Source organism: Enterobacter sp. N5-15 (assembly GCF_057221635.1).
This window is the reverse complement of sequence record NZ_CM170150.1, coordinates 4,697,127-4,754,797: the sequence shown is the minus strand read 5'-3', so window position 1 is coordinate 4,754,797 and position 57,671 is coordinate 4,697,127. Positions and strand designations below refer to the sequence as shown.

At 56.4% G+C, this 57,671-nt stretch carries 50 protein-coding genes and 1 riboswitch (2 of these 51 cut by a window edge); of the genes, 26 read left to right on the top strand and 24 right to left on the bottom strand.

Going from position 1 to position 57,671, the window contains the following annotated elements; all coding sequences use genetic code 11:
- A protein-coding gene (cpxA, locus tag AC2TE5_RS22520) for an envelope stress sensor histidine kinase CpxA (RefSeq protein ID WP_023309731.1) crosses the window boundary here: on the bottom strand, window positions 1-1,146 show its 5' portion. 228 nt of this gene lie to the left of the window's left edge; only the first 1,146 of its 1,374 coding nucleotides appear in the window; it begins with the start codon at window positions 1,144-1,146; its stop codon lies beyond the left edge, outside the window.
- A complete protein-coding gene (cpxR, locus tag AC2TE5_RS22515) occupies window positions 1,143-1,841 on the bottom strand; it encodes an envelope stress response regulator transcription factor CpxR (RefSeq protein ID WP_006179159.1) in 699 nt (232 codons plus the stop codon). The genes cpxA and cpxR overlap by 4 nt, the downstream gene beginning before the upstream one ends.
- Before the next feature lie 150 nt (window positions 1,842-1,991).
- Here cpxR and cpxP point away from each other — a divergent pair, with 150 nt between their 5' ends.
- The 6 genes from cpxP to AC2TE5_RS22485 all read left to right on the top strand — a co-directional run bounded on the left by cpxP (window position 1,992) and on the right by AC2TE5_RS22485 (window position 8,133).
- Window positions 1,992-2,498: a cell-envelope stress modulator CpxP gene (cpxP, locus tag AC2TE5_RS22510; protein ID WP_063144343.1), complete on the top strand. Its 507-nt coding sequence runs from the start codon at window positions 1,992-1,994 to the stop codon at window positions 2,496-2,498.
- A gap of 153 nt (window positions 2,499-2,651) precedes the next feature.
- Window positions 2,652-3,545 (top strand): CDF family cation-efflux transporter FieF, encoded by an 894-nt coding sequence (gene fieF / locus AC2TE5_RS22505; RefSeq protein WP_213329791.1) that lies wholly within the window; start codon window positions 2,652-2,654, stop codon window positions 3,543-3,545.
- Between the two features lie 174 nt (window positions 3,546-3,719).
- Entirely contained in the window at window positions 3,720-4,682 is a 963-nt protein-coding gene (pfkA, locus tag AC2TE5_RS22500) for a 6-phosphofructokinase (RefSeq protein WP_134347562.1), read from the top strand.
- A gap of 232 nt (window positions 4,683-4,914) precedes the next feature.
- The gene (locus AC2TE5_RS22495) at window positions 4,915-5,904 is read left to right on the top strand and encodes a sulfate ABC transporter substrate-binding protein (protein WP_032662717.1); all 990 of its coding nucleotides are present in this window, start codon (window positions 4,915-4,917) and stop codon (window positions 5,902-5,904) included.
- A gap of 107 nt (window positions 5,905-6,011) precedes the next feature.
- Window positions 6,012-6,755, top strand: a complete 744-nt coding sequence (locus tag AC2TE5_RS22490) for a CDP-diacylglycerol diphosphatase (RefSeq protein ID WP_484612392.1) — start codon at window positions 6,012-6,014, stop codon at window positions 6,753-6,755.
- A gap of 73 nt (window positions 6,756-6,828) precedes the next feature.
- Window positions 6,829-8,133, top strand: coding sequence for an SLC13 family permease (locus AC2TE5_RS22485; protein ID WP_213329787.1), 1,305 nt, complete (start codon window positions 6,829-6,831; stop codon window positions 8,131-8,133).
- 48 nt (window positions 8,134-8,181) lie between these two features.
- On the opposite strand, the gene tpiA is transcribed toward AC2TE5_RS22485, so the two are convergent.
- Window positions 8,182-8,949, bottom strand: a complete 768-nt coding sequence (gene tpiA, locus AC2TE5_RS22480) for a triose-phosphate isomerase (RefSeq protein ID WP_213329785.1) — start codon at window positions 8,947-8,949, stop codon at window positions 8,182-8,184.
- Between the two features lie 111 nt (window positions 8,950-9,060).
- Complete coding sequence (locus AC2TE5_RS22475) at window positions 9,061-9,657, bottom strand: DUF1454 family protein (RefSeq protein ID WP_484612391.1); 597 nt, start codon at window positions 9,655-9,657, stop codon at window positions 9,061-9,063.
- A 112-nt stretch (window positions 9,658-9,769) separates the two neighbouring features.
- Between AC2TE5_RS22475 and AC2TE5_RS22470 the strand changes: the two genes are divergently transcribed.
- Window positions 9,770-10,189: a DUF805 domain-containing protein gene (locus AC2TE5_RS22470; protein ID WP_023333860.1), complete on the top strand. Its 420-nt coding sequence runs from the start codon at window positions 9,770-9,772 to the stop codon at window positions 10,187-10,189.
- Here AC2TE5_RS22470 and fpr read toward each other — a convergent pair whose 3' ends face one another.
- The 4 genes from fpr to AC2TE5_RS22450 all read right to left on the bottom strand — a co-directional run bounded on the left by fpr (window position 10,190) and on the right by AC2TE5_RS22450 (window position 14,568).
- Window positions 10,190-10,936: a ferredoxin--NADP(+) reductase gene (fpr, locus tag AC2TE5_RS22465; RefSeq protein ID WP_213329782.1), complete on the bottom strand. Its 747-nt coding sequence runs from the start codon at window positions 10,934-10,936 to the stop codon at window positions 10,190-10,192.
- A 96-nt stretch (window positions 10,937-11,032) separates the two neighbouring features.
- Window positions 11,033-12,043 carry a class II fructose-bisphosphatase gene (gene glpX, locus AC2TE5_RS22460; RefSeq protein ID WP_484612390.1) on the bottom strand — a complete coding sequence of 337 codons (1,011 nt, stop codon included), beginning with the start codon at window positions 12,041-12,043 and terminating at the stop codon, window positions 11,033-11,035.
- 149 nt (window positions 12,044-12,192) lie between these two features.
- Window positions 12,193-13,701, bottom strand: a complete 1,509-nt coding sequence (gene glpK, locus AC2TE5_RS22455; protein WP_063144383.1) for a glycerol kinase GlpK — start codon at window positions 13,699-13,701, stop codon at window positions 12,193-12,195.
- A 21-nt stretch (window positions 13,702-13,722) separates the two neighbouring features.
- Window positions 13,723-14,568 carry an MIP/aquaporin family protein gene (locus AC2TE5_RS22450; RefSeq protein ID WP_014885705.1) on the bottom strand — a complete coding sequence of 282 codons (846 nt, stop codon included), beginning with the start codon at window positions 14,566-14,568 and terminating at the stop codon, window positions 13,723-13,725.
- 399 nt (window positions 14,569-14,967) lie between these two features.
- On the opposite strand from AC2TE5_RS22450, the gene zapB reads away from it, so the two are divergent.
- Entirely contained in the window at window positions 14,968-15,207 is a 240-nt protein-coding gene (gene zapB / locus AC2TE5_RS22445; RefSeq protein ID WP_010436935.1) for a septal ring assembly protein ZapB, read from the top strand.
- Between the two features lie 565 nt (window positions 15,208-15,772).
- Here the strand turns inward: zapB and rraA are convergent.
- The 7 genes from rraA to priA form a co-directional block, all read right to left on the bottom strand.
- Window positions 15,773-16,258: a ribonuclease E activity regulator RraA gene (gene rraA / locus AC2TE5_RS22440; protein ID WP_032662736.1), complete on the bottom strand. Its 486-nt coding sequence runs from the start codon at window positions 16,256-16,258 to the stop codon at window positions 15,773-15,775.
- 92 nt (window positions 16,259-16,350) lie between these two features.
- Complete coding sequence (gene menA / locus AC2TE5_RS22435; RefSeq protein WP_484612389.1) at window positions 16,351-17,271, bottom strand: 1,4-dihydroxy-2-naphthoate polyprenyltransferase; 921 nt, start codon at window positions 17,269-17,271, stop codon at window positions 16,351-16,353.
- A 68-nt stretch (window positions 17,272-17,339) separates the two neighbouring features.
- Window positions 17,340-18,674: an ATP-dependent protease ATPase subunit HslU gene (gene hslU / locus AC2TE5_RS22430; protein WP_023309685.1), complete on the bottom strand. Its 1,335-nt coding sequence runs from the start codon at window positions 18,672-18,674 to the stop codon at window positions 17,340-17,342.
- 9 nt (window positions 18,675-18,683) lie between these two features.
- A complete protein-coding gene (hslV, locus tag AC2TE5_RS22425; RefSeq protein WP_008501802.1) occupies window positions 18,684-19,214 on the bottom strand; it encodes an ATP-dependent protease subunit HslV in 531 nt (176 codons plus the stop codon).
- A 94-nt stretch (window positions 19,215-19,308) separates the two neighbouring features.
- Window positions 19,309-20,310, bottom strand: coding sequence for a cell division protein FtsN (ftsN, locus tag AC2TE5_RS22420; RefSeq protein WP_484612388.1), 1,002 nt, complete (start codon window positions 20,308-20,310; stop codon window positions 19,309-19,311).
- Between the two features lie 93 nt (window positions 20,311-20,403).
- Window positions 20,404-21,429, bottom strand: a complete 1,026-nt coding sequence (gene cytR / locus AC2TE5_RS22415) for a DNA-binding transcriptional regulator CytR (RefSeq protein WP_063144386.1) — start codon at window positions 21,427-21,429, stop codon at window positions 20,404-20,406.
- Window positions 21,430-21,548: 119 nt separating this feature from the next.
- Window positions 21,549-23,744 (bottom strand): primosomal protein N', encoded by a 2,196-nt coding sequence (gene priA / locus AC2TE5_RS22410; RefSeq protein WP_484612387.1) that lies wholly within the window; start codon window positions 23,742-23,744, stop codon window positions 21,549-21,551.
- 200 nt (window positions 23,745-23,944) lie between these two features.
- Between priA and rpmE the strand changes: the two genes are divergently transcribed.
- Both rpmE and AC2TE5_RS22400 read left to right on the top strand, forming a co-directional pair.
- Window positions 23,945-24,157: a 50S ribosomal protein L31 gene (gene rpmE, locus AC2TE5_RS22405; RefSeq protein WP_003862040.1), complete on the top strand. Its 213-nt coding sequence runs from the start codon at window positions 23,945-23,947 to the stop codon at window positions 24,155-24,157.
- Between the two features lie 314 nt (window positions 24,158-24,471).
- A complete protein-coding gene (locus tag AC2TE5_RS22400) occupies window positions 24,472-25,152 on the top strand; it encodes an oligogalacturonate-specific porin KdgM family protein (protein ID WP_063144388.1) in 681 nt (226 codons plus the stop codon).
- 42 nt (window positions 25,153-25,194) lie between these two features.
- On the opposite strand, the gene metJ is transcribed toward AC2TE5_RS22400, so the two are convergent.
- Window positions 25,195-25,512: a met regulon transcriptional regulator MetJ gene (metJ, locus tag AC2TE5_RS22395; protein WP_015966498.1), complete on the bottom strand. Its 318-nt coding sequence runs from the start codon at window positions 25,510-25,512 to the stop codon at window positions 25,195-25,197.
- 276 nt (window positions 25,513-25,788) lie between these two features.
- Between metJ and metB the strand changes: the two genes are divergently transcribed.
- From metB to katG, 4 genes are all read left to right on the top strand, one after another.
- On the top strand, window positions 25,789-26,949 hold the full coding sequence (gene metB, locus AC2TE5_RS22390; protein WP_063144389.1) for a cystathionine gamma-synthase: 1,161 nt from the start codon (window positions 25,789-25,791) through the stop codon (window positions 26,947-26,949).
- Between the two features lie 2 nt (window positions 26,950-26,951).
- Window positions 26,952-29,384 carry a bifunctional aspartate kinase/homoserine dehydrogenase II gene (locus tag AC2TE5_RS22385; RefSeq protein ID WP_213329774.1) on the top strand — a complete coding sequence of 811 codons (2,433 nt, stop codon included), beginning with the start codon at window positions 26,952-26,954 and terminating at the stop codon, window positions 29,382-29,384.
- A gap of 227 nt (window positions 29,385-29,611) precedes the next feature.
- Window positions 29,612-30,502, top strand: a complete 891-nt coding sequence (gene metF, locus AC2TE5_RS22380) for a methylenetetrahydrofolate reductase (protein WP_010436968.1) — start codon at window positions 29,612-29,614, stop codon at window positions 30,500-30,502.
- Window positions 30,503-30,711: 209 nt separating this feature from the next.
- Window positions 30,712-32,892: a catalase/peroxidase HPI gene (katG, locus tag AC2TE5_RS22375; protein ID WP_121423287.1), complete on the top strand. Its 2,181-nt coding sequence runs from the start codon at window positions 30,712-30,714 to the stop codon at window positions 32,890-32,892.
- Between the two features lie 83 nt (window positions 32,893-32,975).
- Here katG and gldA read toward each other — a convergent pair whose 3' ends face one another.
- Genes gldA through ptsP form a run of 3 tightly spaced genes read right to left on the bottom strand, consistent with a single transcriptional unit; the run spans window position 32,976 to window position 37,270 of the window.
- On the bottom strand, window positions 32,976-34,079 hold the full coding sequence (gene gldA, locus AC2TE5_RS22370) for a bifunctional L-1,2-propanediol dehydrogenase/glycerol dehydrogenase (RefSeq protein WP_024909184.1): 1,104 nt from the start codon (window positions 34,077-34,079) through the stop codon (window positions 32,976-32,978).
- Window positions 34,080-34,091: 12 nt separating this feature from the next.
- The gene (gene fsa, locus AC2TE5_RS22365) at window positions 34,092-34,754 is read right to left on the bottom strand and encodes a fructose-6-phosphate aldolase (protein ID WP_484612386.1); all 663 of its coding nucleotides are present in this window, start codon (window positions 34,752-34,754) and stop codon (window positions 34,092-34,094) included.
- Window positions 34,755-34,768: 14 nt separating this feature from the next.
- On the bottom strand, window positions 34,769-37,270 hold the full coding sequence (ptsP, locus tag AC2TE5_RS22360; RefSeq protein ID WP_484612385.1) for a phosphoenolpyruvate--protein phosphotransferase: 2,502 nt from the start codon (window positions 37,268-37,270) through the stop codon (window positions 34,769-34,771).
- Between the two features lie 305 nt (window positions 37,271-37,575).
- Here ptsP and AC2TE5_RS22355 point away from each other — a divergent pair, with 305 nt between their 5' ends.
- The 5 genes from AC2TE5_RS22355 to AC2TE5_RS22335 are packed head-to-tail and all read left to right on the top strand — an operon-like array spanning window position 37,576 to window position 42,536.
- The gene (locus tag AC2TE5_RS22355) at window positions 37,576-38,655 is read left to right on the top strand and encodes a PTS fructose transporter subunit EIIC (protein WP_213329766.1); all 1,080 of its coding nucleotides are present in this window, start codon (window positions 37,576-37,578) and stop codon (window positions 38,653-38,655) included.
- A gap of 14 nt (window positions 38,656-38,669) precedes the next feature.
- Window positions 38,670-38,990 (top strand): PTS fructose-like transporter subunit IIB, encoded by a 321-nt coding sequence (locus AC2TE5_RS22350; protein ID WP_023309670.1) that lies wholly within the window; start codon window positions 38,670-38,672, stop codon window positions 38,988-38,990.
- 51 nt (window positions 38,991-39,041) lie between these two features.
- Window positions 39,042-41,336 carry a formate C-acetyltransferase gene (locus AC2TE5_RS22345; protein ID WP_484612384.1) on the top strand — a complete coding sequence of 765 codons (2,295 nt, stop codon included), beginning with the start codon at window positions 39,042-39,044 and terminating at the stop codon, window positions 41,334-41,336.
- The gene (locus AC2TE5_RS22340) at window positions 41,302-42,177 is read left to right on the top strand and encodes a [formate-C-acetyltransferase]-activating enzyme (protein WP_484612383.1); all 876 of its coding nucleotides are present in this window, start codon (window positions 41,302-41,304) and stop codon (window positions 42,175-42,177) included. The genes AC2TE5_RS22345 and AC2TE5_RS22340 overlap by 35 nt, the downstream gene beginning before the upstream one ends.
- 2 nt (window positions 42,178-42,179) lie before the next feature.
- Complete coding sequence (locus AC2TE5_RS22335) at window positions 42,180-42,536, top strand: PTS fructose-like transporter subunit IIB (protein WP_121423294.1); 357 nt, start codon at window positions 42,180-42,182, stop codon at window positions 42,534-42,536.
- Here AC2TE5_RS22335 and AC2TE5_RS22330 read toward each other — a convergent pair.
- The 3 genes from AC2TE5_RS22330 to argE all read right to left on the bottom strand — a co-directional run bounded on the left by AC2TE5_RS22330 (window position 42,523) and on the right by argE (window position 47,539).
- Entirely contained in the window at window positions 42,523-43,371 is an 849-nt protein-coding gene (locus AC2TE5_RS22330) for a helix-turn-helix transcriptional regulator (protein WP_159515130.1), read from the bottom strand. The genes AC2TE5_RS22335 and AC2TE5_RS22330 overlap by 14 nt on opposite strands.
- Window positions 43,372-43,464: 93 nt before the next feature.
- Window positions 43,465-46,116: a phosphoenolpyruvate carboxylase gene (ppc, locus tag AC2TE5_RS22325; RefSeq protein ID WP_484612382.1), complete on the bottom strand. Its 2,652-nt coding sequence runs from the start codon at window positions 46,114-46,116 to the stop codon at window positions 43,465-43,467.
- A gap of 271 nt (window positions 46,117-46,387) precedes the next feature.
- Window positions 46,388-47,539 (bottom strand): acetylornithine deacetylase, encoded by a 1,152-nt coding sequence (gene argE / locus AC2TE5_RS22320; RefSeq protein ID WP_028014830.1) that lies wholly within the window; start codon window positions 47,537-47,539, stop codon window positions 46,388-46,390.
- Window positions 47,540-47,627: 88 nt separating this feature from the next.
- On the opposite strand from argE, the gene argC reads away from it, so the two are divergent.
- The 4 genes from argC (at window position 47,628) to oxyR (ending at window position 52,115) form a co-directional block, all read left to right on the top strand.
- Complete coding sequence (argC, locus tag AC2TE5_RS22315; protein ID WP_159515129.1) at window positions 47,628-48,632, top strand: N-acetyl-gamma-glutamyl-phosphate reductase; 1,005 nt, start codon at window positions 47,628-47,630, stop codon at window positions 48,630-48,632.
- A gap of 6 nt (window positions 48,633-48,638) precedes the next feature.
- The gene (gene argB, locus AC2TE5_RS22310) at window positions 48,639-49,415 is read left to right on the top strand and encodes an acetylglutamate kinase (RefSeq protein ID WP_484612381.1); all 777 of its coding nucleotides are present in this window, start codon (window positions 48,639-48,641) and stop codon (window positions 49,413-49,415) included.
- 74 nt (window positions 49,416-49,489) lie between these two features.
- A complete protein-coding gene (gene argH, locus AC2TE5_RS22305; RefSeq protein WP_121423299.1) occupies window positions 49,490-50,863 on the top strand; it encodes an argininosuccinate lyase in 1,374 nt (457 codons plus the stop codon).
- A gap of 325 nt (window positions 50,864-51,188) precedes the next feature.
- Window positions 51,189-52,115, top strand: coding sequence for a DNA-binding transcriptional regulator OxyR (oxyR, locus tag AC2TE5_RS22300; RefSeq protein WP_213329757.1), 927 nt, complete (start codon window positions 51,189-51,191; stop codon window positions 52,113-52,115).
- On the opposite strand, the gene sthA is transcribed toward oxyR, so the two are convergent.
- On the bottom strand, window positions 52,089-53,489 hold the full coding sequence (gene sthA / locus AC2TE5_RS22295; RefSeq protein WP_213329755.1) for a Si-specific NAD(P)(+) transhydrogenase: 1,401 nt from the start codon (window positions 53,487-53,489) through the stop codon (window positions 52,089-52,091). The genes oxyR and sthA overlap by 27 nt on opposite strands.
- 196 nt (window positions 53,490-53,685) lie before the next feature.
- Between sthA and fabR the strand changes: the two genes are divergently transcribed.
- Both fabR and AC2TE5_RS22285 read left to right on the top strand, forming a co-directional pair.
- Complete coding sequence (gene fabR / locus AC2TE5_RS22290) at window positions 53,686-54,324, top strand: HTH-type transcriptional repressor FabR (protein ID WP_008501784.1); 639 nt, start codon at window positions 53,686-53,688, stop codon at window positions 54,322-54,324.
- A gap of 9 nt (window positions 54,325-54,333) precedes the next feature.
- Window positions 54,334-54,693: a YijD family membrane protein gene (locus AC2TE5_RS22285; RefSeq protein ID WP_008501783.1), complete on the top strand. Its 360-nt coding sequence runs from the start codon at window positions 54,334-54,336 to the stop codon at window positions 54,691-54,693.
- A gap of 90 nt (window positions 54,694-54,783) precedes the next feature.
- Here the strand turns inward: AC2TE5_RS22285 and trmA are convergent, their stop codons facing one another.
- The gene (gene trmA, locus AC2TE5_RS22280) at window positions 54,784-55,884 is read right to left on the bottom strand and encodes a tRNA (uridine(54)-C5)-methyltransferase TrmA (protein WP_484612380.1); all 1,101 of its coding nucleotides are present in this window, start codon (window positions 55,882-55,884) and stop codon (window positions 54,784-54,786) included.
- A gap of 104 nt (window positions 55,885-55,988) precedes the next feature.
- Window positions 55,989-56,164: riboswitch (cobalamin riboswitch) on the top strand.
- Between the two features lie 66 nt (window positions 56,165-56,230).
- On the opposite strand from trmA, the gene btuB reads away from it, so the two are divergent.
- Window positions 56,231-57,671 carry the 5' portion of a TonB-dependent vitamin B12 receptor BtuB gene (gene btuB, locus AC2TE5_RS22275; protein WP_159515128.1) on the top strand. The gene runs 413 nt beyond the window's last position, so 1,441 of the gene's 1,854 nt are visible here — the first part of the coding sequence; its start codon is at window positions 56,231-56,233; its stop codon lies beyond the right edge, outside the window.

The following is a 57,671-nucleotide window of genomic DNA, read 5'->3' as shown; positions in this document are numbered from 1 at the left end:
GACCGTAATCCCGTCTTTATCCACCGAGAACGCCACCTCAATCTTCGTATGCGAGTAGCGCAGGGCGTTACGCACGATGTTCTCCAGCGCGCTTTCCAGCGTGTTGGGGTTACCGTACAGCGGCCACGGTCCCGGCGGGAAGTTGACGGTGAAGGATTTACCCATCTGTTCCGCTTCGAACGCCGCGTTGTCCAGCACCTCGTGCCACAGGTGATTGGCTTTCACCGTTTCGCTCACCAGCGCGTTTTTCTGCTGATTGCGCGACATCACTAGCAGGTCGTTGATCATGCTGTCCAGGCGGTGAGCTTCCGTCTCAATACGCTCCAGCTCTTTGCTCTCACCGCTGCGGCGGCGCAGGAGCGCGGTGCCAAGCTGCAAGCGCGTAAGCGGGGTACGCAGCTCGTGCGAGATATCCGACAGCAGACGTTGCTGTGCGGTCATCATGCGATCGAGCGCGCTCACCATCTGGTTAAAACTGGTCCCGGCGGCAAGGAACTCCTGCGGTCCGGCTTCCAGTTCAGGGTGTTGTCGCAGGTTACCCTGCGCCACTTCATCGGCGGCATTCTTCAGCTTACGCGCCGGTTTTGCCAGGCTCCACGCCAGCCATAACAGCAGCGGCGAGCTGACCAGCATGGTGACAATCAGCAGCAGGAGAGGGCGGTCAAACAGCAGGTTGATAAAATCAGACTGGGAGTTGCTCGCCGGACGGATCAGATAGAGCTGATAGTTATCCTCTCCGTCTCTGACGGAGAAAGGCCCCACCATTTCTACGCGGCCATATTTCTTCTTCTGGGGATGATCGGCGTTATCCGCCTGGCCAATGAAGTTACGGATAATCTGCATTTCATTGCGATCGGCCCCAATGACGCGGCCTTCGCTGGTCACCAGCAGCAGGCGTTGTCCGGGCGGCGCCCACTTGTCGATAGCGCGAAACAGCCTGCGCCACCACATTAAATCGTTCGGCGGATCGTTTGCCAGCTCGGCTTCCACGTGCTGTTCGATCATCACGCCCTGACGTTGCTCGCTGTCGAGAAGCTCCGTCATCTGGCGTGAGTCGAGTTTTGGCAACATCAGTACGAGCATTAAAACCAGTGCCAGCGTCAGCCAGAAGATGGCGAAGATGCGGGCGGTTAAGCTTCCTATCATGAAGCGGAAACCATCAGATAACCGCGACCACGCAGGGTTTTAAACCATGGATGACCGTCTTTACGCTCCGGCAGCTTACGGCGCAGGTTAGAGATGTGCATGTCGATGGCGCGGTCAAACGGGGTCAGACGTTTGCCCAGCACTTCCTGACTTAAATGTTCACGCGATACCACCTGGCCGAGGTGCTGCGCCAGCAGGTACAGCAGGGTGAACTCCGTGCCGGTCAGTTCCAGCGTCTGGCCATCAAAGCTCGCTTCCTGACGGCCCGGGTTCAGGCTCAGGGAGTCGACTTCAAGGGTAGGTGAGCTGTTGTCGGTATTTTGCTGCTGCTCGCTCCAGTGGGAACGACGCAGGATAGCGCGAATACGGGCAACCAGTTCACGGTCGTTAAACGGCTTCGGTAAATAGTCATCCGCGCCCAGCTCAAGGCCGAGTACGCGGTCAAGTTCGCTGCCGCGTGCGGTCAGCATGATAACGGGGGTCTGGTGTGTCTGGCGAAGCTCTTTCAACGTATCAATGCCGTTTTTCTTCGGCATCATCACGTCGAGCAAAAGTAAATCGATGCTGTCGTCAAGGAGACTCAGCGCCTGCTCGCCATCATGGGCAACCAGGACGTTGAAACCTTCCATGTCGAGCAACTCCTTTAAAAGGGATGTGAGCTCTCGGTCATCATCAACTAACAGGATTTTATTCATTGTTTAAATACCTCCGAGGCAGAAATTACGACATCAAGGCCGTCTAATCCATGACTTTACGTTGTTTTACACCCCCTGACGCATGTTTGCAGCCTGAATCGTAGACTGTCTCTCGTTGAATCGCGACACGAAAGATTTTGGGAGCAAGTGATGCGCAAAGTTACCGCTGCCGTCATGGCCTCAACGCTGGCGTTCAGTGCGTTTAGCCAGGCTGCTGTAGCTATCATCAGCGATAACAGTCCCTTACAAGAGGGTGCAACGCAGAACAGCAGCCAAAGCCATATGTTTGACGGCATAAGTTTAACCGAACATCAGCGTCAACAGATGCGAGATCTGATGCAGAGGGCACGACACGACCAGCCCCCTGTTAATGTTAGCGAAATGGAGACAATGCATCGCCTTGTCACCGCAGAAAATTTTGACGAAAGCGCTGTACGCGCTCAGGCCGAAAAAATGGCACAGGAACAGGTTGCCCGCCAGGTAGAGATGGCGAAGGTCCGCAACCAGATGTTCCACCTGCTAACGCCCGAGCAGCAAGCGGTTTTGAACACCAGACATCAGCAGCGAATGGACCAGCTGCGTGAGGTTGCACGGATGCAGCGAAGCTCAGAAACGACGTTTTTCAGTAGCAATAGCAGTACCCGTAGTAACCAGTAAACCCTGTTTTCCTTGCCATAGACACCATCCCTGTCTTCCCCCACATGATGTGGGGGTTTTTTTTGCCTGTCATTCTCTTTTGTTAACCGTTTATTCATCCTTCGACTCCCCATGCTTCCGTTATAATAGCGGCATGACATGACAGGAGCGTTTATGAATCAATCCTATGGAAGACTGGTAAGCCGGGCCGCAATGGCCGCGACGGTAATGGCGTCGTGTTTGCTGGTCATCAAGGTTTTCGCGTGGTGGTATACCGGTTCGGTCAGTATTCTGGCGGCGCTGGTGGACTCGCTGGTGGATATTGCCGCCTCGCTGACTAACCTGCTGGTGGTGCGTTACTCGCTGCAGCCAGCGGATGAAGAGCATACGTTTGGGCATGGCAAAGCGGAGTCGCTGGCCGCGCTGGCGCAAAGTATGTTCATTTCCGGTTCTGCGCTTTTCCTGTTTCTGACCGGCATTCAGCATCTCGTCTCGCCGACACCGATGAAGGATCCCGGCGTGGGCGTGATTGTGACGATCGTTGCGCTTATATGCACACTTGTTCTGGTAACGTTCCAGCGCTGGGTTGTTCGCAAAACGCAAAGTCAGGCTGTACGGGCGGATATGCTTCATTATCAATCTGATGTTATGATGAATGGGGCTATTCTTATTGCGCTCGGTCTGGCCTGGTATGGCTGGCATCGGGCCGATGCGTTGTTTGCGTTAGGGATTGGTATCTATATTTTATATAGCGCCCTGCGGATGGGGTATGAAGCGGTGCAATCACTGCTTGACCGCGCCCTCCCAGACTCAGAACGTAATGAAATTTTTTCCATCGTGACCTCCTGGCCCGGCGTCAGCGGTGCACACGATCTTCGAACGCGGCAGTCAGGGCCGACCCGCTTTATTCAGATTCACATTGAAATGGAAGACAACCTGCCACTGGTACAGGCTCACGTTATTGCTGAGCAGGTCGAGCAGGCGATTTTGCAGCGTTTTCCTGGTTCAGACGTCATCATTCACCAGGATCCCTGCTCGGTTGTACCCGGTCATGTTGGGCTTTCGTAATTCGTTGTAAAAAAGTGAGCCAGGCCAGCATTTTGTGTATAAATTACCGCCATTTGGTCTGACCTGAATCAATTCAGCTGGAAGGGATTGATATACTATTTGCAGTATTCGTTGGTCGATAAGTTTCTTCCGGCAACAGATTTCAATTTTGCATTCCTAAGTTCAGAGGTAGTCATGATTAAGAAAATCGGTGTGTTGACAAGCGGCGGTGATGCGCCGGGCATGAACGCGGCAATTCGTGGTGTTGTCCGTGCAGCGCTGACGGAAGGCCTGGAAGTTTTTGGCGTTTATGACGGTTATCTGGGCCTGTATGAAGATCGTATGGTTCAGCTCGACCGTTACAGCGTGTCTGACATGATCAACCGTGGCGGTACTTTCCTCGGTTCTGCACGCTTCCCGGAATTCCGTGATGAACACGTTCGTGAAGTGGCTATCGAAAACATGAAGAAACGCGGCCTGGACGCCCTGGTGGTTATCGGTGGTGACGGCTCCTACATGGGTGCAAAACGTCTGACCGAAATGGGTTTCCCGTGCATCGGTCTGCCGGGCACCATCGACAACGACATCAAAGGCACTGACTACACTATCGGCTTCTTTACTGCACTGGGTACCGTTGTTGAAGCGATTGACCGTCTGCGTGACACCTCGTCTTCTCACCAGCGTATCTCTATCGTTGAAGTGATGGGCCGTTACTGCGGCGACCTGACGCTGGCGGCAGCCATTGCGGGCGGTTGCGAATTTATCGTCGTGCCAGAAGTCGAATTTAGCCGTGAAGATCTGGTGGCTGAAATCAAAGCGGGCATCGCGAAAGGTAAAAAACACGCGATCGTGGCTATCACCGAGCACATCTGTGACGTTGACGAGCTGGCGAAGTACATCGAAGCCGAAACCAAACGCGAAACCCGCGCGACCGTACTGGGTCACATCCAGCGTGGCGGTTCCCCAGGCCCTTACGACCGTATTCTGGCGTCCCGTATGGGCGCGTACGCTATCGATCTGCTGCTGCAGGGTCACGGCGGCCGCTGCGTCGGTATTCAGAACGAAAAACTGGTTCACCATGACATCATCGACGCGATTGAAAGCATGAAGCGTCCGTTTAAAGGTGACTGGCTGGACTGCGCGAAAAAACTGTATTGATCGGCTCTGTTGCCCGGTGGCGGCAAGGTAAATGCAAAACGGTAACCCTTGGGTTACCGTTTTTTTATGGTTGCACCCTCTCCCGTGGGAGAGGGTTGGGGTGAGGGCATCAGGCCGCTCATTCACCTCTTTTATTCCACTACGTTATAGCCAATCTTTTTTTATTCTTTAATCCTCGAATCGCTTTCTGGCACGCTGCATTCATCAAAACACTACATAAGAGAGCTGGGCGATGAATAAATGGGGCGTGGGTTTAACATTATTGCTGGCATCGACCAGCGTTCTGGCTAAGGACATCCAGTTACTGAACGTGTCATACGACCCGACGCGTGAACTGTACGAGCAATACAACAAAGCGTTTGCAGCACACTGGAAGCAGGAAACCGGTGACAATGTCGTGGTTCGCCAGTCTCACGGTGGTTCTGGCAAGCAGGCGACCTCCGTCATCAACGGGATTGAAGCCGACGTGGTGACCCTGGCGCTGGCCTACGACGTCGACGCTATCGCCGAGCGTGGCCGCATCGACAAAAACTGGATCAAACGCCTGCCGGATAACTCCGCGCCATACACCTCGACCATCGTCTTCCTGGTGCGTAAAGGAAACCCGAAACAAATTAAAGACTGGAACGACCTGATCAAACCGGGCGTTTCTGTGATTACCCCGAACCCGAAAAGCTCTGGCGGCGCTCGCTGGAACTACCTGGGCGCGTGGGGCTACGCGCTGCACCACAACAATGGCGACCAGGCCAAAGCGCAGGAATTCGTGAAAGCGCTGTATAAAAACGTTGAGGTGCTGGACTCCGGCGCGCGTGGCGCCACCAACACCTTCGTCGAGCGCGGGATTGGCGACGTGCTGATCGCATGGGAAAACGAAGCCCTGCTGGCGACCCACGAGCTGGGTAAAGACAAATTCGAGATCGTGACCCCAAGCGAATCGATTCTGGCTGAACCGACCGTCTCCGTGGTCGATAAAGTGGTCGAGAAGAAAGACACCAAAGCGGTGGCGGAAGCGTACCTGAAGTATCTCTACTCACCGGAAGGTCAGGAAATTGCGGCGAAAAACTTCTATCGTCCGCGCGATCCGGCCGTTGCGAAGAAATACGACAGCGTATTCCCTAAACTGAAGCTCTTCACCATTGATGACGAGTTCGGCGGCTGGACGAAAGCGCAGAAAGAGCACTTCTCTAACGGCGGCACTTTCGACCAGATCAGCCAGCGCTAACCATTAGCCAATGACACGGTAACCCGGCGTGAGAAATCCGCCGGGTTTTTTATTTGGTCATCATTTTGCGTTACTCTTTTGCCTCTATTGAAAACAGGGAACGCGTTGTGAAAAAAATTATCTTATTGATCCTCATTGTCATCGCCCTTGCCGCTGGCGGCTGGTACTGGATGAAGGCGGGTAATCCGAATGCGTTGCGACATATCGTTCTCGACCAGTGTGTGCCGAATCAGATCCAGAACCGTAACCCGGCACCGTGTGCGCAGGTGAAAATGGATGCAGGCTATGTGGTATTTAAAGATCGCAACGGGCCGCTGCAGTACCTGCTGATGCCGACATATCGCATCAACGGTACCGAGAGCCCGCTGTTGACCGACGCTCATACGCCGAACTTTTTCTGGCTGGCGTGGCAGTCCCGCAGCTTTATGACCCTGAAGCGTGGATCCGAGGTGCCTGACAGCGCCATTTCGCTGACGATTAACTCCCCGACGGGTCGTACGCAGAACCATTTCCATATTCATATCTCCTGCCTGCGCCCGGACGTGCGCGAGAAGCTCAACGCGGCACAGGGCGAAATCAGCACCCAGTGGCTGCCTCTTCCTGGGGGGCTGGAAGGACATGAGTATCTTGCTCGCCGGGTGACGGAGAATGAACTGGTCCAGCGCAGCCCGTTTATGATGCTGGCAGAAGAGCTACCGGAAGCGCGCGACCATATGGGGCGCTTTGCCCTGGCGATGGCGCAGCAGTCGGACGGTTCGTTTGTGTTGCTGGCGACCGAGCGCAATCTGCTGATGCTCAACCGCGCGTCGGCAGAGGAATTGCAGGATCATCAATGCGCTATCCTGAACTAACCCCACCATAAATCGCGTTTACTCGGGCTGCCTGTCACCGTAGACTTGCTGAAAAATTCTACAGGAGACAGGTATGTCGCTCTGGTTAACGCATCCTCTGCTGCTGCCCTCACTGATCGTTGGCGTCACCATCGTGCTGTGGGCGACGTCGCTATTGCCGGAATTTATCACCGCGCTGCTGTTCTTCACCGCGGCGATGACCGCCAGAATCGCCCCGCCGGAGGTCATCTTCGGCGGTTTTGCCTCGTCGGCTTTCTGGCTGGTATTCAGCGGTTTTGTGCTCGGCGTGGCAATCCGTAAAACCGGACTGGCGGACAGAGCCGCCCGGGCGCTGTCGTCAAAGCTCACCGACTCCTGGGTGTTGATGGTGGCGAGCGTGGTGCTGCTGAGCTATGCGCTGGCGTTTGTGATGCCGTCGAACATGGGGCGTATTGCGCTGCTGATGCCGATTGTCGCGGCGATGGCAAAACGCGCCGGTATCGCCGACGGTTCCCGCGCCTGGTATGGGCTGGCGCTGGCCGTGGGGTTCGGGACTTTCCAGCTTTCGGCGACTATCCTGCCTGCTAACGTCCCTAATCTGGTAATGAGCGGTGCGGCGGAAGGCTCGTACGGCATCCATCTGAACTATGTCCCGTATCTGCTGCTGCACACGCCGGTGCTGGGCATTCTCAAAGGCCTGATCCTGATTGGCCTGATCTGCTGGCTATTTCCCGGTAGCCCGAAACCGCCGAAGGAACTGGCGCCGTCTGAGCCTATGGGGCGGGACGAAAAGCGTCTCGCCTGGCTGCTGGCGGTGGTGCTGGGGATGTGGGTGACGGAGAGCTGGCACGGCGTGGGGCCCGCGTGGACGGGGCTTGCGGCGTCGATCGTCGTCATGCTGCCGCGCATCGGCTTTATCACCGGGGAAGAATTTTCAGCGGGCGTGAACATGCGTACCTGCATTTACGTCGCGGGTATTCTCGGTCTGGCAATCGTGGTGACGCAAACCGGTATCGGAACGGCCGTGGGCGAGGCACTGCTTCGCATTATGCCGCTGGATGCAGACAGACCGTTCACCAGTTTCCTGGCGCTGACCGGTATTACCACCGCACTCAACTTCATTATGACCGCCAACGGCGTGCCGGCGCTGTACACCACGCTGGCGCAGAGTTTTTCGGACGCGACCGGTTTCCCGCTGCTGTCGGTGATCATGATTCAGGTGCTGGGCTATTCCACGCCGCTGCTGCCGTATCAGGCGTCGCCGATTGTGGTGGCAATGGGGCTCGGGAAGGTGCCTGCAAGGGCGGGGATGGTGCTTTGTCTCGCGCTGGCGGTGGCAACTTATCTGGTGCTGCTGCCGCTGGATTATCTGTGGTATAGCGTGTTAGGTAAGTTGTAGGGTTTTTGTAGGGCGGGTAAGCGCAAGCGCCACCCGCCACAAAGGCAATTACGCCTGTTTAGCCGCTTCTGCCGCTTTAACGATCACCGCGAAAGCGTCAGCTTTCAGGGATGCACCGCCAACCAGCGCGCCATCGATGTCTGGCTGGGTGAACAGCTCAGCAGCGTTGGCTGCGTTTACGGAACCGCCGTACTGAATAATCACTTGCTCAGCGACCTTCGCGTCGGCTTTAGCAATGTGGTCACGGATGAATTTGTGAACCGCCTGAGCCTGCGCAGGGGTTGCAGATTTGCCGGTACCGATCGCCCAGACTGGCTCGTATGCGATTACCGCGCCTTCGAATGCTGCCGCGCCCTGGGTTTTCAGCACTGCGTCGATCTGACGTGCGCACACTTCTTCGGTTTTGCCCGCTTCGTTTTCCGCTTCGGTTTCACCGATGCACAGAACCGGGATCAGACCCTGCTCTTTCAGCACGGCGAATTTCTTCGCGATGAACTCGTCGGATTCTTTGTGATAGGTGCGACGCTCGGAGTGGCCGATGATGATGTATTTCGCGCCGATATCTTTCAGCATTTCAGCGGAGGTTTCACCGGTGAACGCGCCAGACAGGTTAACGTCAACGTTCTGCGCGCCCAGAATGATGTGGCTGCCGTCAGCGGCGTGTTTAGCCAGATCCAGGTACATATCCGGCGGAGCGATAGCAACCGCGCAGCCCGTCACGCCAGCCAGCTCTTTACGCAGGTTCGCAACCAGCTCGTTTACCATGTGGCGGCTGCCGTTCAGTTTCCAGTTACCCATCACTAAAGGATGTCGCATTTCAATTCTCCACGCTAAATAAGCGAATTAAGGAATATGGCCACCCTGTCGGGCAGCATGGTCTGTGAATCAGTATAGAGATTTTCCCTCGAAAGGCTTTGCTTTTTGTCATTAATTCGCCCCGCCGAGAGTGTCAGATAGTGCCAGCTTAATCGGTTCAACAGCGAAGGTCAGTCCTTTTTCGCCGTTGTCCGCCACAACATAGCGGATCGCGCCTTCGGTATCGGCGTAGTAACGCTTTTTTTTCCCGGCGGTAAGGAGTTTTTGCAGCTTTTGCTGACTTTGCTTTTTCGTCAGCGCAGGGGTAAAGGCCTGCAATACCGCGCTCATGTACTCCAGCGCTTTCGCCTTAGCGGCTTTCTGCTCTGGCCCCTGTATCGGCAGCCAGGTGATTTGCATGCTTTTAATTTTTAACGTACCGCGCTCCAGCGCCGTGGAGGCATACAAATTCTCGTTAATCTTGCTTGCCGCACGGGTCAGGGTAGGCGCGTCGCGGGGGCCATCAATAGCGCGAAACTCATCCAGCGGGAGCGTTGGGTTGGCCTGATTGAAGGCTTCACGAAACTGGCTGATGGACTGATCGAACGACGGCGCGCCCGCCAGCAGATACGGTGCTGTGGTCGGGGCAGTGGTTTCGGCGGCGTGCAGGGGATAACCCGCGCTGAGCAGCGCTAAACACAGGAAGAGAGAACGTGCCGAACTTTTCATCAACATTGCCCCTGGCCGTAAGTGCTCATGATTAAAACGATATCTGGTCGGCTTGTCAAAAGGTCACAACTCCAGGGTAAAATGCGCGCTATACGATAATAAGGAACCTTACATGACCATACAGCAGTGGCTGTTTTCATTCAAAGGGCGTATTGGACGCCGTGATTTCTGGATCTGGATGGTGACGTGGATTGTCGCCATGCTGCTTCTGTTTTTCGTTGCTTACAATGCATGGCTGAGCACGCAAACGGCGGCCTTCGCGCTGGTCTGCCTGCTATGGCCAACGGCGGCGGTTGTCGTAAAGCGTCTGCACGATCGCGGACGTTCCGGCGCGTGGGCATTTCTGATTATTCTGGCGTGGATGCTGGTAGCGGGAAACTGGGCGATGCTTCCGTCCATCCTGCCGTGGGTCGTGGGCAGGCTGCTGCCGTCGGTCATCTTCGTGATGATGATTGTCGATCTGGGCGCGTTTATTGGCACCCAGAGCGAAAACAAATACGGTAAAGACACCGTTGAGGTGAAATACCGCTGATCACCAGTAGTGTTCGGCGGTCATATGGCCCGGTCGGCGGCGAAGATGTTTCGTCATCTGCCGGGTATCCTTCAGAAGCTGCTGCGTGTCACGTACCATCTGCGGGTTGCCACACAGCATGACGTGGCTGGTTTCAGCATTAAGCGGCAAGCCCACCGCGTCTTCCAGGGCTCCACTCTCAATTAACGCCGGCACGCGACCGGTAAGCGTTCCTGCTACGGTTTCACGGCTGACCACCGTCTGAATCTTTAACTTCCCGCCGTACTGCTGTTCAAGCGCCTGCATCTGCGGCAAATAGCTCAGGTCTGCAGCGTAACGCGCAGCGTGAACCAGCACGATGTTTTTAAAGCGTTCCAGATCTTTGCCGTACTGCAATATAGAGAGATAAGGGCCGATGGCCGTACCGGTTGCCAGCATCCAGAGCGTGTCGCAGTCAGGGATCTCTTCAAGCACAAAGAAGCCTGCCGCTTCACTCACAATTTGCACCTCGTCGCCGGGCTTTAGGGCGGCAAGGCGCGGGCTGAGCTTACCGTCAGGAACGGTGACCAGATAGAACTCGAGATCCGGGTTATCAGGCGCGTTAACGTAAGAGTAGGCGCGCTGCACGCGCTCGCCGTCGACGTCCAGCCCCAGCTTCGCAAATTGCCCGGCTTTAAACGGGTTAACGGGAGCATGTACGGTGAGACTAAATAGCGCATCGGTCCAGAACTGTACCTTTGTGACTTTACCTGTTACCCAGTCCGCCATGATCTTCTCCTGTGCTGTTTCTCGGTTCTATCTTCCGTACTTGTGGTGAAAATTTCCAGCCCGTCAGGGCCGGAAAGCTCTATCGATCAAACGGTTTTACAGAATGTGCGTCTGCACGTCAGGGTCTTTGCGGTCGAGATAGTGGATAGACTGGATGCGGCGAATGGTGCGTGATTTACCGCGGATCAGCAGGGTTTCAGTAGTGGCCATATTACCTTTGCGGGTGATGCCGTCCAGCAGATCGCCTTTGGTGATGCCGGTCGCCGAGAAGACGACGTTATCGCTACGCGCCATCTCGTTCAGTGCCAGCACTTTATTGGCCTCGATGCCCATCGCTTCGCAGCGCGCCAGCTCGTTTTCCCCGATACGGCGGTTCTCTTCGCTGTCGCCTTTCACCTCATGGCGGGGCAGCAGACGGGCCTGCATATCGCCATCCAGCGCGCGGATCACCGCCGCAGAGACCACACCTTCCGGCGCGCCGCCGATGCCGTACAGCACGTCAACTTCGCTGTCCGGCATGCAGGTCAGGATCGAGGCGGCAACGTCACCGTCCGGAATGGCAAACACGCGCACGCCGAGCTTTTGCATCTGCGCGATGGTGGCGTCGTGGCGCGGTTTTGCCAGAATAGTCACGGTAAGTTCGCTAAGGGGTTTGCCAAGGGCTTTGGCGATGTTGTGCAGGTTCTCTTCCAGCGGCAGGCTAAGGTCGATTGCGCCTTTCGCGCCAGGACCGACAATCAGCTTTTCCATGTACATATCCGGCGCGTTGAGGAAGCAGCCCTTATCGCCCACGGCCATCACCGCTAAGGCATTGGCCTGACCCATCGCCGTCATGCGGGTGCCTTCGATCGGGTCAACCGCGATATCCACGGCATCGCCTTTGCCGGTACCGACTTTTTCACCGATGTAGAGCATCGGCGCTTCGTCGATCTCGCCTTCGCCGATCACGATGGTGCCGTCGATGTTGACCTGGTTAAGCACAATGCGCATGGCATGGACGGCTGCGCCGTCTGCGGTATTTTTGTCGCCACGACCCAGCCATTTATAGCCTGCAAGGGCGGCTGCTTCGGTGACGCGGGAAAACTCGATAGCAAGTTCACGTTTCATGAGGTACTCGTGCAATCAAAAGGAATTGCACGAAGTTTATCACAGAGTGGGTAAGGTGCGGTCTGTACTCCCCTGACCCTAACCCTCTCCCCAAAGGGGCGAGGGGACTTAAAACACCCTCTCCCCAGGGGAGAGGGAATTAAGGACAATTACTCTTCGTGCTCTTCCCAGGCTAGGGCACGCTTCACCGCTTTCTTCCAGCCGCTGTAGCGGAAGTTACGCTCGGTGGTTTCGATGCCTGGGCGGAATTCGCGTTCGATAACCGCTTTTTCCTGCAGCTCGTCCAGGTTCTGCCAGAAGCCTACCGCCAGGCCGGCAAGGTACGCCGCGCCCAGCGCCGTCACTTCACGCACTTCAGGGCGCTCAACGCGGGTGCCCAGAATGTCGGACTGGAACTGCATCAGGAAGTTATTCGCTACCGCACCGCCGTCCACGCGCAGGGCGTGCAGACGAATGCCGGAGTCAGCCTGCATCGCTTCCAGCACGTCGCGCGTCTGGTAGGCGATGGATTCCAGGGTGGCGCGAATAATGTGGTTAGAGTTCACACCGCGCGTCAGACCGAAAATCGCCCCGCGTGCATACGGGTCCCAGTACGGTGCGCCCAGACCGGTGAACGCAGGTACCACGTACACGCCGTTGGTGTCTTTCACTTTGGTTGCGAAGTACTCGGAATCGAACGCATCGCTAATCAGCTTCATCTCGTCGCGCAGCCACTGGATAGACGCACCGGCCATGAACACCGCACCTTCCAGCGCATAGTTCACTTCGCCGCGCGGGCCGCAGGCGATGGTGGTCAGCAGACCGTTTTCTGATTTCACCGCTTTCTCACCGGTGTTCATCAGCATAAAGCAGCCGGTGCCATAGGTGTTCTTCGCCATCCCTTCCTTGACGCACAGCTGGCCGAACAGCGCCGCCTGCTGGTCACCGGCGATACCGGCGATAGGAATACGGGTGCCGCCTTTACCGCCGATGTTGGTCTGACCGTACACTTCGGAAGACTTACGCACTTCAGGCAGCATGGCGCGCGGAATGTCCAGCGCGTCCAGCATCTTGTCATCCCACTCCAGGGTGTTGATGTTGAACAGCATGGTACGCGAGGCGTTGGTGTAATCGGTGACGTGAACGCGTCCCTGGGTCATTTTCCAGATAAGCCAGGTATCGACGGTACCGAACAGCAGCTCGCCGCGTTTAGCACGCTCGCGTGAACCTTCCACGTGGTCGAGGATCCATTTCACTTTGGTGCCGGAGAAATACGGGTCAATCACCAGGCCTGTTGCGCTACGGATGTAATCTTCCATGCCCTCGCGCTTCAGTTTTTCGCAAATTTCTGCGGTGCGGCGGCACTGCCAGACGATGGCGTTGTAAATAGGCTTACCGGTTTCGCGTTCCCAGACCACGGTAGTTTCACGCTGGTTGGTGATACCAATCGCGGCAATCTCGTCGGAACTGATATCGGCTTTCGCCAGCACTTCGACCAGCGTGGAGCTTTGTGATGCCCAAATCTCCATCGGGTCGTGTTCTACCCAGCCTGGACGAGGATAAATTTGCTCAAATTCGCGCTGTGACACGCTGACGATGTTCGCGTCATGATCCATTACGACAGCGCGGGAGCTGGTAGTGCCCTGGTCGAGCGCAACGATATATTTTTTTTCGGTCATGGTATGTGTCCCGTAGTCAGATTACAGCGAAGCTTTTTGTTGTGCGGTAGAAGTCGTTTCCTTCTCCTCTTCCACACAGGTGTCGCACGGTAAGTGGCGACCAATTAATTTGCGGTAGCTAAACGCACCCAGCGCAGCCCCGACAACCGGCGCAAACAGCGGTACCAGGAAGTAAGGAATATCTTTGCCGCCGGTGAAGGCGACGTCGCCCCAGCCTGCGATAAAGGCGAACGCTTTTGGTCCGATATCACGTGCCGGGTTCATCGCGAATCCGGTCAGCGGGCCCATGGATGCGCCAATCACCGCAATCAGCAAACCAATCAGCAGGGGTGCCAGCGGGCCGCGCGGAATGCCGTTTCCGTCGTCGGTCAGCGCCAGGATAACGCCCATCAGAATAGCGGTAATCACCATTTCAACTGCGAACGCCTGCACAAAATTGATATGCGGGTTAGGGTAGGTTGAGAAGATGCCTGCCAGATCCAGACTTTCGACGCTGCCGCGCACCATATGATGCGTCTGTTCGAAGTCGATGAAAAGATTGTAATAAAGCCCGTAAACTAACGCCGCTGCGCAAAACGCGCCGGCAAACTGAGAAAGAATGAAAGGTACAACTTTGCGTCCGTCGAAGCACGCGAACAGCCACAGTGCGATTGTCACCGCCGGGTTAAGATGTGCACCAGAAACCCCTGCGGTCAGGTAGATGGCCATCGCCACGCCCAGACCCCAGATGATACTGATTTCCCACTGACCAAAACTGGCACCCGCCACTTTCAGTGCAGCGACACAGCCCACTCCGAAGAATATCAACAACCCGGTACCAAGGAACTCGGCAATGCACTGGCCTTTTAAGGTTGATGTCTGACTCATAATCGGAATCCTGAAGAAATTGATGTTTATTGTTAGCATGGCCGCCCGTGACAGCCACGATGCCCTGTAGACATAGTGTTAATTTATCGTTAACGAGCAAAAACGAGAAATATCGAAATCAAAATGTGTGGTCTGCGTCAATAAAATGAGCGTTTTCGCGCCATAAAGCACATTTTTGCAGCAGTACAGGAATGTGAGCTGAATCATTTCATTAACGAATCAGTTAACAATTTAGGGGTATATGACGCGAACGCACCAGGACCAGACCTAAAAGTGTTGCAAACCGCGATCTGCGCGGTGTGTCGCTGGACACAGAGCGCCGCGCTCCATACAATCGACGGTATATGTCGTGCGCGTTTATGTTAAAGCGTCGCCTTGCAATTCAGGAGAGGTAGCATCATGTCTTTAGAAGTGTTTGAGAAACTGGAATCGAAAGTACAGCAGGCGATTGACACCATCACCCTGCTGCAGATGGAAATTGAAGAGCTGAAAGAGAAGAACAACAGCCTGGCGCAGGAAGTTCAGAACGCTCAGCACGGCCGCGAAGAACTGGAGCGCGAAAACAACCAGCTGCGCGAACAGCAGAACGGCTGGCAGGATCGCCTGCAGGCGCTGCTGGGACGTATGGAAGAGGTTTAATTCCCATTGGGATTAATGAGTAGGCCGGGTAAGGCGAAGCCGCCACCCGGCTTTTTTTATGCCAGTAATAAAAAAGGCCGCCAGAGGCGGCCTTAACGCTACTTGTCCTGCGCTGTCATAGTAAGAGCAATCAACACATTCGGTTCATCACTCTTTACAACGAGTACGCTGGCGACAATGAACGCGATACATAAATAGCGTTTCATTATGCGGTCCCTGCAGCTAACCGCTCCACCGTTCACCACCGGTGATAAGTCGGTGGACACAAGCCTGGTTAAAGGCTGCTTTACGGTTGTGAGTATACCTTTCCCTGGACCGATGCCCATTTGCGAAATGGCGGAAAGGGACGCAGCATCATAATGAGCAACAGCAGCGTAGTTAAGGTTTTCATAGATAATTAGGAATTTATAAAGGGTTGATGGGGTTGCCTGAGGTTTGAACCAGGGTAAGATAAAAATCCTGGTTAAAGGTTGCAAAACTTCCCAACGGACCGCGAATCCCGAGGGACAAAAAAACCGCCACATTGCTGTTGGCGGTTTTTTTATGGTTCACGCTTACGGTTTTACTACTCGATATCCAGCGCATCCTCGGACAGGATAATACCGGTATTATCGGCGTAGAGATGGTCCCCGGAGAAGAAGGTCACGCCGCCGAAATTGACGCGCACGTCGCTTTCGCCGATACCGTCACCTGCCGCCCCTACCGGTATGGCCGCGATGGCCTGAATCCCGATATCCAGGTCTTCCAGATCGTCCACCTGACGCACGGAACCGTACACCACAAGGCCTTCCCACTCATTCTGGACGGCAATGCCGGCCAGTTCAGCATCAATTAACGCACGGCGCACGGAACCGCCGCCGTCGACCACAAGAACGCGGCCGCGGCCATTCTGTTCGAGCAGATCGTACAGCAACCCGTTGTCCTCGAAACATTTCACCGTGACGATTTGACCGCCAAACGACGACCGCCCACCAAAGTTGGAGAACAGCGGTTCAACGACGTTGACATCTTCCTGGTAGATGTCACAAAGCTCGGAGGTATCGTATTTCATAGGTTTAACGCTCAGTTGCTGCGAATGTGTTCAGTATATCGTGCGAAATGCGTTGTTGGCAAAATCATCAATTGTTAATTGATATTTGTCAGCTAACGCAGCGTCTGGCTTAACACAATCCCGATGACGAACAACAGGTTAGTCAGCAGCGCGCCTTTTACCGTACGCTCCAGCATTGGCGGCATGGCGGACGGGTTGAGTTCACGCATCACAAAGCGGGCCTGCTTAATCAGCAGCGGCGCGGCAAGCACAAACAGCCAGCCCCACAGGCTCTGCAAGGAAATCAGGTTAAACAGCGCCAGGCATACCAGCGCGCCAATGAGCAGGCAGGCATGATAGCGGCGCGCATTGACCGGCCCCAGACGAACCGCCAGGGTGTTTTTGCCGTTCTCGCGATCGCTGTCGATATCGCGCAGGTTGTTGATGTTGAGCACCGCCGTCGCCAGCAGGCCGCAGGCGGTCGCGGGCAGGAACAGAGCAGGGATCACCGTATGCGCCTGTAAATACCAGCTTCCCATCACGCTCAGCCAGCCGAAGAACACCAGTACGGAGATATCACCGAGCCCAATATAACCGTAAGGACGCGTGCCGACGGTATAGGTGATGGCCGCGATAATGGCCAATAAACCCAGCACCAGGAAGCCGATAAAATCGCTGGTGGTCTTAGACGCCACCGTCACCAGCGCCAGGCCAGATACGCAGATCAGCACCACGGTGATAATCAGCGCGCGTTTCATCTGCGCCTGGGTAATCACCCCTTTCTGCATTCCGCGCAGTGGCCCTATGCGGTCCGGCTTGTCGCTGCCCTTTACCGCGTCGCCGTAGTCGTTAGCGAGATTGGAGAGGATTTGCAGCAGGCCAGCGGTAATCAATGCCAGCGCGGCGACCAGCGGATCAAAATAACCCTGCCACCAGGCAAGGGCGGTGCCGACGATAATCGCGGCAAAGGCCAGAGGAAGTGTTTTAGGGCGCAGACTTTCGAGCCACGCCTGAGTACGGCTGATGTCAGTCATAAGTATTTAGCCAATAAAAATGGGGGCATTAGCCCCCATTAAACGTGATGAGAATCCAGTAACCGCGATTATAGGATAAAACGGCTCAGATCTTCATCTGCCACTAACGCATCCAGATGTTTACTCACATATTCTGCGTCAATGGTAACGGTTTGACCGTTAAGGTCGCTCGCGTCGTAAGAGATATCTTCTACCAGGCGTTCCAGCACGGTATGCAGGCGACGCGCACCGATGTTCTCGGTGGTTTCGTTGACCTGCCATGCGGCCTGGGCAATACGTTTGATACCGTCTTCGGTGAACTCGAGGTTCACGCCTTCGGTCGCCATCAGCGCTTTGTACTGTACGGTAGCAGAGGCGTTTGGCTCGGTCAGGATACGTTCGAAATCTTCGGTGGTCAGCGCCTGCAGCTCAACGCGGATTGGCAGACGGCCCTGCAGTTCCGGGATCAGATCCGACGGGCTGGCAACCTGGAACGCGCCTGAAGCGATAAACAGGATGTGGTCCGTTTTCACCATGCCGTGCTTGGTGGAGACGGTGCAGCCTTCAACCAGCGGCAGCAGGTCGCGCTGAACGCCTTCACGGGACACGTCCGGGCCGGAGCTGTTGCCGCCGCGCTTACAAATTTTGTCGATTTCGTCGATAAACACGATACCGTGCTGCTCAACCGCGTCGATAGCATCCTGCTTCAGCTCTTCCGGGTTTACCAGCTTCGCCGCTTCTTCTTCAATCAGCAGCTTCATCGCGTCTTTAATTTTCAGCTTACGCGCTTTCTGCTTCTGGCCGCCCAGGTTCTGGAACATGGACTGCAGCTGGCTGGTCATCTCTTCCATGCCCGGAGGCGCCATGATTTCCACACCCATTGGCGCGGCAGCGAGATCGATCTCAATCTCTTTGTCGTCCAGCTGGCCTTCACGCAGCTTCTTGCGGAATGCCTGGCGCGCAGCGGACGGTTCCGCCTGCTGTTCTGCCTGGCCCCAGTTGTTTTTTGCCGGTGGGATCAGCACGTCGAGAATGCGCTCTTCGGCCATCTCTTCTGCACGGTAGCGGTTTTTCTCGATTGCCTGGACGCGCACCATCTTGATCGCCGAGTCGGTCAGATCGCGGATGATGGAGTCCACTTCTTTACCCACATAGCCCACTTCGGTGAACTTGGTGGCTTCAACTTTGATGAACGGTGCGTTAGCCAGCTTCGCCAGACGACGAGCGATTTCGGTTTTACCAACGCCGGTCGGGCCGATCATCAGAATGTTTTTCGGCGTCACTTCGTGGCGCAGCTCTTCGTCAAGCTGCATACGACGCCAGCGGTTACGCAGAGCGATAGCCACGGAACGCTTCGCGTTATCCTGGCCGATAATGTGTTTGTTCAGTTCGCTGACAATTTCGCGTGGGGTCATTTCAGACATGGGAGATCCTTACGCTTTGGAGGTCAATTCTTCGATGGTGTGGTTGTGGTTGGTATAAATGCAGATATCGCCTGCAATATCCAACGCCTTCACCGCGATATCACGCGCGTTCATGTCGGTATTTTCCAACAGCGCGCGGGCTGCAGCCTGGGCATAAGGGCCGCCAGAGCCGATGGCAATCAGGTCATTTTCTGGCTGAATCACGTCACCGTTACCGGTGATGATCAGCGAGGCGGTCTCATCGGCTACCGCCAGCAGCGCTTCAAGCTTGCGCAGCATGCGGTCGGTACGCCAGTCTTTCGCCAGCTCAACGGCAGCTTTCACCAGATGACCCTGGTGCATTTCCAGTTTGCGTTCAAACAGTTCAAACAGCGTAAAGGCGTCCGCCGTGCCGCCTGCAAAACCGGCAATCACTTTGTCGTTGTAGAGGCGGCGCACTTTCTTCACGTTGCCTTTCATGACGGTATTACCCAGCGTGGCCTGGCCATCACCGGCGATTACCACATGGCCGTTACGGCGTACACTTACTATTGTTGTCACGAGCAGACCCCCTGGTTACAGAATCGGGAAACAGAAGCCCTGAGCCTGTGCTCAGGGCTGAATTAAATGATAGATGGGGGGGATTTTGGGGGTTTCAACCCCCGGAGGCGAGTCGAATGCAGTTTGTGTGGCCGGCCACTTTCAAACGCGAAATGGTGCCATCGGCGTTTTCTTTGCCTTTAACCGGACCAATCACCACGCGATTCCAGCCGTTATTGGTGGTAATACGCGAATCAAAACCTTCAAAGGCCAGCTGAGCTCGTACCGTTTCCGCCTGCTCGGCACCTTTGAACGAACCGCACTGTACCATCCAGCGGCGCTCATCTTTTTTCTCCGCCGTCTGCTTCGGCGCTTCGGTCTCTTTGGTGACCGGCGCGGCCTGCTGCGTTTTCGGCTGCTGCGCGGTGGTATGCGCTGGCGTCTGGAGCAGATCCTGATACGGCTGAGCCGCCTGTTTCTGCGGCTGCGTTTTCGGCGGCTGTTGGACAGGCTGAGACTGCACCGTACGCGTCTGCTGCTGGTATGGCTGTTCCGTTACCCGCGACTGGGCTTTCGGCTGCTGCACCGGCTGGGTTTGCGCCCATTGCTGCTGCTGTTGTTGCTGTTGCTGAATCTGCTGTTGCGCCTGACGTCGCTGCAGCGTTTGCTGGCGCTGCGCCGGGGTCTGCTCATTCCACGGCACTTCGTTCAGCTGCGTAGGCTGCTGGCGCATATCGGCCTGCATTTGTGCGAGCAGCTGACGCTGTTCATCCGTCAGCTGATTCGCATTCTGCACTTCACCCCCCGCAGAAGGTTCGGTTGGCGCACGCACCCCAGGCTGACGGCTTTCCAGCTCTTTGATATAGCGCCAGCGCTCTTCAGGTTTTGGAGGAAGGCCATTTCCGGCAACTTTACTGGCCTGAAGCGCCTCAGACTCTTCTTTTTTATGGTGCGTGATAAAGTACAGGCCACCAATAAAGGCGACGACTACAGCCGCAGCAATAGCGACCATTGCTGGCGATACAGCAGGCAGGTTACGTTGCTTTTTCCTTGAGCTACTCTTTTTGCGTCGCGAAGGTGCCGGCTGGCCGCGACGTACATAATCTCGTTGTGCCACTATCGTTTCGCTGTATTTATTCGTTCGTCAGTCCGCCATGTTACTTAAGCGGCGGGGCTTTGACCAGATAAGGGTATCCGAAAGACGTTTACTTTAAGTCAATGCCTGGGTAGTGCCGCGAACAATCAGTTCGCAGTCCAGCAACCGCGAGCCGCTGCTAACTGTTTGACCGTGAAGCTGATCCAGCAGAAGCAGCATCGCTTCGCGGCCGATTTGATAGCGCGGCTGAGCGACCGTTGAGAGCGGCGGATCGCAAAATTCTGAAAGCGAAATATTATCGAATCCGACGATCGATAAATCTTTCGGTATCCGCAGGCCGCGGCGTTTAGCGTACGATAATGCGCCCAGCGCCATCACGTCGCTGTGACAAAATACGGCGGTTGGCGGTTCAGGCAGATCCAGAAGTTTCTCCAGCGCTTGTCCACCCGCGGCGAAGGTAAAGTCACCGCGCGCAATGTAGTGCGGATCGACGGTGACGCCGGTACGGCGCAGCGCCTGAACGTAGCCCTGCAAGCGATAGTGACAAAGCGGCATCTCTTCCGGCCCGGCAATACAGCCAATGCGCTTATGCCCCAGCTCCTGGAGATAGTTTACGGCGTTGAACGCGGCGGTGAGGTTATCAATGTGGACCGTCGGCAGCTCCAGCTCTGGCGCAAACTCGTTGGCCATCACCATCGGCGGTAAATTACGCTGTTCTTCAATGCTGGCATCAAACGGCAGGCGAGAGCCTAGCAGCAGCATGCCGTCGATCTGCTTGGTGATAATGAGATCGATGAAGGTTTTTTCCTGCTGGTTCTGGTGAGCACAGTCGCCAATCAGCACCAGGTAACCCTGTTCCGCTGCGGTGACTTCAATACCGCGGATAATCTCGCTGAAGAAGGGGTCACAGATGTCCGGCACAATCACCAGAATGGTGCGCGACTCATTGCGTTTAACGTTACGCCCCATCGCCTGTGGGAAATAGCCCACTTCAAGCGCAGCCTGCTCTACCCGGTTACGGGTCGCCTGGGAGACTTTATCCGGGTTCATTAATGCGCGGGATACCGTTGCCGTAGAGACTTGTGCTTTCTGGGCAACGTCTTTCATGGTCGCCGGTGCAACCTCTTTCCTGGACTTCAACGTCTTCTCCTCGCCTGAACACCGAACTTCTGACATCACCATTTTTACAGATAGTTAATGGAATCGGTTACAGAATTTTCATAAAAAGTGTGAGGAGCGTTAAATTTTTCGATCCGTCTTCAACCTTCGATGGGATCGACGTCCAGTACCCACTTCACTTTTCGCGCTTCCGGCAGGGTATTAATCAGCACCAGCGCGCCGCTGACGATGTGCTGAAGACGAACCCGCGAGGGGTGCTGGAGCAAAATTTGCCAGCGAAAACGTCCGCCGCGTTTTGGGGCGAGTGCCGGCACCGGGCCCAAAATCCACAGCTGATTATCCACCAGCGGGCTGGCCTGCAGGAGGTTTCTCAGCTGCTGCAGGAAAAGCGGCGCCTGCTGGTTGTTATGGTCTTCCGCGCGGATGATGACGTGGCTGGTCCACGGCGGCAGCTGCATGGTCTGGCGTTCGGCCAGCGCCTGCTCGGCAAAGGCGTCATAGCCTTTATGCAGGAGGGTTTGCAGCAGCGGGTGTTCAGGATGGTGTGTTTGCAGCACCACTTCGCCCTGTTTACCGGCGCGACCGGCACGCCCTGCCACCTGGGTATAAAGCTGGGCGAAGCGCTCGGCTGAGCGGAAATCTGCCGAGAACAGCGCGCCGTCCACGTCCAGCAGGGCGACCAGCGTCACGTCCGGGAAGTGGTGGCCTTTCGCCAGCATCTGGGTGCCAATCAGGATGCGCGCGCCGCCGCGATGCACTTCCGCCAGCTGCTGTTCCAGCGCGCCTTTGCGGCTGGTAGTGTCCCGGTCGATACGCGAAATAGGCACGTCCGGGAAGAAGGGACCAAGCGCCTGTTCCAGCTGTTCCGTTCCCAGCCCCACCGGCACGATATGCGTGGAACCACATGACGGGCACTGGCGAGGAACCGGACGCTGGCTGTCGCAGTGGTGGCAGCGCAAATGCCGCTGGGCCTGGTGGAAGGTGTAGTAATGGTCGCAGCGCGGGCACTCGGCAATCCAGCCGCAGTCGTGGCACAGCAGCGCGGGCGCGAATCCGCGTCGGTTAAGGAACAGGATCACCTGATTCCCCGCCTGCAGGTGCTGGCGCATTCGGGTAATTAAGGCAGGCGCAAGCCCGGCCTGAACCTGCTGACCTTTCAGATCCAGCACGTGCTGAATGGCCGGACGGGCATTCCCCGCGCGGCGCGTCAGGCGCAGCATGTGGTATTTGCGCTGGCGCACGTTGTGCAGCGTTTCGAGCGCAGGCGTGGCGGAGCCGAGAATAATAGGGATCTGCTCACTGTGCGCGCGATAAACAGCCAGATCGCGGGCGTGATAGCGCCAGCCTTCCTGCTGTTTATAGGAGCTGTCGTGTTCTTCGTCGATCACGATAACGCCAAGATTTTTAAACGGCGTAAACAGCGACGAGCGGGTGCCGATCACAATCGCCGCTTCGCCGTTTTTCGCTTTCAGCCAGGCGCTGAGGCGTTCGCTGTCGTTCAGGCCGGAGTGCAGCACCTCAACCGGCGCGTTAAAGCGTTCGCGGAATCGGGCGATGGTTTGCGGCGTCAGGCCAATTTCCGGCACCATCACCAGCGCCTGTTTGCCCTGCGCGAGCACGTTTTCCAGCACGCTCAGGTAGACCTCCGTTTTACCGGAACCCGTCACCCCTGCCAGCAGCCAGGCAGAGAAATGATCGGAAGCGCTATGAATCGCGCCCACGGCGGTGGCCTGCTCGGTATTCAGACGCAGGCGATCCCCTGAAACGGAGAAACTCTCGCGCCAGTCGTAAAGGGCAGGTGCTTCGCTTGCCAGTTCGCTAAGCCCTTTCTTTCTTAATGCCTGTAGCGCCGTTTCGCTGACCTCAAGCTCGTCGACCTGATGCCGCCAGATTTTCCCCTGACGCAGCGCCGCCAGGGCCTGCTGCTGTTTCTGCGAGCGCTTGAGGCTGTTAATATCGACCGCCTGACCCTGCTCGGTAGCAAACCAGTACCACATCGGCGCATGGCTGGCACTTTTGCCCTGGCGCAGCATGATGGGCAGAGCGTGGAACAGGACGTCACCAATGGGGTGATGATAATAATCCGCCGCCCACTGCAGCAGTCGCCAGGTACTGGTGGAGTAAACGGGCTCGCCGTCCAGCACCTCAATGACCGACTTCAGTTCGTTCAGCGGCAGTTCGCTTTGATCGCTGACGGAGACAACAATCCCCACGCGCTGCTGTTTGCCAAACGGCACGGTCACGCGACAGCCCGCTTTGGCGCTCATGCTGTCGGGCAGCAGGTAGTCAAAGGTGCGGGGAAGCGGAACGGGCAGGGCAACGTGAGCGACGGGCATCGAATCTTCCTGACTTGAAAAGTGGCGCGTTAGTATACACATTAGTGAAAGCGGCGTGCGGATCAGTTTGCATACGTTGGTCAAATTCTGTATGATTCGCCGCCTTTGGTGTATATTACGCCAGAGAAATTACATTCAACATCGCGTGGTGTCTGGCGTTAGGGCTGGAAGAGCGACGCGGCCTTAACTGAGGTTCTCCCATGAAAAAAGATATTCACCCGAAATACGAAATGATTACTGCAAACTGTTCTTGCGGTAACTCTATCCAGATCCGCTCCACCGTGGGCCACGATCTGAACCTGGACGTGTGCGGCAAATGCCACCCGTTCTACACTGGTAAGCAGCGTGATGTTGCAACCGGTGGCCGTGTTGACCGCTTCAACAAGCGTTTCAGCATCCCGGGCGCTAAATAAGCATCCAGGAAAAACCGCCTTCGGGCGGTTTTTTTGTGCCTGTTATATCCCTTCTGAATAAATCACATCTTAATATTTATATCTAAAATAATTAATTACGTATCATTGTATTAAATATATTTGTCTGATTTATTCTTTAACGGATAGTGAACTGTACCTCTCATTTCTTTAATTCTTTGCCATCCTTTTGACGGGGGTGTCAAAAATTAAAAGGTTTCTCTCGTTTCGTAAACTTACACTGCGCCCGTCATACATTCTTATTTGCCATGACGACACAGTGGCTTTCAGGGTGCGTTTACTTCGAGGGAAATGTTATGAAATTGAAGCAACTCTTATTTGTGCTTCCGTTAATATCGTGCGCGGCGCAGGCGGGATATGTGGACTACCGACACGAGTATTACGACGATGGGCGTAACTACGACCGTGTGTACATGTCACACCGCTTTGGCACGGGCTTTGGCGTAGCGGTTGAGGCGGTATCGCGCTCCGATAACAAGCAGTCTAACGACGCGCTTAATAATATGGAAAGTAACAGCAACGAATATACCGCAAGCTATCAATTTACCTGGCAAGGTTTTATCTGGCAGCCGGGCGTCGCCGTTGAAATGGGTGATGACATGGCCATCTATAAGCCTTATCTGCGCGTGCAGTATAATATTAATGACAGCTGGTGGACGGCGTTTCGTTATCGTACGGAATACACTCGCCGCAATGCGGACGGAAAAGATGATCGTATGGTTTATCGTCCGGAAATGTGGCTGGGTTATAATATTGATGGCTGGATGTTCGAGCTAAACGGCATATATAAATTCGCCGACAATGAAGACCTGTATAACAATAAAAAAGAAGATTACGAATATAACTTCCGCGTGGCGTATAACATTGACTCGTGGATCCCCTTTGTGGAAGTGGGCAACGTCTCTTCCGGCTATAACACTGCCACCAGCGACGACCGCCAGACGCGTCTGCGCGTGGGTTTAGGCTACAACTTCTAAGAAACCATCCCGCTGAGTAACCTCAGCGGGATCGCACCGCAGTTAGTATTCCCACGTCTCCGGGTCAATGCCCAGTTCACGCATGATGACTTTCGCCTCTTCCGGGATTTCATCACTACGCTCTTTGCGCAGATCTTCATCGTTCGGCAACGGTTGACCGGTAAACGCGTGCAGGAACGCTTCGCACAGCAGTTCGCTGTTGGTCGCGTGGCGCAGGTTGTTCACCTGACGACGCGTACGTTCATCGGTGAGGATCTTCAACACCTTCAGAGGAATAGAAACCGTAATTTTCTTTACTTGTTCACTCTTCTTACCGTGCTCAGCGTATGGGCTGATATATTCGCCGCTCCATTCAGCCATGAGATACCTTTAATCCTCTCAGTCATTTATCTAAAGGTGCAAAACCTGTAACCACCCGTTTTGAACCGCAATCTTGCCTAGTTTACCGTAGAGACGATACCGTGGCACGGATATTGCCGCTGCAGCGTGCACTAAAGCATATAATTTTAACGGCTATTTGCGCATTGCTCAATCTATACGCAAAGAAGTTTAGATGTCCAGATGTATTGACGTCCATACTTTCAATGTTTACTCTGGTGCCTGACTTTTCACCTCATTCGCCAGGAAGCCCTCACCATGACGCGTAAACAGGCCACTATTGCAGTGCGTAGCGGATTAAATGATGACGAGCAGTACGGCTGCGTTGTCCCGCCGATTCATCTTTCCAGTACCTACAATTTCACCGGATTTAATGAACCCCGCGCGCATGATTATTCGCGTCGTGGCAACCCTACGCGTGACGTGACCCAGCGTACGCTGGCCGAGCTGGAAGGTGGCGCAGGTGCAGTATTAACCAATACGGGGATGTCCGCCATTCACCTGGTGACCACGGTGTTCCTGAAACCAGGTGACCTGCTGGTAGCGCCGCACGATTGCTACGGCGGCAGCTATCGCCTGTTTGATAGCCTGGCGAAACGCGGCTGCTATCGCGTGCTGTTTGTCGATCAAAACGACGAACAGGCCTTGAAACAGGCGCTGGCAGAGAAACCAAAGCTGGTCCTGGTGGAAAGTCCAAGCAATCCATTATTGCGCGTTGTCGATATTGCGAAAATTTGTCAGCTCGCAAGGGATGCGGGAGCGATAAGTGTAGTGGATAATACGTTCCTCAGTCCGGCCCTTCAGAACCCACTCGCACTGGGTGCCGATCTGGTATTGCATTCATGCACTAAATATCTGAACGGCCATTCTGATGTGGTAGCGGGCGTGGTGATTGCCAAAGATCCCGACGTTGTCACCGAACTGGCATGGTGGGCCAATAATATTGGCGTCACCGCGGGTGCCTTCGACAGCTATCTGCTGTTGCGCGGCATCCGCACGCTGTCGCCGCGCATGGAAGTGGCGCAGCGCAATGCCCAGGCGATTGTCGATTTCCTGAAAACCCAGCCGCTGGTGAAGAAGCTCTATCACCCGTCGCTGCCGGAAAACCAGGGGCACGAGATTGCCGCGCGCCAGCAGAAGGGATTTGGCGCGATGTTAAGTTTTGAACTGGACGGTGACGAGCAAACGCTGCGTCGCTTCCTGAGCGGGCTGTCATTGTTTACGCTGGCGGAATCATTAGGTGGGGTTGAAAGCTTGATCTCCCACGCCGCGACCATGACGCACGCAGGTATGGCACCCGAAGCACGTGCCGCCGCCGGGATTTCTGAGACGCTGCTGCGGATCTCAACCGGTATTGAAGATTCTGAAGATTTAATTGCCGATCTGGAAAATGCCTTCCGGATCGCAGCCAAGGGGTAATCATGAGTGTGATAGCGCAGGCAGGGGCGAAGGGTCGTCAACTGCATAAGTTTGGTGGTAGTAGTCTTGCTGATGTGAAATGTTACCTGCGTGTCGCAGGGATCATGACGGAATATTCACAGCCGGGTGACATGATGGTTGTCTCGGCGGCGGGCAGCACCACCAACCAGTTGATTAGCTGGCTGAAACTGAGCCAGACCGATCGCCTTTCTGCGCATCAGGTGCAACAGTCCTTACGCCGTTACCAGAGCGAGCTGATTGCCGGCCTGCTGCCTGCGGACGTGGCGGACGGGCTGATCGGCGCCTTCACGCATGACCTTGAACGACTGGCCGCCCTGCTGGACAGCGGGATTACCGACGCGGTGTATGCCGAAGTGGTGGGCCACGGTGAAGTGTGGTCCGCGCGCCTGATGGCCGCCGTGCTGCAGCACCTGGGGGTGGAAGCGGCCTGGCTCGACGCGCGTGATTTCCTGCGCGCCGAACGCGCCGCGCAGCCGCAGGTGGATGAAGGGTTGTCCTACCCGCTGCTGCAACAGCTGCTGGTGCAGCATCCGGGCAAACGTATTGTCGTCACCGGCTTTATCAGCCGCAGCAACGCGGGCGAAACCGTGCTGCTGGGTCGTAACGGTTCGGACTACTCGGCAACGCAGATTGGTGCGCTGGCGGGCGTGTCCCGCGTCACCATCTGGAGCGACGTGGCCGGTGTTTACAGCGCGGACCCGCGTAAAGTAAAAGATGCCTGTCTGCTGCCGCTGCTGCGTCTCGACGAAGCCAGCGAGCTGGCGCGTCTGGCCGCACCGGTACTGCACGCGCGCACGCTGCAGCCGGTTTCCGGCAGCGATATCGACCTCCAGCTGCGCTGCAGCTATACCCCGGATCAAGGCTCTACCCGTATTGAACGCGTACTGGCCTCCGGTACGGGCGCGCGTATTGTCACCAGCCACGACGACATCTGCCTGATTGAGTTCCAGGTGCCTGCGGGCCAGGACTTCAAACTGGCGCATAAAGATATCGACCTGGTGTTAAAGCGCGCGCAGGTACGCCCGCTGGCCGTTGGCGTTCACAATGATCGCCAGCTGCTGCAGTTCTGCTATACCGCTGAAGTGGCTGACAGCGCGCTGAAAATTCTGGATGAAGCGGGCCTGCCGGGCGAGCTTCGCCTGCGTCAGGGGCTGGCGCTGGTGGCGATGGTGGGCGCGGGCGTCACCCGTAACCCGCTGCACTGCCACCGCTTCTGGCAGCAGCTGAAAGGCCAGCCGGTGGAGTTCACCTGGCAGTCGGAAGAGGGCATCAGCCTGGTCGCCGTCCTGCGTAAAGGGCCAACCGAGAGCCTGATTCAGGGCCTGCACACCTCCCTGTTCCGCGCGGAAAAGCGCATCGGTCTGGTGCTGTTTGGTAAAGGCAACATCGGTTCCCGCTGGCTGGAGCTGTTCGCCCGCGAGCAGGTCACGCTTTCGGCGCGTACCGGATTTGAATTCATTCTCGCGGGCGTGGTGGACAGCCGCCGTAGCCTGCTGAACTACGAAGGGCTGGACGCCAGCCGCGCGCTGGCCTTCTTTAATGATGAAGCCGTAGAGCAGGATGAAGAGTCGCTGTTCCTGTGGATGCGCGCGCACCCGTATGACGATCTGGTGGTGCTGGACGTGACCGCCAGCGAACAGCTTGCCGATCAGTACCTTGATTTCGCCAGCCACGGCTTCCACGTCATCAGTGCGAACAAGCTGGCGGGGGCGAGCAGCACCGATAAATACCGTCAGATCCACGACGCGTTTGAAAAAACCGGTCGTCACTGGCTCTACAACGCCACCGTTGGCGCGGGGCTGCCGGTTAACCACACCGTGCGTGACCTGATTGAAAGCGGCGACAGCATTCTGGCGCTGAGCGGTATCTTCTCCGGCACGCTCTCCTGGCTGTTCCTTCAGTTCGACGGTACCGTACCGTTCACCGACCTGGTGGATCAGGCGTGGCAGCAGGGTTTAACGGAGCCCGATCCGCGCGTTGACCTTTCCGGCAAAGACGTGATGCGTAAGCTGGTGATCCTGGCGCGTGAAGCCGGTTACGATATCGAACCGGATGCCGTTCGCGTCGAATCGCTGGTGCCTGCCGGCTGTGAAGAAGGCTCTGTGGACCATTTCTTTGAAAATGGTGAAGAGCTTAACGAGCAGATGGTGCAGCGTCTGGAAGCCGCGAACGAGATGGGGCTGGTGCTGCGCTACGTGGCGCGTTTCGAGGCTAACGGAAAAGCGCGAGTCGGCGTCGAGGCGGTGCGTCCTGAACATCCGCTGGCGGCGCTGCTGCCGTGCGATAACGTCTTCGCCATCGAAAGCCGCTGGTACCGCGATAACCCGCTGGTGATCCGCGGTCCTGGCGCGGGACGCGATGTCACCGCCGGGGCGATCCAGTCCGACATCAATCGTCTGGCTAAGCTGCTGTAATTTCACTTTTTCCCCTCTCCCTGTGGGAGAGGGTTAGGGTGAGGGCACCAGACCGCACTCACCCTCATCCTGAATTTCTCTCATATTCCCTGAGCAAACCTCACCGTTATTGTTGATTATTTATGTTGACGTCCCTCCGCTTTTCCGTCATTTTTACATCTGGACGTCTAAACGTATAGAAGTTCACAACACAACAGACAACGACATGCGATTGATAGAGGTAAGGTATGAGCTTTTTTCACGCCAACCAGCGGGAAGCACTGAATCAGAGCCTGGCTGAAGTAAACGGCCAGATTAACGTCTCTTTTGAATTTTTCCCGCCGCGCACCAGTGAAATGGAGCAAACCCTGTGGAGCTCTATCGATCGTCTCAGCAGCCTGAAACCGAAGTTTGTCTCCGTGACTTACGGTGCGAACTCCGGCGAGCGTGACCGTACGCACAGCATCATTAAAGGCATTAAAGATCGTACCGGTCTGGAAGCGGCTCCGCACCTCACCTGTATCGACGCCACCCGCGACGAGCTGCGGGCCATCGCCCAGGATTACTGGAATAACGGCATTCGTCATATTGTCGCGCTGCGCGGTGACCTGCCGCCGGGTAGTGGTAAGCCGGACATGTATGCCGCCGATCTGGTCGCGCTGCTGAAAGACGTGGCTGACTTTGATATCTCCGTTGCCGCTTATCCTGAAGTGCATCCGGAAGCGAAAAGCGCTCAGGCCGATCTGCTTAACCTGAAGCGTAAAGTGGACGCCGGTGCGAACCGCGCTATTACACAGTTCTTCTTTGATGTGGAAAGCTACCTGCGCTTTCGCGACCGCTGCGTCTCCGCGGGCATCGACGTTGAAATTATCCCGGGTATTCTGCCGGTCTCTAACTTCAAACAGGCGAAGAAATTTGCTGATATGACCAATGTGCGCATTCCGCTGTGGATGTCTAAAATGTACGAGGGGCTGGACGATGACCCGGAAACACGCAAGCTGGTGGGCGCAAATATCGCGATGGACATGGTGAAGATCTTAAGTCGTGAAGGGGTGAAGGATTTCCACTTCTACACGCTGAACCGTGCAGAGATGAGTTACGCCATATGCCATACGCTCGGCGTTAGACCAGGCGTGTAACAAAAAAGAGCCCTCTTCGGAGGGTTTTTTGATTTATAAGGGTTTTATTTTCCTGCCATATCAGCAATGCTGCCTTTGACGTACAAAACTCATGTATTTTCCATGGGAAATTAAACGGATTTAACTATCGAATCTGTGGGTTATCTCAACTATACCTTATCAACAAGGGCGTATATCGTAACGGTAACACTGTAAAAGGGAGCATAGCGATGAGCACGTCAGACGAGACCAATAAAGCGGCATCAGTCGGCAAATGCCCGTTCCATCAGGGCGGCGTCGATCACAGCGCGGGCGCAGGTACAGGCAGCCGCGACTGGTGGCCAAAACAACTCCGCATCGATCTTCTTAACCAACATTCCAATCGTTCGAACCCACTGGGTGAAGACTTTGACTACCGCAAAGAATTTAGCAAGCTGGATTACTCCGCCCTTAAAGGCGACCTCAAAGCACTTTTAACCGACTCCCAACCTTGGTGGCCTGCCGACTGGGGCAGCTATGCGGGCCTGTTTATCCGTATGGCCTGGCACGGCGCGGGTACCTATCGCTCCGTTGACGGGCGCGGTGGCGCAGGACGCGGTCAACAGCGCTTTGCGCCGCTGAACTCCTGGCCGGATAACGTGAGCCTGGATAAGGCGCGCCGTCTGCTGTGGCCCATCAAGCAAAAATACGGACAAAAAATTTCCTGGGCTGACCTGTTTATCCTCGCGGGTAACGTGGCGCTGGAGAACTCCGGCTTCCGCACCTTTGGTTTTGGTGCCGGGCGTGAAGACGTCTGGGAACCGGATCTGGACGTGAACTGGGGTGATGAAAAAGCCTGGCTGACCCACCGTGACCCGGAAGCGCTGGCGAAGCGCCCTCTGGCCGCCACCGAGATGGGCCTGATCTACGTTAACCCGGAAGGGCCAAACGCCAGCGGTGAACCCCTGTCTGCGGCGGCGGCCATTCGCGCGACCTTCGGCAACATGGGGATGAACGACGAAGAGACCGTTGCGCTGATCGCGGGCGGCCACACTCTCGGCAAAACCCACGGCGCGGGTGAAGCCACGCACGTGGGCACCGACCCGGAAGCCTCGCCGATTGAAGCGCAGGGCCTGGGCTGGGCCAGCACGCACGGCACGGGCGTTGGCGCAGATGCCATTACCTCCGGTCTGGAAGTTATCTGGTCGCAAACCCCGACCCAGTGGAGCAACTACTTCTTCGAGAACCTGTTCAAATACGAATGGGTGCAGACCCGCAGCCCGGCGGGTGCGATTCAGTTTGAAGCCGTTGATGCGCCGGAAATCATGCCCGATCCGTTCGACCCGTCGAAAAAACGCAAACCTACCATGCTGGTCACCGACCTGACGCTGCGTTTTGACCCGGAATTCGAGAAAATTTCCCGCCGCTTCCTGAACGATCCGCAGGCTTTCAACGAAGCCTTCGCCCGTGCCTGGTTCAAGCTGACCCACCGTGATATGGGGCCAAAAGCGCGTTACATCGGCCCTGAAGTGCCGAAAGAAGATCTGATTTGGCAGGACCCGCTGCCGCAGGCGGTGTTCAATCCGTCGAAAGAAGACATTGAAAGCCTGAAGGCGGAGATTGTGGCATCCGGTCTGTCCGTGAGCGAACTGGTTTCGGTTGCCTGGGCGTCAGCTTCAACCTTCCGCGGTGGCGATAAGCGCGGCGGCGCCAACGGCGCGCGTCTGGCGCTGGCTCCTCAGCGCGACTGGGATGTTAACGCCGCGGCGGTTCGTGCGTTGCCGGCTCTGGAAGCTATCCAGCGCACCACCAACAAAGCCTCACTGGCGGATATCATCGTGCTGGCGGGCGTCGTGGGCGTTGAGCAGGCAGCAAAAGCGGCAGGCGTTTACGTCAACGTACCGTTCACGCCGGGCCGCGTCGATGCGCGTCAGGATCAGACGGATATCGAGATGTTTAACCTGCTCGAACCGATTGCCGACGGCTTCCGCAACTACCGTGCGCAGGTGGATGTGTCCACCACTGAGTCACTGCTGATCGACAAAGCCCAGCAGCTGACGCTGACCGCGCCTGAGCTGACGGTGCTGATCGGTGGCCTGCGCGTGCTGGGTGCAAACTTTGATGGCGGTAAGAACGGCGTGTTCACCGACCGCGAGGGCGTGCTGAGCAACGATTTCTTCGTGAACCTGCTGGACATGAACACCCAGTGGAAGGCGACCGACGAATCTAACGAACTGTTTGCCGGAAGCGATCGCGCCAGCGGTGAAGTGAAATACACCGCCACCCGCGCCGATCTGGTCTTTGGTTCGAACGCCGTCCTGCGCGCGCTGGCAGAGGTTTATGCCAGTGATGATGCGCATGAGAAGTTTGTCCGTGACTTCGTTGCCGCATGGGCGAAGGTGATGGATCTGGACCGGTTTGACCTGCAGTAACCCTTGTGCCGGGTGGCGCTAACGCTTACCCGGCCTACAGGCAAAAAAATCCCCGCTGATGCGGGGATTTTTATTTACGCTATTTACTCCCACTCCTGCAGGAACCGCTGCCCATACTGGTCGGCCACCAGCAGTGCCGCATATACCTGATCCGGCGTTACGCCGCCGGGCATGTTGTGGATCGTTTCCCCTTCGGCACAGGAGGCTTCTGCGATCAGACGCATTTTGGCCGGAATATCCTCTTTGATGTTCAGCTGTGCCAGGGTGATCGGCAGCCCAACGCTGTGACAAAGCGCGGCGACGGTCTCTATTTCTTCTACCGGCGCGTTTTCCAGTACCAGCTGCGTCAGCGTACCAAACGCCACTTTTTCGCCGTGATAGAAGTGATGCGCGTCCGGTACCGCCGTCATACCGTTATGAATAGCGTGTGCCGCCGCCAGACCACCGCTTTCAAAACCTACGCCACTGAGATAGGTGTTGGCTTCGATAATGCGTTCCAGCGCCGGTGTAACCACATGCTGTTCCGCGGCCAGCATGGCTTTTTCACCCTCTTCAACCAGCGTGTTGTAGCACAGCTCGGCCAGCGCGAGTGCTGCCTGCGTACATTTGCCGCCCGCCATGGTGGTCGCGCCGCTGCGCGAGCAGGCGCGTGCTTCAAACCACGTCGCCAGCGCATCGCCAATCCCGGCGGCAAGCAGACGTGCTGGCGCACCCGCCACCACTTTGGTGTCGACAATGACCATGTTCGGGTTGTGCGGCAGCATCAGGTAGCGATCGAACTCACCGCTGTCGGTATAAATCACGGAAAGGGCGCTGCACGGCGCATCGGTGGAAGCAATGGTTGGGGCTATAGCCACGGGTACGTCCATAAAATGGGCCAGCGCTTTGGCGGTATCCAGCGTTTTACCACCGCCAATGCCCAGCACCGCCATGCAGTCGGCGCTGTCGGCCAGCTTTTTCAGTCTGTCGATTTCATTTTGTGAACATTCGCCACCAAACGGCGCGATTTCGGCATGCAGTTCGGCTTTTTTAAAACTCTGACGCAGGGTCTCTTCTGCAAAACCCAGCACAAATTTATCGCCGACAACCAGCCAGCGATTGGCCAGGGGTTTCAGATAGTCGCCGAGACGGGTAAGCACATCAGCGCCCTGGATATATTTCCCCGGCGATTGAATGATACGGTCCATAACAGTTCTCCCTTAGAGGTTGAGGTTACCAAACGCGTTTTTCCAGTCCTGCTCGAACTTCTCTATGGCTGACTCTACCGCTGGCGTACCGAGCATTTGTTGCGCTACGTCTAAAGGAAGCGTGATTGCTTCACATCCGGCGAGCAGGCAGTCCAGCGCCTGACGCGGCGTTTTGAAACTGGCGGCCAGCACTTTGCTTTCCGGCGCGTGCAGTTCCAGCAGGGATTGCAGTTCCTGGACCGTGCGAATGCCATCACCGCCCTGAGCGTCAACGCGGTTTACATACGGCGCGATATATTTCGCGCCTGCCAGCGCGGCAAGCAAACCCTGTGCCGCGCTATAAACGGCGGTCCCCAGCGTGGTTATCCCCTCTTTTTTCAGCGCCTTGATCGCGGTAAGCCCCTCAGCCGTGACAGGGATTTTCACCACGATGTCCGGGATGGCGTTACTCAGGCGTTTTGCCTCCGCCACCATGCCTTCTGCATCGCGGCTCATGGTTTGGGCAAACAGCGTGCCTTCCGGTCCAATGGCTTTTTGCAGGCGCGGGAGCACGTCCCAGATGGATTCACGGCTGGCAGCAATGATGCTTGGGTTGGTGGTAACACCCGCAATAGGGAAGATGCGGGCCAGACGTTCAACTTCCGCCACGTTGGCGGTATCCAGATACAGTTCCATTACTCTTCCTCGTTTCAGAGTTCTAATTCGTGTTGCAGCAGGGAGGCGATGGCCTCTTCTGAGCTGGCGTTGACCAGCGCGATGCGGAAATCGTCATGCATGATGCGGCGGGCCAGGCGGGAGAAAATACGCATATGCTGATCGCCCGCGGCGTGTTTGTTCAGCGTCAGCATGATGATGAATTGTGCTTCTTCATCTCCCCACATGACGGGAGCTTTCAGGCGCGCAACGCTGATGGTGGATTGCTCAATATGCTCAGACTTGCTGTGCGGAATGGCGAAGCTGAAGCCAAGACCGGTAGAGAATACGGCTTCGCGCGCCCACAGGTCGGCCTCCAGCTTGCGGGGGTAGCGGCAACGTCCGGTGAGCAGCAGGTTATCGGTCATCCCTTTCATGACCTCTTCTTTGCTGTTCCAGTCATTGTCCAGCGAAATACAGCGTGGCGTCACCAGCGGCGTGTCCTGCTGGTTCATGCGGAACTGCGCCAGCAGATGTTCCACTTCAAGCGAGGTGCGACACGCCATGGCCTGGTTCAGCAGCTGGCGGCAGGCGCGGCTATCAAGCTGTGCCAGGCGCGCTTTGGTTGCCGGAATGGCGGGCGACCCCATGCTCAGCTCGTCCAGTCCCAGACCCACCAGCAGCGGCAGCACTGAACCTTTTGCGCCCAGCTCTCCGCACAGGCCAATCCATTTTCCCTGACGATGGACGGCCTGTACCGCATAATCCAGCGCCCTCAGGAAGGCCGGGTTCAGGCTGTTGTAGTGGCGTGCGACTTTGGCGTTGTCGCGGTCGACGGCCAGCAGATACTGCGTCAGGTCATTGCTGCCAATGCTAAAGAAATCAATCTCTTCACAGCACTGATCGATGATGAACATCACCGAAGGCACTTCCAGCATGATGCCGAGCGGGATTTTTTCATCGAACGGAATATGTTCAGCACGGAGCTGCTGTTTCGCTTCGGCAAGTTTCTCTTTCACCCACAGGATTTCTTCCATAGAGGAGATCATCGGGATCATGATCTTCAGGCTGCCGTGAGCAGAGGCGCGCAGGATCGCCCGAAGCTGGGTAGTCAAAAGCGCTCCGTACTCTTCGTAAATGCGTACGGCGCGGTAGCCGAGGAACGGATTGTTTTCGGCCGGGATATTCAGGTACGCCACCGGTTTATCGCCGCCGATATCCATGGTGCGCACGATGATGCTGCGCCCGTTTGCACTTTCCAGCGCCTGACAGAAAATGTTGTACAGCTCGTTTTCACCGGGCGCGCTGCTGCGGTCCATATACAGCATTTCGGTGCGAAACAGGCCAACGCCTTCGGCGCCGTTCCCGAATGCCGCCTGCGCTTCCACCGCGTGGGCGATGTTCGCGGCAATCTCAATGCGCAGGCCATCGGCGGTTCTGGCTTCCCGATCGAGCCAGATTCGCTGCTGCTCGCGTAGTGCCTGTTGTACTCGTGCTTCCTGGCGGTAGTAGCGTGCCACCGCATCGCTGGCGTTGACCACGACCGCACCGGTATTGCCATCAATAAATACAGGTTTATTGCGCCACGGCAGCAGGCTTTCACTGTCGACGCCCACCAGCGTCGGAATATTAAAGGAACGTGCAAGAATGACGGTGTGCGAGGTTGTTCCGCCGCTTTTTAACAGCAGCCCCTTAAGCAAGGTTTTATCGAGTTCCAGGAACTGGCCGGGCGTAAGATCATCTGCAAGACAAACGGTCGGCTGCGTCAGTTGGCCCGGCGCGGGGAAGCGTTGTTCACCATAAATCTGTTGTAAAAGTTGATAGCAAACATCGCGCACATCCAGCACGCGTTCCTGCAGATAGCTGCTGCTGGAACGAGAGAACGTATCGCAGAGATGGTTGGCTGTGGCGATTGTCGCTTGCGCGCAGCTTAGCCCCTGGCTCACGCCCGCAAGCAGATGCTGGCGTAAAGAGGTATCCGTCGCCAGCGATCGATGTGCCTCAAGAATGGCGCCGGCGGTGCTGTCGCTGTCCAGCGCGCGAAGCTCAATGTTTTTCACCAGCAGGGTGAGGCCGCTGGCCAGCGCGGACTGCTCCTCTTCTGGGCTTTTTGCATCGGGCAAATCCGTCAGTGCATTGAGATCCAGCGAGGTCAGCAAGGTCAACACGCCCCGGGCGCTACCGCTGCAAACGGGCAGGGCGCGGAAAAGCGTTGGGTTAAGGCGCGCGAGGGATTCTGGCAGCGGATCGCGCTCAATATGGATGGCTTCTGCGAGCGGCGCATCACAGTGTGGAAACTCTTCCCGGAGCCATTGTTCCAGCTGTTGATGGGCGCTCTGCTCATCTTCACCGTGGATCACCAGACGACAGGCGTCGCCTGCCAGCGTGTCGGTGCCAATAAGTGCCAGTGCGCTCTTGGCATTTCCTTTTCGGTCAGTGCGCAGGTTATGCCACTCGATCTGCGAGATAAAGGTATTGCACAGCGTCTCCACATGACTTGCCGGACGCGCGTGAACCCCGTTGGGCAATTCACAGGTAAATTCCACTACCAGAGCCATACACACTCCTGAAACCAATCATCATTCATTGGGGAACAGCATACGAGTATGTTGATGGCGCACGCCATGTGACAAATCTGCCAAAAGCTGGACAAATGTAATATCACGTGAAAAGTGAGATTTGACTCACAGGTTGTGGTGGTTTGTCTTATGCGTACCGTCTATCCGAAATGTCGAGGCGGATCGCATTTTTATTTCGATATTACAAAAATCCAGTAAATGGCCTTTTTGTCTCCTGTCCGCCGTCTTCCTGATTGCCTATTGTTTGCCACAACATCTTTATGGTTTTAGGCCTGGAGCGACATATGAAAGAGTTGGTGCATATTCTCAAGAACACGCGGCAGCATCTGATGACCGGGGTGTCGCACATGATCCCGTTCGTGGTCGCGGGCGGTATTTTGCTGGCGGTTTCAGTCATGCTGTACGGCAAGGGCGCGGTACCGGATGCCGCAACCGATCCCAACCTCAAAAAGCTATTCGATATCGGCGTGGCGGGGTTAACGCTGATGGTGCCTTTCCTGGCCGCTTATATTGGCTACTCCATTGCCGAGCGCGCCGCGCTTGCTCCCTGCGCTATTGCCGCGTGGGTCGGTAACAGCTTCGGTGCGGGTTTCTTCGGCGCCATTATTGCCGGGATCCTCGGCGGGATTGTGGTCTGGTATCTGAAAAAACTGCCGGTCCCGAAAGTCCTGCGCTCCGTCATGCCTATCTTCATCATCCCTATCATCGGCACCTTTGTTACCGCGGGCATCATGATGTGGGGTCTGGGTGAACCTGTTGGTGCGTTGACGACGGGCTTAACCCAGTGGCTGCAAGGGATGCAGCAGGGCAGCATCGTCGTGTTGGCCATCATCATGGGTTTGATGCTGGCCTTCGACATGGGCGGCCCGATTAATAAAGTCGCCTATGCCTTCATGCTGATCTGCGTTGCTCAGGGCGTCTACACCGTGGTGGCGATTGCGGCGGTAGGCATCTGCGTTCCACCGCTGGGATTAGGCCTGGCGACGCTGATTAATCGCAAGAATTTTACCGGTGAAGAGCGTGAAGCGGGAAAGGCTGCATTAGTGATGGGCTGCGTAGGGGTCACCGAAGGGGCCATTCCGTTCGCCGCTGCCGACCCTCTGCGCGTCATTCCCTCCATCATGCTGGGATCCGCGTGTGGCGCAGTGACGGCTGCCGTGATGGGCGCGCAATGTTATGCCGGATGGGGCGGGCTTATCGTTCTCCCTGTGGTGGAGGGCAAACTGGGCTACATCGCGGCGGTCGCCGTAGGGGCTGTGGTGACGGCCCTTAGCGTCAACGTGCTGAAGAGTATTGCCCGCAAGAATGCAAAACAGGTCGATGAAAAAGAGGACGACCTGGATCTGGATTTCGAAATTAACTGAGTGAGGAAGAGAACATGGCCCGAATTATCGCAGTAACAGCATGCCCGTCAGGCGTTGCCCATACCTACATGGCGGCCGAAGCGCTGGAAAGCGCCGCTAAAGCCAAAGGCTGGGAAGTGAAGGTTGAAACGCAGGGGTCGATTGGTCTTGAGAACGAGCTGAATGCTGAGGATATCGCCGCAGCGGATATGGTGATCCTGACCAAAGATATCGGCATTAAGTTCGAAGAGCGTTTTGCCGGGAAAACCATCGTGCGCGTCAACATTAGCGACGCGGTAAAACGCGCCGACGCCATCATGAACAAAATTGATGCCCACCTGGCGCAAACCGCCTGACGTTCTCCCGCCCTTCGGGGCGGGCTTGTTTTCCGTTACAGGAGTTCCCTCATGACGAATCGTACCCAGCGTTTGAAAGACGCACTTTTTGCCAGCCCACGTGAAATCTCGCTTGAGCGTGCTTTGCTCTATACCGCCAGCCATCAGCAGACGGAAGGTGAGCCGGTTATCCTCAGGCGTGCAAAAGCCACGGCGTACATTCTTGACCATGTGAACATCGCGATTCGTGATGAGGAACTGATTGCCGGAAACCGGACCGTTAAACCGCGTGCGGGCATTATGTCGCCTGAGATGGATCCGTACTGGCTGCTTAAGGAGCTGGACCAGTTTTCCACACGTCCGCAGGACCGCTTCGAGATCGGCGAAGAGGATAAGCAGATCTACCGTGACGTGCTGTACCCCTACTGGGAAAAACGGTCAATGAAGGATTTCATCAACAGCCAGATGACGGATGAGGTGAAAGCCGCTGTGGGGACGCAAATTTTCAGCGTCAACCAAACGGACAAAGGGCAGGGGCATATCATTATTGATTATCCGCGCCTGCTCAATAACGGCCTGGGTGTGCTGGTGGAGGAATTGCGCGAACGCTGCGCCCGCGATGCGCAGAACACGTTCTATGCCGCCGCGCTGATTCTGCTTGAAGCGTCCCAGCGTCATATCCTGCGCTATGCATCACTGGCTGAAGAGTTGGCTGCAAGCAGCGACGCAGCACGGCGTGAAGAATTACGGAAGATGGCAGAAATCTCGCGCCACAACGCGCAGCATAAGCCGCAAACGTTCTGGCAGGCGTGTCAGCTCTTCTGGTACATGAATGTCATTTTGCAGTATGAATCTAACGCCAGTTCGCTCTCCATCGGGCGTTTTGACCAGTATATGCTGCCCTTTTATCAGGCCTCGCTCTCACAGGGCGAAGAACCCGCGTTCCTGAAAGAGATTCTGGAATCGCTGTGGGTGAAGTGCAATGACGTGGTGCTTTTACGCTCGACCAGCAGCGCCCGCTATTTTGCCGGGTTCCCGACCGGGTATACCGCACTGTTGGGCGGCCTGACGGAGAGCGGGCGTAGCGCGGTGAACGTGCTTTCCTTCCTGTGTCTGGATGCTTACCAGAGCGTTCAGCTTCCTCAACCGAACCTCGGCGTGCGGGTTAACGAACTTATCGACCGGCCTTTCCTGCTGAAAACAGCGGAGACGATCCGTCTGGGCACCGGCATCCCGCAGATCTTTAACGATGAAGTGGTGGTACCTGCCTTCCTCAATCGGGGTGTGTCGCTGGAAGATGCGCGCGACTACGCGGTGGTTGGCTGTGTAGAACTGTCGATTCCGGGTAAAACCTACGGTCTGCACGATATCGCGATGTTTAACCTGCTGAAGGTGATGGAAATCGCGATGCAGGAGAACGAAGGCAATGCAGGGCTGAGTTATGAAGGCTTGCTGGAGCATATTCGCGCCAAAATTAATCACTACATTGCGCTGATGGTCGAGGGGAGCAATATCTGCGATATCGGCCATCGTGACTGGGCTCCGGTGCCGTTGCTCTCTTCTTTTATCAGCGATTGTCTGGAAGCGGGAAAAGACATTACCGACGGTGGCGCACGCTATAACTTTTCCGGCGTGCAGGGGATCGGGATAGCGAATTTGAGCGACTCGCTGCACGCACTGAAAGGGCTGGTCTTTGAACAGCAGCGCTTAAGTTTTGACGAGCTGTTAGCCGTGTTAAACGCTAACTTTGCCACGCCTGAGGGCAAAAAAATCCGCGCCCGGTTGATCAATCGCTTCGAAAAATACGGCAATGATATTGATGATGTCGACAACATCAGCGCTGAACTGCTGCGCCACTACTGTAAAGAGGTCGAAAAATACCGGAACCCGCGCGGCGGGCAGTTCACGCCCGGTTCTTATACCGTATCGGCACACGTACCGCTGGGGGCGGTGGTGGGGGCAACGCCCGATGGCCGTTTTGCCGGGGAGCAACTGGCAGACGGTGGGCTCTCGCCGATGCTGGGGCAAGATATGCAGGGCCCGACGGCGGTACTGAAATCAGTAAGTAAGCTGGATAACTATCTGTTATCTAACGGTACGCTGCTAAACGTCAAATTCACACCAGCGACGCTGGAAGGCGATGCCGGGCTGCAAAAGCTGGCGGATTTCCTTCGTGCGTTCACCCAGCTTAAATTGCAGCATATCCAGTTCAACGTGGTGAATGCGGACACATTGCGTGAAGCGCAACAGCGTCCGCAGGATTTTGCCGGGCTGGTGGTACGCGTTGCCGGATACAGCGCCTTCTTTGTTGAGTTATCGAAGGAGATCCAGGATGACATTATCCGCCGCACAGCGCATCAGCTGTGACCTGGTTGAAACGCGGGCCGACGTGGCGCGTATTTTCAACATCCAGCGCTACTCATTGAACGACGGACGCGGCATCCGTACGGTGGTTTTTTTTAAAGGCTGCCCTCACCGCTGTCCGTGGTGCGCGAATCCGGAGTCGATCTCGCCGAAAATCGAGACGGTGCGCCGGGAGAGCAAATGCCTGCACTGTGCTCCCTGCCTGCGGGACGCTGAGGAGTGTCCCTCCGGCGCGTTCGAGCACATCGGGCGCGATGTAACCCTGGATGAGCTGGAAAACGAGGTAATGAAAGACGATGTCTTCTTTCGTTCCTCAGGAGGCGGGGTGACGCTTTCGGGCGGGGAAGTGTTGCTGCAGGCGCCTTTCGCGACACGGCTTCTACAGAGGCTGCGTCGTTTCGGCGTGCATACGGCCATCGAAACGGCAGGGGATTCGCCTTTGTCTCGCTTACTGCCTTTGGCGCGCCAGTGTGATGAAGTGCTGTTTGATTTGAAGATCATGGACACGGCGCTGGCCCAATCAATTGTGGCAATGAATCTTCCCAGAGTGCTGGATAATTTCCACCAGCTGGTGGCTGACGGGATAAACGTGATTCCCCGCGTCCCGCTTATTCCTGGCTATACGCTTAACGAAACGAACATGGCGCGCGTGCTGGCTTTCCTGCTACCTTCTGGAATACGGCAGCTGCATTTATTGCCCTTCCATCAGTATGGGGAGCCAAAATACCGTCTGCTGGGACAGGAGTGGGGAATGCGGCAAGCGAGCCCGCCGACAGAAGATGAGGTGTCAGCGATGCGTCTACTGGCCGAGCGCGAAGGTTTCAATGTTACCCTGGGAGGCTGAACATGACAGTGATAACGGGACGTCATCTGGTGGCGGTGACCGCGTGCGTCAGTGGCGTTGCACATACCTATATGGCTGCCGAACGGCTGGAAAAGCTCTGCCAGCAGGAGAAGTGGAGCGTTAACATCGAGACGCAGGGAGCGCTGGGCGTTGAGAGCGAGCTTACGGAAGAGGACATTCAGCGTGCCGATGTCGTATTGCTCATTACTGATATCGAACTGGCGGGCAGTGAACGTTTCGAGCATACGCGCTACGTGAAGTGCGGTATTAACGCCTTTTTACGTGACCCACAAAAGGTGATGGGCGCGGTGCGAAAAATGCTATCCGCTCCGCAGCATACTCAGGTCATTCTGGACTAGCGGCCTTCCCGGTGAGCTGGCTGTGATACTGGCGACGGTATTCTGACGGCGAACGCTCCGTGTTCTTGCGAAATAACCGGCAGAAATAGTTGCTGTCGACAAATCCGCAGGCATGCGCCACCTCTTTCACTTTTAAATCATACCCTTTCAACAGCTGGCGCGCGTGTTCCAGCCGGGTATGCGTCAGGTATTCATTGAAACCCACTGCGCCCGTTTTCTGGAACAGATGCGACAGGTAGTTTGGGGAGATATAAAACGCCTGCGCGACGGATTCCCGGGTAAGCGGAGTGGCGTAGTGTTCGTCAATATAGACCCGAATCGCTTCAAACAAAGCCTGACTGCGGGAGGCGGTTTGGATCTGACTCCCCAGCAGGTCGACGCAGTGGCTAAGCAGGCTGGCGATAATCAGCCGCGCGGTTTGCTGCTCGTGCGGTTGCATCTGCATTTCATGGAGCGTCTGTAAGAGTAGCGATCCAATGCGCGGACCGCGGCGGGCAACGTGCTGCTTCGCCAGGTTACGAACGTCTACACCATCCCAGTGCAAAAGGCTAAACCCAAGCTGCTGTTTGCCAAACAGGATGCTCAGCGTGGTTGCGGGGGCTTGCCATTGTGGATTATTCCAGCCGCCAGCCGGGACGTATAAAACATCACCCCGCTGTAAAACGCAGTCAGCCAGGTCTTTCATCGAACCTTCGATCACCATCTCCAGACGCGGAAAATCGACCTGCAAGGCAAGTTCGGGGGCGGAGGTCGCAGGGTTTGCAAAATGCACCTGACGCAGCGGCGTTGTGCCGTTGATCAGGTCAGTCAGGATGTGGGTAATGTCGTGGTGCATGGTGGATACCAGGGTATTGCCGGGTGGCGCTAACGCTTACCCGGCCTACTTAACGTAGGCCCGTGCAAGCGTAGCGCCGCCGGGCGTAAAGCATTAGCCGGTGTTACGCATACCCGCCGCAACGCCTGCAATCGTCACCATCAACGCCTGTTCAACGCGCGGATCCGGCTCTTTACCTTCCTCTTCCGCCAGACGCGAACGGTGCAGCAGCTCTGCCTGCAGGACGTTCAGCGGGTCGGTGTAAATGTTACGCAGCTGGATAGACTCGGCGATCCACGGCAGGTCCGCCATCAGATGTGAGTCGTTGGCGATGTCCAGCACCACCTTGATGTCGCCTTCCAGCAGTTCGCGCAGCTCTTTACCCAGCGCCCACAGCTCAGGTTTCACCAGACGCTGGTCGTAGTATTCCGCCAGCCACAGGTCAGCTTTCGAGAAGACCATCTCCAGCATCCCCAGGCGGGTAGAGAAGAACGGCCAGTCGCGGCACATGGATTCCAGTTCGTTCTGTTTGCCGTCTTCCACCACCTTTTGCAGCGCGGCGCCGGCACCCAGCCAGGCGGGCAGCATCAGGCGGTTCTGCGTCCAGGCGAAGATCCACGGGATCGCGCGCAGAGACTCTACGCCACCGGTTGGGCGACGCTTCGCAGGACGTGAGCCCAGCGGCAGTTTACCCAGCTCCTGCTCAGGCGTGGCCGAGCGGAAGTAAGGCACGAAATCTTTGTTCTCACGCACGTAGCCGCGGTACAGATCGCAGGAGATATCCGACAGCTCGTCCATGATGCGGCACCAGGAGTCTTTTGGCTCCGGCGGCGGCAGCAGGTTCGCTTCCAGAATGGCGCTGGTGTAAAGCGACAGGCTGCTGATGGTCACTTCCGGCAGGCCATACTTGAAGCGGATCATCTCGCCCTGCTCGGTAACGCGCAGGCCGCCTTTCAGGCTTCCCGGCGGCTGCGACAGCAGAGCCGCGTGAGCCGGCGCGCCGCCACGGCCAATTGAGCCACCGCGCCCGTGGAACAGGGTCAGTTCAATACCGGCTTTCTCGCAGGTTTTGATCAGTGCGTCCTGCGCCTGATACTGCGCCCAGGATGCCGCCATCACGCCCGCATCTTTAGCGGAGTCGGAATAGCCAATCATTACCATCTGCTTGCCCTGAATAAAGCCGCGATACCAGTCGATGTTCAGCAGCTGGCTCATGACATCGTTGGCATTGTTCAGGTCGTCGAGGGTCTCAAACAGCGGGGCGACCGGCAGAGCGTAGTCGATTCCCGCCTCTTTCAGCAGCAGGTGAACGCCCAGCACGTCGGACGGGGTCTTCGCCATGGAGATCACATAGGCGGCCACCGATCCTTTAGGCGCATCAACGATCGCTTTACAGGTGTTGAGCACTTCGCGGGTTTCGTTGCTTGGCTCCCAGTTGCGCGGCAGCAGAGGGCGCTTCGAGTTTAGCTCGCGGATCAGGAAGGCCTGTTTGTCGGCTTCGGACCAGCTTTCATAATCGCCGATGCCGAGATAGCGGGTCAGCTCGCCCAGCGCTTCGGTATGACGGGTACTTTCCTGACGGACGTCGATACGCACCAGCGGCACGCCGAAACACTTCACGCGGCGCAGGGTGTCGAGCAGTTCGCCGTTAGCGATGATGCCCATCCCGCAGGCCTGCAGTGATTTATAGCAGGCGTAGAGCGGCTCCCAGAGCTGTTCGTTCTGGCTGAGCAGGCCTTCCGGTTTTGGCAGGCGCTGGCCTTTCAGGCGCGCTTCCAGCCAGGCCTGAGTGGCCATCAGCTGACCACGCAGTTTTTTCATCAGGAAACGGTACGGCTCGCTGGCACCTTCTTCCCCGGCCAGCGCGCGCAGTTCCGGCGTTGCCTCAACCATCGACAGCTCGGAGATCAGCACCTGAATGTCTTTCAGGAACAGGTCGGTCGCTTTCCAGCGGCTCAGCAGCAGGACGTGACGGGTGATTTCCGCGGTCACGTTCGGGTTACCGTCGCGGTCGCCGCCCATCCAGGAGGTGAAGCGCACCGGAACAAAGTCGACCGGCAGGCGGTAGCCAAGGTTCTCTTCCAGCTGTTCGTTCAGCTCGCGCAGGTAGTTAGGCACCCCTTCCCACAGGCTGTTTTCCACCACCGCAAAGCCCCATTTGGCTTCGTCGACCGGGCTTGGGCGATGCTTACGAATTTCATCGGTGTGCCAGGACTGGGCAATCAGCTGGCGCAGACGGCGCATCAGCTGGTTACGTTCGTAGTCAGCAATGTCTTTGTTATCCAACTGCTTCAGACAGTTGTTCACTTCCACCATTTTGTGGATCAGGGTGCGACGGGTAATTTCGGTTGGGTGTGCGGTCAGCACCAGCTCCAGCGAAAGCGACTCCACCGCTTTTTTGATGGTGGCTTCGTTGAGGTCTGGCTGGTCTTTCAGTTTACGAAGGGTGCGGGCAATGACTTCCGGGTTGCTGGCCGCTTCGCCGTTTGGCGAAATGCTGTGGTATTGCTCAGCGGTATTTGCCAGGTTCAGGAACTGGCTGAATGCGCGTGCAACGGGCAGCAGCTCATCGTTAGAGAGGTTCTGCAAGGTGGTGAGCAGCTCCTGACGACTGGCCTCGTTACCGGCACGGGAAGATTTAGACAGCTTGCGGATGGTTTCAACGCGGTCGAGGATGTTCTCCCCCAACGCATCTTTGATGGTATCTCCAAGCACTTTGCCGAGCATACTGACATTACTACGCAACGCGGAATATTGTTCGTTCATAAAAACCCAGTCACCCCATCATTTTTGTTTATGCCCAGGCGAAAATCTTCTGGACATTATTTTGTCATCTCCCTTTATAAAGCCACGTAAAACCCCCGTCGTCAATTGCTGCGAAAACGGTTCAGCAAACGAATAAATGCGGGCAATTTACGAAATTTAATTCGCATTGCGTCAGATAAGAGATGCTTATGGGAATGTGACGGAGATCATGCGATTTGTTGCCCTCACCCTAACCCTCTCCCAGTGGGAGAGGGGACTCTTCGGTGCGGTTTTAATGCCAGCAGAAGTGATGCACAACCTGGGTAATCAGCTCGCGGGTGGGCTTGATGAAGCGGGTTTCCAGATATTCATCCGGCTGGTGCGCCTGGTTGATGGAGCCAGGGCCAAGGACCAGCGTTGGGCAAAGCGTCTGAATAAACGGCGCTTCGGTGCAGTAGTTCACCACGTCGGTTTTCTCACCGAGCAGTTTTTCCACCACCTGGACCAGCTGATGGTCCGGCGGGCATTCGTAACCCGGGATCGGCGGATGCAGTTCGGAGACCGTCAGGCGGCCCGGCCAGCGCTCGCTCACCGGGGCCAGCGCCTCATTCAGCAGGCCGTCGAGATCGCTCAGGGTCATGCCCGGCAGCGGGCGGATGTCCATATGCAGTTCGCAGCAGGCGCAGATGCGGTTCGAGGCATCGCCGCCGTGCAGGCTGCCGAGGTTCAGCGTCGGATACGGCACGGTGAACGCCTCGTAGTGATAGCGTTCTTTCAGATCGTCGCGCAGGGTCATGATGCGGCCGATGGCGTCATGCATCAGCTCGATGGCGTTCACGCCGCGCGCCGGATCGCTGGAGTGGCCGGACTGGCCCAGCACGCGCACGGCGGTAGAAATATGGCCTTTGTGCGCGCGGATCGGCTGCAGAGAAGTCGGCTCACCGATGATCGCGCAGTCCGGGCGAATGGACGTGTTTTCAGAGAAGTAGCGCGCCCCCGCCATGCTGGTCTCTTCATCGGCGGTTGCCAGAATGTAGAGCGGTTTTTTCAGCTTCGTCACGTCCACGTCACGCAGCGCGTCGAGGATAAAGGCAAAGAAACCTTTCATGTCGGCGGTGCCTAGCCCGTAGAGCTTGTTGTCGTGCTCGGTCAGGGTGAATGGATCGCGCGTCCAGCGGCCATCGTCAAACGGTACGGTGTCGGTATGACCGGCCAGCAGCAGGCCGCCCGCACCGGTTCCGGTGCTGGCGAGCAGGTTAAATTTGTGGCGTGTTCCGGGGACGGGCTGAACCTCAACGTTAAACCCAAGATCGCTAAACCAACCCGCCAGCAGATTGATTAAAGACTCATTGCTCTGATCCAGCGCTTCTTCCGTTGCGCTGATGGACGGTGTGGCAATCAGGGCGCGGTAGATCTCGATAAATGGCGGTAAGTTCATTTTCATTGTTGACACACCTTAGGTCGTGATAGTATCAATATTCATGCAATAAATGTGAATAAAAATACATTAACGTTGAGCATAAAGGAACCCGATGTTGAATACGCTGATTGTAGGCGCTAGCGGTTATGCGGGCGCAGAGCTTGTAAGCTACGTGAATCGCCATCCACATATGACCATAACCGCTTTGACCGTGTCAGCGCAAAGCAATGATGCAGGAAAGTTAATTTCTGATTTGCATCCGTGGCTTAAGGGCATTGTCGATCTGCCGCTGCAGCCAATGTCTGATATCAGCGAGTTTACCGACGGCGTCGACGTGGTGTTTTTAGCCACCGCGCATGAGGTCAGCCACGACCTGGCGCCGCAGTTCCTGGCTGCCGGCTGCGTGGTCTTCGACCTCTCCGGCGCGTTCCGCGTTAACGACGGCGCGTTTTACGAAAAATATTACGGCTTCACTCATCAGCACCCGGATCTGCTTGAAAAAGCGGTGTACGGCCTGGCGGAGTGGAGCGCGGACAAGCTGAAAGAAGCGGACCTGATTGCCGTGCCGGGCTGCTACCCGACGGCGGCGCAGCTTTCCCTGAAGCCGCTGATCGACGCGGGTCTGCTGGATCTGAGCCAGTGGCCGGTGATCAACGCCACCAGCGGCGTGAGCGGAGCAGGTCGGAAGGCCGCTATCTCTAACAGCTTCTGCGAAGTGAGCCTTCAGCCGTATGGCGTGTTTAACCACCGTCATCACCCTGAAATCACGACGCATCTGGGCGCCGAGGTGATTTTCACCCCGCATCTGGGCAGCTTCCCGCGTGGGATCCTCGAAACTATTACCTGTCGCCTGAAGCCTGGCGTGACCAAAGAGCAGGTGAACGAGGTCTTCACCCAGGCGTATGCGGATAAACCGCTGGTGCGCCTGTATGACAAAGGCGTGCCGGCGCTGAAAAACGTAGTCGGCCTGCCGTTCTGCGACATCGGCTTTGCCGTACAGGGCGAGCATCTCATCGTTGTCGCCGCGGAAGATAACTTACTCAAAGGCGCTGCCGCACAGGCAATGCAGTGTGCAAATATTCGTTTCGGTTTCCCGGAAACGCAGGCTCTTATTTAAGGTGTGATGATGAACCCATTAATTATCAAACTCGGTGGTGTACTGCTGGACAGCGAAGAAGCGCTGGAGCGTCTGTTTACCGCGCTGGTGAACTATCGCGAATCACATCAACGTCCGCTGGTGATCGTGCACGGCGGCGGCTGCGTGGTGGATGAGCTGATGAAAGGGCTCAACCTGCCGGTGAAAAAGAAGAACGGCCTGCGCGTGACGCCTGCTGACCAGATTGACATCATTACCGGCGCGCTGGCGGGTACGGCGAACAAAACGCTGCTGGCGTGGGCGAAGAAACACCACATCGCGTCCGTTGGCCTCTATCTGGGCGATGGCGACAGCGTAAAAGTGACCCAGCTCGACGAAGAGCTCGGCCACGTTGGACTGGCGCAGCCAGGTTCGCCTAAGCTGATTAACACGCTGCTGGAAGGGGGTTTCCTGCCGGTAGTGAGCTCTATCGGCGTGACCGAAGAGGGCGAGCTGATGAACGTCAACGCTGACCAGGCGGCGACGGCACTGGCGGCAACGCTGGGTGCGGATCTGATCCTGCTCTCCGACGTGAGCGGCATTCTGGACGGTAAAGGCCAGCGCATTGCCGAAATGACGGCTGAGAAAGCCGAGCAGCTGATTGCTCAGGGCATTATTACCGACGGCATGATCGTCAAAGTGAACGCCGCGCTGGATGCCGCACGCACGCTGGGCCGTCCGGTGGATATCGCCTCCTGGCGCCACGCGGAGCAGCTCCCGGCGCTGTTTAACGGCACGCCGATTGGCACGCGTATTTTACCGTAAGTTTTTATTGAATGACCGTAGGCCGGGTAAGCGTAGCGCCACCCGGCGGAACTAACGAATAAAGGAAGCATGTTATGGCACTTTGGGGTGGGCGTTTTACACAGGCAGCGGATCAGCGGTTCAAACAGTTCAACGACTCTTTGCGCTTCGACTACCGCCTGGCCGAACAGGATATTGTCGGCTCTGTGGCCTGGTCCAAAGCGCTGGTGACGGTGGGCGTACTAACCGCAGACGAACAATTACAGCTGGAAGAAGCGCTGAACAATCTGCTGGAAGAGGTGCGTCTTAACCCGCAGCAGATCCTCGAAAGCGATGCTGAAGATATTCACAGCTGGGTGGAAGGCAAACTTATCGACAAGGTCGGTCAGCTGGGTAAAAAGCTGCATACCGGCCGTAGCCGTAACGACCAGGTCGCCACCGACCTGAAGCTGTGGTGTAAAGATACCGTCGGCGAACTGCTGGCGGCCAACCGTCAGCTGCAGAGCGCGCTGGTGGAAACCGCGCAGAACAACCAGGACGCGGTGATGCCGGGTTATACCCACCTGCAGCGCGCGCAGCCGGTGACCTTTGCGCACTGGTGTCTGGCCTACGTTGAGATGCTGGCGCGTGATGAAAGCCGTCTGCAGGATACCCTTAAACGTCTGGACGTCAGCCCGCTGGGCAGCGGCGCGCTGGCCGGTACGGCGTATGAAATCGACCGCGAACAGCTGGCAGGCTGGCTGGGCTTTGCCTCCGCCACCCGTAACAGCCTGGACAGCGTCTCTGACCGCGACCACGTGCTGGAGCTGCTCTCCAATGCCTCTATCGGGATGGTGCACCTGTCGCGCTTTGCCGAAGACCTGATCTTCTTTAACTCTGGCGAAGCGGGCTTCGTCGAGCTGTCCGACCGCGTGACCTCAGGCTCATCCCTGATGCCGCAGAAGAAAAACCCGGACGCGCTCGAGCTGATCCGCGGCAAATGTGGCCGCGTGCAGGGTGCGCTGACCGGCATGATGATGACCCTGAAAGGTCTGCCGCTGGCGTACAACAAAGACATGCAGGAAGACAAAGAAGGGCTGTTCGACGCGCTCGACACCTGGCTGGACTGTCTGCACATGGGCGCGCTGGTGCTGGACGGCATTCAGGTGAAACGTCCGCGCTGCCAGGAAGCGGCGCAGCAGGGCTATGCGAACTCTACCGAGCTGGCGGATTATCTGGTGGCGAAGGGCGTACCGTTCCGTGAAGCGCACCATATTGTGGGTGAAGCGGTAGTGGAAGCCATTCGTCAGGGTAAACCGCTGGAAGATCTGTCGCTGGCCGATTTGCAGAAGTTCAGTGCGGTTATCGGAGATGATGTGTATCCGATTCTGGCGCTGCAGTCCTGTCTGGATAAGCGTGCTGCAAAAGGCGGCGTGTCGCCGAAGCAGGTGGCGCAGGCGATTGCGGATGCGAAAAACCGGTTGGTTTGAACCGTGCGGGCTGGTGCCCTCACCCCGGCCCTCTCCCACGGGGAGAGGGAGCAAACACTAAAAATGGCAACTTCGGTTGCCATTTTGCTTTTACCTCGGGCTTTTTTACGCAAAAAAAAGCGGACCACGGGGTCCGCAAAAGTTCACGTTGGCTTTAGTTGTTCGAGTTTTGAGAGAAACTCGCTGACAGTGCGGGGTCGTTTTGGGTCAAACACGTGCCGCCTCGTCTATGTGGTGTATTATTCAACAGAATGCTTGATAGGGATAATCGTTCGTTGCTATGCTATCTATCGCCATGAACTATCGTGGCGACGGAGGATGAATAATGAATATTCGTGATCTTGAATACCTGGTAGCGTTAGCCGAGCATCGTCACTTTCGCCGCGCGGCAGATTCCTGCCACGTCAGCCAGCCCACGCTGAGCGGTCAGATCCGCAAGCTGGAAGACGAGCTGGGCGTGATGCTGCTGGAGCGCACCAGTCGTAAGGTTCTGTTCACACAGGCAGGTCTTCTGCTGGTGGATCAGGCGCGTACCGTGCTGCGCGAGGTCAAAGTGCTCAAGGAAATGGCAAGCCAGCAGGGGGAAGCGATGTCCGGCCCGCTGCATATTGGCCTGATCCCAACCGTTGGCCCGTACCTGTTGCCGCACATCATTCCGATGCTGCACCAGACGTTCCCGAAACTCGAAATGTACCTGCATGAAGCGCAAACCCATCAGCTGCTGGCACAGCTGGACAGCGGCAAGCTCGACTGCGCCATTCTGGCGCTGGTGAAAGAGAGTGAAGCCTTTATTGAAGTGCCGCTGTTCGACGAGCCGATGATGCTGGCGATCTATGAAGATCACCCGTGGGCGAACCGCGATCGCGTGCCGATGGCCGATCTGGCCGGCGAAAAGCTGCTGATGCTGGAAGATGGCCACTGCCTGCGCGATCAGGCGATGGGCTTCTGCTTTGAAGCGGGTGCGGATGAGGATACCCATTTCCGCGCAACCAGCCTGGAAACGCTGCGTAATATGGTCGCGGCGGGAAGCGGCATCACGCTGCTGCCTGCGCTGGCCGTACCGCGCGAGCGTAAACGTGATGGTGTGGTCTATCTGCCGTGCATTAAGCCGGAGCCGCGTCGTACGATTGGCCTGGTGTATCGCCCGGGTTCACCGCTGCGCAGCCGCTATGAGCAGCTGGCAGAGGCCATCCGTAGTTCCATGGATGGCCATTTCGACAGCGCGTTAAAACAGGCGGTTCAGGCCGTTTAGTGCCGCTACCCGGTAGGCTTCCGCCATGGTCGGGTAGTTAAAGGTGGTGTTAACGAAGTACTCAATGGTGTTACCACCACCTTTCTGCTCCATTATCGCCTGGCCGATATGAATGATTTCCGCGGCGCGTTCACCAAAGCAGTGAATCCCGAGGATCTCTTTCGTCTCGCGATGGAACAGGATCTTCAGCGTACCCACGCTCATCCCCACGATTTGCGCCCGCGCCAGATGTTTAAACTGCGCGCGACCCACCTCGTAAGGCACCTTCATTGACGTCAGCTGCTGCTCGGTTTTGCCGACTGAACTGATTTCCGGGATGGTATAGATACCCGTCGGAATATCTTCGATCAGGTGCGCCGTCGCTTCGCCTTTTACCAGCGCCTGTGCGGCAATGCGTCCCTGATCGTAGGCGGCTGATGCCAGGCTTGGGTAACCAATTACGTCGCCAACCGCGTAAACGTGCGGCAGGGCGGTCTGATACATGCTGTTGACCTTCAGCTGGCCGCGGCTGTCGGTTTCAAGCCCGATATTTTCCAGCTGCAGTGAGTCGGTGTTGCCGGTACGGCCGTTGGCGTACAGCAGGCAGTCTGCTTTCAGCTTCTTGCCGGACTTCAGGTGCATGATCACCCCGTCGTCACAGCCTTCGATTTTCTCGTACTCTTCGTTGTGGCGAATCACCACGCCGCTGTTCCAGAAGTGGTAGGAGAGAGAGTCCGACATCTCCTGATCGAGGAACGCCAGCAGGCGGTCGCGGGTGTTGATCAGGTCAACTTTGACCTCCATTCCCCGGAAGATCGACGCATATTCGCAGCCAATGACCCCTGCACCATAGATAATGACGTGGCGGGGTTCATGGTGCAGGCTCAGAATCGAGTCGCTGTCGTAGACGCGCGGGTGCGAGAAGTCCACGTCGGCCGGATGGTAAGGGCGTGAACCGCAGGCAATCACAAATTTTTCAGCCGTGATGGTTTCAACCGAACCGTCGTGGCATTCGAGTGCCAGGGTGTGTTCATCCACAAAATGCGCGTTGCCCTGCAAAATTTCACAGTGGTTACGCTCATAAAATCCCTGACGCATACGTGTCTGCTGGTTAATGACGGTATCCGCGTGATTCAGGATGTCAGCAAAAGAGGAACGAAGAAGTCGGGAGTGGTCGCTGTAAAGAGGGTTCTGGTTAAATTCGATAATGCGGCTAACGGCGTGGCGGAGGGCTTTCGAAGGGATGGTGCCCCAGTGGGTGCAGCCGCCGCCGACATTATGGTAGCGCTCGATGACCGCTACTCTGGCTCCCTGTTTCACCAGACCCATAGCAGCACCTTCGCCGCCGGGGCCGGAACCAATAACTATTGCGTCGTAATCGTAGGAATGTGGCATGGTAAGGCTTACCTGTTCTTATACATAAAAGCAACAGAATCATAACATCATTGCCAGAGTAACCCAATTATCCTTGTGCTTTTTTCCGGCAGTGGAGCACAAACCGCACGTAAACAATCATTCACAAAGCCAGGCAAACAGATTAATTTTATTCTCTGGTATAGTGCCATCAGGCCTTTGGAAGGATTCAACTATCGTGATGGGCGTAAGAGCACAACAAAAAGAGAAAACCCGGCGTTCGCTGGTGGAAGCCGCATTCAGTCAACTGAGTGCTGAGCGGAGTTTTGCCAGTTTGAGCCTGCGCGAAGTCGCACGCGAGGCCGGGATTGCGCCAACGTCCTTCTATCGTCATTTCCGTGATGTGGATGAACTGGGCCTGACCATGGTCGACGAGAGCGGCCTGATGCTGCGCCAGCTGATGCGCCAGGCGCGTCAGCGTATCGCTAAAGGGGGCAGCGTGATCCGCACCTCCGTATCGACCTTTATGGAATTTATCGGCAATAACCCCAACGCGTTTCGTCTTCTTCTGCGCGAGCGTTCGGGCACGTCGGCGGCGTTTCGTGCCGCCGTCGCGCGTGAAATTCAGCACTTCATCGCGGAACTTGCCGACTATCTTGAACTCGAAAACCATATGCCGCGTGCGTTTACTGAAGCACAGGCTGAGGCGATGGTGACGATTGTTTTCAGCGCGGGTGCCGAAGCGCTGGATGTCAGCATTGAACAACGCAAGCAGCTCGAAGAGCGACTGGTATTGCAGCTCAGGATGATCTCCAAAGGCGCGTATTACTGGTATCGCCGTGAACAAGAGAAACTGGCACATCAAACCGAAGAGTGAAGGTGAGTAATGAAACAGTCAGGTCAGGATAAAGGGACGCTGTTGCTGGCATTGATCGCTGGCTTATCCATTAATGGTACGTTTGCCGCTATTTTTAGTTCAATCGTGCCGTTTTCGATTTTCCCGCTTATTGCGCTGGTGCTGACGGTTTACTGCCTGCATCAACGTTACCTGAACCGCACCATGCCGGTGGGGTTACCGGGGCTGGCCGCTGCCTGCTTTATTCTGGGCGTATTGCTGTACAGCACCGTGGTTCGCGCGGAATATCCGGATATCGGCTCTAACTTCTTCCCTGCGGTACTGTCTGTGGCGCTGGTGTTCTGGATTGGCTCGCGCATGCGTAGCCGTAAGAGCCAGTTACCAGAGTAAAGGGTTTCGTCATTGTAGGCCGGATAAGCGAAGCGCCATCCGGCTTTTTTGGCAGGTGGCACTTCGCTTACCTGCCCTACAAGGCCCACATTACTTCGCCGTGAGCAGTACGCCGCACTCCATATGGTGCGTATACGGGAACTGATCGAACAGCGCCAGACGTTCTACCTTGTGCGTCTGGCCTAATGTTTCGAGGTTTTTGCACAGCGTCTCCGGGTTACAGGAGATGTACAAAATGCGCGGGTACGCCTGCACCATCTTCTCGGTTTCGCTGTCCAGGCCGCTGCGCGGCGGGTCGACAAAAATCGTCTCACACTGGTAGCTCTTCAGATCGATCCCTTCCAGGCGGTTAAACTGGCGTACGCCGTTCATGGCCTGCGTGAACTCTTCTGCGGCCATACGAACGATCTGCACGTTGTCGATATGGTTGGCGGCAATGTTGTACTGCGCGGCGGCCACCGACGGCTTGGCGATTTCCGTTGCCAGCACGCGATCGAAGTTACGCGCCAGCGCCAGCGAGAAGTTGCCGTTACCGCAGTAGAGCTCAAGCAGATCGCCCTTAGACCCTTCCGTCGCCTTCAGCGCCCACTCCAGCATCTGCACGTTCATCGCGGCGTTCGGCTGGGTGAAGCTGTTCTCGACCTGACGATACACCATCTCTTTACCTGCCACCGGCAGGCGCTCGTCGATGTAGTCCTGATCCAGCATGATTTTGGTTTTGGTCGCCCGGCCAATCAGGTGAACGTTGATGTTCTGCGCACGCAGCGCATCGCGCAGCGCTTCCGCCTGCTCGCGCCACTCGTCGTTAAGCGCTTTGTGATACAGCAGAGAGACAATCGCCTGATTGCTTTGCGTGGTCAGGTAGTCAATCTGGAACAGCTTGTTACGCAGTACCGGATTGTTGCGCACGCCGTCCATTATCAGCGTCATTAATTGGTTAATGAGCTCGCTCGCTGCCGGAAAGCTGTCCACGCGGATACGGGACTTCGTCTGCTGATCGAAAATGATGTGGTACAGGTCGTCACCGTCGTGCCAGATGCGGAACTCGGCGCGCATGCGGTAGTGGCTGACAGGAGAGCGGAACACCTCGGGAACGGGCGCGTTGAAAGGCGTCATCATACTTTGCAGGCGGACAACTTTCTCTGCCAGCTGCGCGTCGTACTGTTCTGTCGGGAGGTGTTCTGGGGTCATGATGCGTCCTGAGTGATAAAGAATTACGCGGGGATTGTAGGCATTGTTCAGGGGATGTCCAGATTTAATGGCCAATAGCTGTCTGGACATCTATACGTGTCTAATTGTAGCATTCTGTTTCCGGTCTCCTGAGAGTGAAAAGGGAATCCAGTGTAAATCTGGAGCTGACGCGCAGCGGTAAAGTCTGGCGGGATGAGCGTTGTAGACACTGTGAAAATGGGAAGTCTTCATCCTTATATAGCCACCTAGCCCGAAGACCTGCCGGGATCACGTCGCATTTGGTTTCATCATCGCGTGCTATCGATGAGGCCTGCGGCATCCTTCTTATATTGTGGATGCTTTAACAATGATTAAAAAAGTATCGCTGTTGACGGCGTTGTCCGTTACGGCATTTTCGGGCTGGGCGCAGGATAGCGCCGACTCGTTGGTGGTGACGGCAAATCGTTTTGAACAACCGGCAAAAACTGTTCTGGCGCCGACGTCCGTCGTAACGCGTGAAGATATTGAACGCTGGCAGGCAAAGAGCGTGGTGGAAATCATGTCGCGTCTGCCTGGCGTGGATATCGCGCAAAGCGGTGGAATGGGCTCGAACTCTTCAACGTTTATTCGCGGAACGGAATCTCGCCATGTGCTGGTGCTGATTGACGGTATTCCTTTGAATAACGCCGGGATCAGCAACGTTCCCGATCTGAGCCAAATCCCGACCTCGCTGATTCAGCGTATTGAGTACATCCGTGGTCCGCGTTCGGCCCTGTATGGCTCCGACGCGATTGGTGGCGTGATTAACATCATCACCGGACGTGATAAGCCGGGTGCAGAGATCTCAGCGGGCGTTGGCTCTAAGGGTTATCAGACCTATGACGGCGCTTTCCAGCAGGTGCTGGATAAAACCAAAATCACCATGGCAGGCAACTACACCTATACCCGTGGTTTTGACATCGCCGCAAAAGATGCGCCGCGCCAGCCTGACCGCGATGGCTTTATGAGTAAATCACTGTACGGCTCCGTGGAACAGCAGATTACCGACAGCGTGAGCGGCTTCTTCCGTGGCTTTGGTTACGACAACCGCACAGCGTATGACGGTTACGATCACTACGACGCCAACTTTATGGTGGATGGGCGACCTGATACTCGCCAGCTCTACAGCCAGAACTGGGATACCGGTCTGCGTTACAATCAGGGAATTTTCCAGTCGCAGCTGGTGGCGGGTTACGGTCGCAGTAAAGATCAGAACTATGATCCGAAGAAAGGGCGTTACGCTGATTCCGCCACCATGGATGATGTGAAGCAGTACACCACCCAATGGCTCAACACTGTGGAAGTCGGTCACGGCAACATCGGTGCAGGCCTGGACTGGCAAAAGCAGAAGACGCAGGCCGGAACGGGCTACCTGGATAAAGGCTACGAGCAACGCAATACCGGCGTGTTTGTTTCGGCGATGCAGCAGTTCAGCAGCGTGACGCTGGAGGCGGCGGCGCGTAATGACGACAACTCCAACTTTGGTAACCATGGAACATGGCAAACCAGCGCCGCGTGGGAGTTTGTGGATGGCTATCGCGTGATTGCCTCCTACGGTACCGCTTTTAAAGCACCGACCATGAGCCAGATCCACAGCGCTTCTTACGGCAATCCGGATCTTAAACCGGAAGAGAGTAAGCAGTGGGAAGGGGGCTTTGAAGGCCTGACGGGACCGGTCAACTGGCGTATCACCGGTTATCGCAATGACATCGATAATCTTATTAGCAGCGATCCGCATACGTATCGTTACTACAACGTTGACGAAGCAC

Excerpts from the sequence above, each read along its gene's own strand:
- cpxR (WP_006179159.1), bottom strand. The coding sequence starts at position 1,841 with ATGAATAAAATCCTGTTAGTTGATGATGACCGAGAGCTCACATCCCTT.
- cpxP (WP_063144343.1), top strand. The coding sequence starts at position 1,992 with ATGCGCAAAGTTACCGCTGCCGTCATGGCCTCAACGCTGGCGTTCAGT.
- fieF (WP_213329791.1), top strand. The coding sequence starts at position 2,652 with ATGAATCAATCCTATGGAAGACTGGTAAGCCGGGCCGCAATGGCCGCG.
- pfkA (WP_134347562.1), top strand. The coding sequence starts at position 3,720 with ATGATTAAGAAAATCGGTGTGTTGACAAGCGGCGGTGATGCGCCGGGC.
- AC2TE5_RS22495 (WP_032662717.1), top strand. The coding sequence starts at position 4,915 with ATGAATAAATGGGGCGTGGGTTTAACATTATTGCTGGCATCGACCAGC.
- AC2TE5_RS22485 (WP_213329787.1), top strand. The coding sequence starts at position 6,829 with ATGTCGCTCTGGTTAACGCATCCTCTGCTGCTGCCCTCACTGATCGTT.
- tpiA (WP_213329785.1), bottom strand. The coding sequence starts at position 8,949 with ATGCGACATCCTTTAGTGATGGGTAACTGGAAACTGAACGGCAGCCGC.
- AC2TE5_RS22475 (WP_484612391.1), bottom strand. The coding sequence starts at position 9,657 with ATGAAAAGTTCGGCACGTTCTCTCTTCCTGTGTTTAGCGCTGCTCAGC.
- AC2TE5_RS22470 (WP_023333860.1), top strand. The coding sequence starts at position 9,770 with ATGACCATACAGCAGTGGCTGTTTTCATTCAAAGGGCGTATTGGACGC.
- fpr (WP_213329782.1), bottom strand. The coding sequence starts at position 10,936 with ATGGCGGACTGGGTAACAGGTAAAGTCACAAAGGTACAGTTCTGGACC.
- glpX (WP_484612390.1), bottom strand. The coding sequence starts at position 12,043 with ATGAAACGTGAACTTGCTATCGAGTTTTCCCGCGTCACCGAAGCAGCC.
- glpK (WP_063144383.1), bottom strand. The coding sequence starts at position 13,701 with ATGACCGAAAAAAAATATATCGTTGCGCTCGACCAGGGCACTACCAGC.
- AC2TE5_RS22450 (WP_014885705.1), bottom strand. The coding sequence starts at position 14,568 with ATGAGTCAGACATCAACCTTAAAAGGCCAGTGCATTGCCGAGTTCCTT.
- zapB (WP_010436935.1), top strand. The coding sequence starts at position 14,968 with ATGTCTTTAGAAGTGTTTGAGAAACTGGAATCGAAAGTACAGCAGGCG.
- rraA (WP_032662736.1), bottom strand. The coding sequence starts at position 16,258 with ATGAAATACGATACCTCCGAGCTTTGTGACATCTACCAGGAAGATGTC.
- menA (WP_484612389.1), bottom strand. The coding sequence starts at position 17,271 with ATGACTGACATCAGCCGTACTCAGGCGTGGCTCGAAAGTCTGCGCCCT.
- hslU (WP_023309685.1), bottom strand. The coding sequence starts at position 18,674 with ATGTCTGAAATGACCCCACGCGAAATTGTCAGCGAACTGAACAAACAC.
- priA (WP_484612387.1), bottom strand. The coding sequence starts at position 23,744 with ATGCCCGTCGCTCACGTTGCCCTGCCCGTTCCGCTTCCCCGCACCTTT.
- rpmE (WP_003862040.1), top strand. The coding sequence starts at position 23,945 with ATGAAAAAAGATATTCACCCGAAATACGAAATGATTACTGCAAACTGT.
- AC2TE5_RS22400 (WP_063144388.1), top strand. The coding sequence starts at position 24,472 with ATGAAATTGAAGCAACTCTTATTTGTGCTTCCGTTAATATCGTGCGCG.
- metJ (WP_015966498.1), bottom strand. The coding sequence starts at position 25,512 with ATGGCTGAATGGAGCGGCGAATATATCAGCCCATACGCTGAGCACGGT.
- metB (WP_063144389.1), top strand. The coding sequence starts at position 25,789 with ATGACGCGTAAACAGGCCACTATTGCAGTGCGTAGCGGATTAAATGAT.
- AC2TE5_RS22385 (WP_213329774.1), top strand. The coding sequence starts at position 26,952 with ATGAGTGTGATAGCGCAGGCAGGGGCGAAGGGTCGTCAACTGCATAAG.
- metF (WP_010436968.1), top strand. The coding sequence starts at position 29,612 with ATGAGCTTTTTTCACGCCAACCAGCGGGAAGCACTGAATCAGAGCCTG.
- katG (WP_121423287.1), top strand. The coding sequence starts at position 30,712 with ATGAGCACGTCAGACGAGACCAATAAAGCGGCATCAGTCGGCAAATGC.
- gldA (WP_024909184.1), bottom strand. The coding sequence starts at position 34,079 with ATGGACCGTATCATTCAATCGCCGGGGAAATATATCCAGGGCGCTGAT.
- fsa (WP_484612386.1), bottom strand. The coding sequence starts at position 34,754 with ATGGAACTGTATCTGGATACCGCCAACGTGGCGGAAGTTGAACGTCTG.
- ptsP (WP_484612385.1), bottom strand. The coding sequence starts at position 37,270 with ATGGCTCTGGTAGTGGAATTTACCTGTGAATTGCCCAACGGGGTTCAC.
- AC2TE5_RS22355 (WP_213329766.1), top strand. The coding sequence starts at position 37,576 with ATGAAAGAGTTGGTGCATATTCTCAAGAACACGCGGCAGCATCTGATG.
- AC2TE5_RS22350 (WP_023309670.1), top strand. The coding sequence starts at position 38,670 with ATGGCCCGAATTATCGCAGTAACAGCATGCCCGTCAGGCGTTGCCCAT.
- AC2TE5_RS22345 (WP_484612384.1), top strand. The coding sequence starts at position 39,042 with ATGACGAATCGTACCCAGCGTTTGAAAGACGCACTTTTTGCCAGCCCA.
- AC2TE5_RS22340 (WP_484612383.1), top strand. The coding sequence starts at position 41,302 with ATGACATTATCCGCCGCACAGCGCATCAGCTGTGACCTGGTTGAAACG.
- AC2TE5_RS22335 (WP_121423294.1), top strand. The coding sequence starts at position 42,180 with ATGACAGTGATAACGGGACGTCATCTGGTGGCGGTGACCGCGTGCGTC.
- AC2TE5_RS22330 (WP_159515130.1), bottom strand. The coding sequence starts at position 43,371 with ATGCACCACGACATTACCCACATCCTGACTGACCTGATCAACGGCACA.
- ppc (WP_484612382.1), bottom strand. The coding sequence starts at position 46,116 with ATGAACGAACAATATTCCGCGTTGCGTAGTAATGTCAGTATGCTCGGC.
- argE (WP_028014830.1), bottom strand. The coding sequence starts at position 47,539 with ATGAAAATGAACTTACCGCCATTTATCGAGATCTACCGCGCCCTGATT.
- argC (WP_159515129.1), top strand. The coding sequence starts at position 47,628 with ATGTTGAATACGCTGATTGTAGGCGCTAGCGGTTATGCGGGCGCAGAG.
- argB (WP_484612381.1), top strand. The coding sequence starts at position 48,639 with ATGATGAACCCATTAATTATCAAACTCGGTGGTGTACTGCTGGACAGC.
- argH (WP_121423299.1), top strand. The coding sequence starts at position 49,490 with ATGGCACTTTGGGGTGGGCGTTTTACACAGGCAGCGGATCAGCGGTTC.
- oxyR (WP_213329757.1), top strand. The coding sequence starts at position 51,189 with ATGAATATTCGTGATCTTGAATACCTGGTAGCGTTAGCCGAGCATCGT.
- sthA (WP_213329755.1), bottom strand. The coding sequence starts at position 53,489 with ATGCCACATTCCTACGATTACGACGCAATAGTTATTGGTTCCGGCCCC.
- AC2TE5_RS22285 (WP_008501783.1), top strand. The coding sequence starts at position 54,334 with ATGAAACAGTCAGGTCAGGATAAAGGGACGCTGTTGCTGGCATTGATC.
- trmA (WP_484612380.1), bottom strand. The coding sequence starts at position 55,884 with ATGACCCCAGAACACCTCCCGACAGAACAGTACGACGCGCAGCTGGCA.